The organism is Streptomyces glaucosporus (assembly GCF_039533345.1).
Classification (GTDB): Bacteria; Actinomycetota; Actinomycetes; order Streptomycetales; family Streptomycetaceae; genus Streptomyces; species Streptomyces glaucosporus.
Genome location: NZ_BAAATJ010000006.1, coordinates 1 through 55,116 on the forward strand (window position 1 = coordinate 1; position 55,116 = coordinate 55,116).

Sequence of the window (55,116 nt, forward strand, 5' to 3'; positions counted from 1 at the left end):
GGCCCAGCCGCCCGCCCAGCCCGCCGCAGGCTCCCGCGGCCAGACCAGGGGACGCCCCGCCGCAGCGGCTCCGCCGCACCGGCGCGGCCGCGCCGCCCCCCGGCGCCCCAGCGGCCGCGAGCGCCACGACGAGAAAATCACGGTCTACGTCTCCGCCGAGGAGCTGATGGACCTCGAACACGCCCGGCTGGTGCTCCGCGGCGAGCACGGCCTGGCCGTGGACCGGGGACGGATCGTCCGCGAGGCGGTCGCCGTGGTCCTCGCCGACCTGGAGTCCCGCGGCGACGCGAGCATCCTCGTACGCCGCCTGCGCGGCCACTGATCCACGGGGCGGTAGCCTGCCCGGCGATGCCGACAGCCGACGACCCCGTACCGCGTCCCCGGCCCTCCCGGCGCCCGCTGGGCCGGGGGCCGGGGGCGACGCCGTCCCGGCCCGTTCCGCCCCCGGAACCCGCACCCGCTCCGGAGCCCGCGCCCGCACCCGCCCCGGAATCCGCGCCCGGGCCGGGACCGGAGACGCCCGGGGCGTCCGAGGCACCCGAGACCCCCCGGGCGGAGCCCTCCGCCGCTTCCGGCCGCCCCGCCCCGCCCGGCAGCGGGCCCGTCCCGGAGGAGGCCCCGGGCCTCCCGGGCCACGGCGCCGCCGGTGCGGACCCCGGCGTCCCGGCGAAGACCCGCCAGGACGGCGGCGAGCCGGGCGACGGCCGCTTCAAGGTCGTCCTGGACAACTTCGAGGGCCCCTTCGACCTCCTCCTCCAGCTCATCGCCAGGCACAAGCTGGACGTCACCGAGGTGGCGCTGTCCAAGGTCACCGACGAGTTCATGGCCCACATCCGTGCCATGGGCCCCGACTGGGACCTCGGCCAGGCCACCGAGTTCCTGGTCGTCGCCGCCACCCTCCTCGACCTCAAGGCCGCCCGGCTGCTGCCGGCCGCCGAGGTGGAGGACGAGGCCGACCTCGCCCTGCTGGAGGCCCGCGACCTGCTCTTCGCCCGGCTGCTCCAGTACCGCGCGTACAAGCAGGTCGCCGCAGTCCTCGACGAGCGGATGACGGCCGAGGCCCGCCGCCGGCCCCGTACGGTGGGCCTGGAACCGCACCACGCCGAGCTGCTGCCCGAGGTCGTCCTCACCATCGGCCCCGAGGGCCTGGCCCGCCTGGCGGCGAGGGCGATGCGGCCCAGGCCGGAACCGCAGGTGTACGTCGACCACATCCACGCCCCGCTGGTCAGCGTGCGCGAGCAGGCCGGGATCGTGGCGGGACTGCTGAGGGAGAGGGGCGAGGCCACCTTCGCCGAGCTCACCGAGGACACGTCCGACACCCTCACCGTCGTCGCCCGCTTCCTGGCGCTGCTGGAGCTGTACCGGGAGCGCGCGGTCGCCCTCGACCAGGAGGAGGCCCTGGGTACGCTCACCGTGCGCTGGACCGGCGGGGAGGGGACCCGGCCGCCGGTCACCGGCGAGTTCGACGAAGGGGACGGTGAGGGGGACGGCGGGGAGGACGGCGACGGGAACGGCGGAGGGAAGGAAGACCGGAGATGAACGCGGAAGAGGGCGCCGCGGGCGGGCGCGCCGAGCACACCGGGCGGCCCGGCGGCACGGCCCCGGAGCAGGCCCCGGGGACCGGCCGGGGCACGGCGGACGGCGGGCGGGAGGAGCCCGGGGCGGCCCCCCTGCCCGCCGGCGCCTCCACCGTCGCCGGACTCGACCTCAGACCCGCCCTGGAGGCGGTCCTGATGGTCGTCGACGAACCCGCGACCGAGGAGCACCTCGCCAGGGTCCTCCGGCGTTCCCGCCGGGAGGTCGCGGTGGCGCTGCGGGAGCTGTCCGACGAGTACGCCCGGCAGGGCCGCGGCTTCGACCTGCGCCCCGTCGCGGGCGGCTGGCGGTTCTACACCCGCCCCGAGTACGCCGACGCCGTCGAGGCCTTCGTCCTGGACGGGCAGCAGGCCCGGCTCACCCAGGCCGCCCTGGAGACCCTCGCGGTGGTCGCGTACCGGCAGCCGGTGAGCCGCTCCAGGGTCTCGGCCGTGCGCGGAGTGAACTGCGACGGGGTCATGCGCACCCTCCTCCAGCGCGGTCTGATCGAGGAGGCGGGCACGGAACCCGGGACAGGTGCGATCCTGTACAGGACGACGAACTACTTCCTGGAGCGGATGGGCCTGCGGGGCCTGGACGAACTTCCGGAGCTGGCGCCCTTCCTCCCCGAGGCGGACGCGGTCGAGGCCGAGAGCCAGGAGGGCGTGCCGTCGTTCGACGTGGACGACAGCGGCGATTCCCCGACGTCGTAGAGGTCGAAGAGACAGCCGACGTAGAGACAGTTAGACGGAAACCTTGATGCGAAGCAGCGGCAGGAACAGCAACCGGAACTACCGGGGCGCGGGCAACAGCCGCGACGACAGGCAGAAGCGCGCGGGCCGTCCCCGCCCCGAGGAGCGCCGTTACGACGTGGGCACGGGCGGCCGGCCCGGCAAGCCCAAGGGGCAGGACGGCGGTCCCAAGGCAGGGCCCAAGGCGGGCCCCGAGGCAGGGCCCAAGGCGGGTCCCAAGGGAGGTCCCAGGAGCGGCTCGGGCACCGGCTTCAAGGGAGCGGCCAAGGCCGGCCCGCAGGGAGGCCGCGGGCGCGCCCGGCCCACCCGCCCCCGCGAGTACGAGGCCCAGATCGAGGAGCGCAACCGCGCCCGGCACGCCAAGCCGGCGCTCAAGCTGCCCAAGACCTTCGGCGAACCGGAGGGCGAGCGGCTCCAGAAGGTCCTGGCCCGGGCCGGCATGGGATCGCGCCGCGCCTGCGAGGAGCTGATCGACCAGCGGCGCGTGGAGGTCAACGGGAAGATCGTCACCGAGCAGGGCCTGCGCGTGGACCCGGAGAAGGACGAGATCAAGGTCGACGGCCTGACGATCGCCACCCAGTCCTACCTGTTCTTCGCGCTCAACAAGCCCGCCGGGGTCGTCTCCTCCATGGAGGACCCCGAGGGCCGCCAGTGCCTGGGCGACTACGTCACCAACCGCGAGACCCGGTTGTTCCACGTCGGCCGCCTGGACACCGAGACCGAGGGCCTGATCCTCCTCACCAACCACGGCGAGCTGGCCCACCGGCTCACCCACCCCCGCTACGGCGTCACGAAGACCTACCTGGCCGCCATCCAGGGCCCCATCCCGCGCGACCTGGGCAAGCGGCTCAAGGACGGTGTGAGGCTGGAGGACGGCTACGCCCGCGCCGACCACTTCAAGGTCGTGGAGAACACCGGCAAGAACTACCTCGTCGAGGTCTCCCTCCACGAGGGCCGCAAGCACATCGTCCGCCGCATGCTCGCGGAGGTCGGCTTCCCGGTCGACAAGCTGGTCCGCACCCGCTTCGGCCCCATCGCGCTCGGCGACCAGAAGTCCGGCTGGCTGCGCCGCCTGACCAACACCGAGGTCGGCATGCTGATGCGGGAGGTCGGCCTCTGACCGTCCGCCCCGCCGGCCCCGGCGGCCCCGGCCAGGAAACCCCTGGCCGGGGCCGTCGTCCGCCCGCCAGGATGGGCGGCATGACGACCTCCGCCGCCGAACGGCCCGCCACCGGCGCCCTGCTCGGCCTCGCCCTCGGCGACGCCCTGGGACTCCCCACCGAGTTCGACGACGTGGCGTCGATCCTGGACGGGTGCGGTCCCTGGCGCTCGATGGAACCGCCCCGGCCCGCCCTCGTCACCGACGACACCCAGATGACGCTCGCCCTCGCCCGCGGTCTGCGCGCGGCGGCGGAGAGCGGCCCGCTCACGCCCGCGCGCATGGCCCGCCCGGTGCGCGACGAGTACGTGGAGTGGTGGCGCTCGCCCGAGAACGACCGGGCACCCGGCCGCACCTGCCTCGTCGCCTGCGAACTGCTGAGCGACCGCGACCGGCCCTGGCAGGAGGCGAGCCAGGTCGGCTCCAAGGGCTGCGGCGCCAACATGCGCGTCGCCCCCCTCGGCCTGATGCCCGGCCTCGACGACGACCGGCGCGCCGGTGCCGCCCAGCTCCAGGCGGCCCTCACCCACGGTCACCCGACCGCCCTGGCCGCCAGTGACCTGACCGCGTACGCGGTGCACCTCCTGGCCCGGGGGGCGGAGCCCGGCGAACTGACCGGCCTGCTGCGCGCGTACGCCCACGACGAGCGGCGCACCGGCTACCGGGAGGAGTGGCTGGGCGACCTGTGGCGCCACGCGCACGACCCGTCCGCCGAGTCCTTCGCCGCACGCGGCTGGGACGAGTGCCTGGCCGCACTGGACCGCCTGGACGCGGCCCTGCGCGCCCCCGACCCGGAGGCCGACCCGTGCCTGGCCACGGGAGGGGGCTGGATCGCCGAGGAGGCTCTGGCCACCGGCCTGCTGTGCTTCCTCCTCTTCCCCGGCGAGCCGGTGACGGCGCTGCGCCGGGCCGCCTGCACCTCCGGCGACTCCGACTCCATCGCCTGTCTGGCGGGCGCGTTCGCCGGCGCCCACCTGGGCGCGGAGGCATGGCCCAGGGAGTGGGTCGAACACCTCGAGCACCGGGACGAACTGCTGGAGTTCGGAGCCCTCTGGGACGGCCGCTGACCACCCCGCCCCTCCCGCCCTCCCCGGAAAAACCCTGGCCGGGACGGGCGGCGGCCCGCCAGGATGGGCGGCGTGACCGACACGAGCACCACCGGCCTCCCCGACCTGCGTCCCGTCCTCGCCGAGCAGCGCCACCCGCTGGTCTTCGCGACCGTCTCCGGGGCGCACCTGTACGGCTTCCCCTCCCGCGACTCCGACATCGACCTGCGCGGAGCCCACCTGCTGCCCGTGGAGGACCTGATCGGGCTGCGGGAGGGCGAGGAGACCTCGACCCGGATGTGGGACCGCGACGGCGTCGAGATGGACCTGGTCACCCACGACCTGCGCAAGTTCGCCCGGCTGATGCTCAAACGCAACGGCTACGTCCTGGAGCAGCTCCTCTCCCCGCTGGTGGTGCACACCACCGGCACGCACGCCGAGCTGACCGCCCTCGCCCCGGCCGTGCTCACCCGGCACCACGCCCACCACTACCGGGGCTTCGCCGGCACCCAGTGGCGGCTGTACGGGAAGACGGGGCGGCTCAAGCCGCTGCTGTACACCTTCCGGGCGCTGCTCACCGGCATCCACCTCATGCGCGCCGGGGAGGTCTGCGCCCACCTGCCCACCCTCCTCGGCACGGTGCCCGAGGCGCCCCCCTACCTCCCGGAGCTGATCGAGGCCAAGGCCGGGGCGGAGCACGCACCCGTCCCCGGCGGGCAGGACGGACCGGACGCCGGGCGGGTGCGCGGGGACGTCGAGGCCCTCCACACCGTGCTGGAGGAGGCCCGGGCCGCCTCCCGGCTCCCCGACGGGCTCCCGGGCTCCTCCGTCCGCGGGGCCCTCCACGACCTCGTGGTGCGGGCGCGGAGGTCCCCGGGGTGACCCGCGGGCGCGCCCGGGGCCTTTGCGCCGGACGCGCCGGGGCGGGCGTCTCAGAGGGGGACGGCGACGACGGTGAACTCCGTGTCGGGCGTCTGGGGCGTGGTGAAGCGGGCGTTGACGAGGTAGAGGCGGTCGCGCAGGCGGGCGGCGGTGGTGGGGACGTCGAAGCGGGGGTCGGTGATCGTGCGGAGCAGGGTGGCGGAGCGGACCCCGGCGTCGAGGCGGAACACGTCGACGAGGTTCAGCCGGTTCCGCACGACGTACAGCGTGCGGCCGGCGCGGAGGAGCCCGTCGCCGTAGGCGACGTCGTCCGCGCCGCGCAGCGCGATCTCGGCGGCGTGTCCGGTCCCCGGGTCCACGCGGTAGAGCCTGCCGGGCAGACTGGCGACGACGATCAGGCCCCGGCCGTCGGGGGTGCCGACGATGCCGTTGGCGGTGAACGCGCCGGGCGTCTGCGACCAGTCGCCGCCGAGCGGCAGTCTGCGGACCTCCCCCGTGCGGCCGCGAGGCACGCCGTGAAGGACGCTGTCGTAGGAGTCGGTGAACCAGGCGCGGTCGCCGAGCAGGGCGACGTCGTTGACGAAGTGGCCGGTCGCCTCGGCCAGCCGGTACGCGGCGACGAGCCGCCCGGTGCGTGAGTCGACGACCTTCGCGGTGCCCTGCTCGCCTCCGGCGATGTAGAGCAGGCCGTCACGGTCCGCCTTCAGCCCGACGGCCGCGGTGCCGGCCGTGCCCTCGTGGACGATCCGGCCCTCGCCGGTGCGCAGGTCGGCGCGGTGGACGGAGCCGTCGGCGAGGGAGCCGAGGTAGGCGTAGGGCCCGCTGATGGTGATGCCCTCGGGGCGGAAGCCGTCGGGGAGCGGGATCTCGGTCGGCCACGCGGCCGTCCGGGAGGCGGTCCGGGCGGTGGTCCGGGGGGCGGGGGCGGCGTGCGCCGTGCCGGCGCCGGCCGCCGCCGTGAGCGCGGCGAGGGCCGCGCCGCCGAGGACGGCGCGGCGGGACGGGAGGGGATGGCTGCGGGTCATGGTCCAGGCCTCCGTGAAGGGAGTGGGACTTCGCGGGACTCTCGCGGGACTTCCGCGCACTCGGCGGCCCGCCGGCTCCGTGAGCCGGGGACCGGGCGGACCGCGCGCCGGGCCGCGTCCGGGTTCCGTCAGCCCGTAACGGGCCGTCGCCTGCCGGAGTTCCCCCGCGCCCCGTCCGTATCCGCACCCGCTCGGGCGGTCGGCGCGGCGGCCCGGCCGCCCGCGGGACGCCTCAGAGGCGGGCGCGGCGGACGCGGACCAGGAAGTCCTCGACCCTCGCGCGGTCCGGCCCGTCCGGCAGCGGGGTGCGGCCGGCGGCCTCGTCCACCTCCTCGCGCAGCCGGGCGAGCCGGGCGGCGAGCTCGGGCCAGGGCACCTCCCCGCGCCTGACCGCCAGCAGGAACTCCCGGTGGGCGCCGACGTCGAGGACCAGCTCTCCGGTGCGGAGCATGTCACGGCAGGACAGCAGCAGCCTCACCAGGTGCATCGCCTGCTTCCAGCGCGGCCCGCCCCGGTCGTGCAGCCGCGCCTCCAGCCGGTCGTACTGCCCCTCGGCGTACTTCACGAACGTGCGGTGCGCCTGCCGGGACAGGAAGGCCCCGCGCAGCGCGAGAAGCTCCTCGCCCGTGGCGTCGGCGTACTCGACGAGGGGGGAGTGGAGGCACTCCAGGATGGTGGGGTTGGCCCGCAGCCCCAGCTCGCAGAAGCGCTCCAGCTCCCAGGAGAACTGCTCCTCGGCCGGGCCGTCCACATGGGTGGGGGGCTTGTCGAGGCGCCAGAACAGCGGTGTCGGCGCGGCGTACACGCCGCGCCGGTCGGTGTCGCTGTCCGCGGTGGCCAGCCCGAAGGCGCGCGATCCCATCACACAGGCGTACACCGTGTGGTCGCGCACCAGATCGTGCGGGGTGACGGGCGCCGGGGGCACGGAGGGCACGAGGGAGGTCACGGCCGGGGATTGTGGCACGGGACGCCGCCGCCCGTCTCGCAGGGCGGGCGGCGGACGCGGACCGCGGCGGAACGCCCCTACGCTGTTCGGGACGGGCCGGCGGACATCGGCGGACATCGGTGGACTCGGCGGACTCGGTGGGCAGAGCCGCGGAAGCAGGGAGCGAACAGGTGGCGGTACGAGCGGTGCGGGGCGCCGTGCAGCTGGAACGGGACGAGGCCGGACACATGAGGGAGAGGGTGTCCGAGCTGATCACCGCCGTTCTGGAGCGCAACGCCCTGACCCCCGACGACCTGATCAGCGTCTGGTTCACCGCCACCCCCGACCTGCACAGCGACTTCCCGGCCGCCGCGGTCCGCGCGCTGGGCATCGTGGACGTGCCGCTGATCTGCGCGCAGGAACTGGACGTCGCCGGCGCCATGCCCCGCGTGGTCCGCGTCCTCGCCCACGTCGAGACCGACCTGGCCAAGACCGAGATCGCCCATGTCTACCTGGGCGCCGCCGCCGCTCTCCGCAAGGACATCGCCCAGTGAAGACAGCACTCGTCATCGGCACCGGACTCATCGGCACGTCCATCGCGCTGGCCCTGGCCGGGCGCGGCGTGCGGGTGCACTTGGAGGACCACGACACCGACCGGGTCCGCACCGCCGCCGCGCTGGGCGCCGGCACCGAGGAGCCCCCGGGGGGACCGGTGGACCTCGCCGTGGTGGCCGTGCCGCCCGCGCACATCCCCGCCGTCGTCGCCGACGTGCAGCGGCGCGGGGCGGCCCGGGGCTGCATCGACGTCGGCAGCGTCAAGGGCGGCCCCCGCCGGGAGGCCGAGGCGCTGGGCTGCGACCTGGCCACCTACCTGGGCACGCACCCGATGTCCGGGCGGGAGGTCTCCGGCCCGCTGGCCGCCACCGCCGACCTCTTCGAGGGCCGCCCCTGGGTCCTCACCCCCACCGCCGGGACCGACACCGAGGTGCTCAACCTCGCCCTGGAACTCGTGGCGCTGTGCCGGGCCGTCCCCGTGGTGATGGACGCCGACGCCCACGACCGGGCCGTCGCCCTGGTCTCGCACACCCCCCAGCTGCTGTCCAGCCTGGTGGCGGCCCGCCTGGAGTCCGCCGACGAGACGGCGGTGCGGCTGTGCGGCCAGGGCATCCGCGACGTGACGCGGATCGCCGCCTCCGACCCGGGCATGTGGATCGACATCCTGTCGGCCAACCCCGGGCCCGTCGCCGACGTCCTGGCCGCCGTCGCGGACGACCTGGAGGAGACCGTGCGGGCGCTGCGCGCCCTGGAGTCCGCCGACGAGGCCAAGCGCACCGACGGGGCGGCCGGCATCGAGGACGTGCTGCGCCGCGGCAACAACGGCCGGGCCCGGATCCCGGGCAAGCACGGGCAGGCCCCCGCCGTCTACGAGACCGTGGCCGTCCTCATCAGCGACCGGCCCGGCGAGCTGGCCCGCATCTTCGCCGACGCCGGACGGGCCGGCGTCAACATCGAGGACGTGCGGATCGAGCACGCCACCGGTCAGCAGGCGGGTCACGTCCAGCTCATGGTCGAGCCGAGCGCGGCCCGCGCCCTGGCGGCGGCGCTGCGGGAGCGGGGCTGGGCCATCCGGCAGCAGTAGGGGGCCGGGGGCACCGGTAGCCTGGTGCCGGGGCGGGGACGTTCCGCCGGCGGTCCCGCGCCGGCGCCCCGAGCCCCTCACCACCCGCGCTCCGAGCAGTTCGAGAAAGGTGCCCGACACCGTGGCAGCAACCTCCCGGCAGGCGACTTCCGTGTCCCCGGACGCCCCGGCCCCCGTCATCGTCGCCATCGACGGCCCCTCGGGCACCGGCAAGTCCAGCACCTCCCGTGCCGTGGCGGCGAAACTGGGCCTGAACTACCTGGACACCGGCGCGCAGTACCGCGCGATCACCTGGTGGATGCTGAAGCACGGCATCGACGTGCGGGACGCCGCGGCCGTGGCCGCCGCCGCGGACCGGCCCGAGATCGTCTCCGGCACCGATCCGGCCGACCCGACCATCACCGTGGACGGCGCGGACGCCTCCGGCCCGATCCGCACCCAGGAGGTCACCGACGCGGTCAGCGCCGTCAGCGCGGTGCCCGAGGTGCGCGCCCGGATCACCGAGCTCCAGCGGGCCATCGCCGCTTCCGCCCCGACCGGCATCGTCGTCGAGGGCCGCGACATCGGCACCACCGTGCTGCCCGACGCCGATCTGAAGGTCTTCCTCACCGCCTCCCCCGAGGCCCGCGCCGCCCGCCGCGGCGGCGAGCTCAAGGGCCGGGAGGGCGGGCAGGTCGACCTGGACGCGACCCGTGAGGCGCTGCTCAGGCGGGACGCGGCCGACTCCACCCGCAAGACCTCGCCGCTGAAGAAGGCGGACGACGCCGTCGAGGTGGACACCACCGAGCTGACCCTGGAGCAGGTCGTCGAGTGCGTGGTCACCCTGATCGAAGAGAAGCAGCAGGCCAGGTGAGCGGAGCGGACACAGGCCGGGGCGGAGCGTCCGGCCCGGCCGCCGTGCCCAGCGCGCGCGGCGCCGCGGCCGGACGCCGCATCGGCATCGCGCTGATACGGGGGCTGTGGCGCCCCCGGGTGCTCGGCGCCTGGCGGGTCCCGGCCGCCGGGCCGGTCATCCTCGCCGTCAACCACGCGCACAACGTGGACGGGCCGGTCCTGATGGGCACAGCGCCGCGGCCGGTGCACTTCCTGATCAAGAAGGAGGCCTTCACCGGCCCGCTCGACCCCTTCCTGAACGGCATCGGCCAGATCGGGGTGGACCGGGAGACGGCCGACCGCACCGCGATCACCCGGGCGCTGGGCGTGCTGGAGCACGGCGGTGTGCTGGGGATCTTCCCGGAGGGCACCCGGGGCGAGGGCGACTTCGCCTCGCTGCGCTCGGGCCTGGCGTACTTCGCGCTGCGCTCGGGGGCGCCCGTGGTGCCCGTGGCGGTGCTGGGCACCACCGGGGCGCGGAGCCGGGCGATATCCGCGCTGCCGCCGCTGCGCAGCCGGATCGACATCGTGTTCGGCGAACCCTTCGAGGCGGGCGACGGCAGCGGCAGACGGACCAGGAAGGCGCTGGACGAGGCGACCGTCCGCATCCGCGAGCGGCTGACCGCCCACCTGGCCGACGCCCGGCGCCTCACCGGACGAGGCTAGGCGCCGGCGCGCAACGGCCGAACGGCGATCGAACGATGATCGGGCGGCGATTGGGCGACGCGGCGCGGTTGGGCGACACTGGATCCCTGCGACCGGACTCCGCGCACCCGCGCCGCCCCGCACGGCGCGGCGCGCCGGACCGCGCACGGCGCACCGGACAAGGCCCTGCACAGGGCACGGACACACGCACACCGAGGACAGGACTTCATGAACGAGCAGACCCACGTCGGCGACGAGCACGGGCACGGTGAGCTCGGCGACGCCGAGTACGCGGAGTTCATGGAGCTCGCGGCGCAGGAGGGGTTCGACGCGGAGGAGGTCGAGGGGGCGCTCGGGGAGGCCGGACACGGCCCGCTGCCCGTGCTCGCCGTCGTCGGCCGTCCCAACGTCGGCAAGTCGACCCTGGTGAACCGCATCATCGGCCGCCGCGAGGCGGTCGTGGAGGACCGCCCGGGCGTCACCCGGGACCGGGTCACCTACGAGGCCGAGTGGGCGGGCCGCCGCTTCAAGGTGGTGGACACCGGCGGCTGGGAGCAGGACGTCCTGGGCATCGACGCCTCCGTGGCGGCCCAGGCCGAGTTCGCGATCGAGGCCGCCGACGCGGTGGTCCTCGTCGTGGACGCCACGGTCGGGGCGACCGACACCGACGAGGCCGTGGTCAAGCTGCTGCGCAGGACCGGCAAGCCCGTGGTGCTGTGCGCCAACAAGGTGGACGGCCCCTCCGGCGAGGCCGACGCCGCGATGCTGTGGTCGCTCGGCCTCGGCGAGCCCTACCCGGTCTCCGCGCTGCACGGCCGGGGCACCGGCGACCTGCTGGACGAGGTGCTCAGGGTCCTGCCGGAGGCCCCGCCGCAGAGCTTCGGCGCCGCGCTCGGCGGTCCGCGCCGGGTGGCGCTGATCGGCCGCCCCAACGTCGGCAAGTCCTCCCTGCTCAACAAGATCGCGGGCGAGGAGCGGGTGGTCGTCAACGAGCTGGCCGGCACCACCCGCGACCCGGTGGACGAGCTGGTCGAGCTCGGCGGGAAGACGTGGAAGTTCGTCGACACCGCGGGCATCCGGCGCCGCGTCCACCTCACCGAGGGCGCGGACTACTACGCCTCGCTGCGCACCGCCGCGGCCCTGGAGAAGGCCGAGGTGGCGATCGTCCTCATCGACGTCAGCGAGCCGATCAGCGTCCAGGACACCCGCATCATCTCGATGGCGGTCGACGCCGGACGCGCGCTGGTCCTCGCCTACAACAAGTGGGACACCCTCGACGAGGAGCGCCGCTACTACCTGGAGCGCGAGATCGAGACCGATCTGGGCCAGGTGAAGTGGGCGCCGCGGGTGAACGTCTCGGCACGCACCGGACGCCATGTGGAGAAGCTGGTGCCGGCGATCGAGACCGCCCTGGCCGGCTGGGAGACCCGCGTGCCCACCGGGCGGCTGAACTCCTTCCTCGGTGAACTGGTCGCCGCCCACCCCCACCCGATCCGGGGAGGCAAGCAGCCGAGGATCCTCTTCGGCACCCAGGCGGGCACCCGCCCGCCGCGCTTCGTCCTCTTCGCCTCCGGCTTCCTGGAGGCCGGCTACCGCCGCTTCGTCGAGCGGCGGCTGCGCGAGGAGTTCGGCTTCGAGGGGACGCCCATCCACATCTCGGTGCGGGTGCGCGAGAAGCGCGGACGCAAGAAGTAACCGCGGGACGCCGGAACGGGCGGCCGTACCGGGGCGCGGTGCCCCGGCACGGCCGCCCGTGTGCGTGCCCCCGCGGACGGGGGCACGCGGTCACCTGTCGTAGGGGCGGCCGTCCCGCTGGGCGGGCGGCAGAACGGCGGGGAGGAGGTCGCCGATCCGCCGCCCGCCGTTCCACTGGGCCGTCCCGGTGCCGAAGCCCGTGAACCGGAACTCCTCCTCACCGGTCCGGTCCCCGGGCAGCGCCCGGAACAGGCGCCGGTACTCGGCGTAGAGGGAGTCGTAGATCGGGGTGGCCGAGCGGCTGGACATGGGCTCGTGGGGGGCGCGCATCCCCGGGATCTGGCCGCGGTTCAGGTGCGCGTTGTGGGTGCGGGAAGGTTCGTAAGGCTGCACATCACTGCCAACGATCACGCCGCCCGGCGGATGCGGCCACGGGCGGGGGAAACGGGTGCGCGGGGCGCTCAGGTGCCGGCCAGCGGCATGGCGGCGGCCACCAGGACACCGCTCGCGGCGGCCTTCTCCAGCGCCTCGCGGAGCAGGTCCTCGCGCGGCTGCTGGCCGATGGCGCCCACCGGGGCGGCGTAGACGAAGACGCTCCGGGTCCGGCCGGCCGTCGTCCGCCAGTCGTCGGTGACCGGCAGCGGCTGGTGCGCCTGCCACCAGGAGGTCGGCTGCCCGCCCGCCACGCCGGGCTGGAGGATGGCGTGGAGCCGCCCCATGGCGAGCAGGACGGACCAGCCGGCGACGGGGGCGGGCGCCCGGGCGACGTCGTTCACCGGCATGAAGCCCTGCTCGATGAGGAGCGGCAGGAAGTCGTCCCCGGGCCCGTCGGAGCCGGGGCGGGCGATCGGGGAGGTCGGCTCGACGACGAGGGCGGGGTGGAGCCGGTCGTCGACGAGCACCTGGCCGCAGGTCACCCCGAGGACGGCCTGGCGGGGGGCGGCCCCGGATCCGGCGGACCCGGCGGGAGGACCGGGGACGCCGGGCGCGCCGACGGGGGAGAGCCGCTCCCCGGCCGGGTCGGCCGGGTGGGAGGTGATGGTGCGCACGGCGTCCTGGAGCTGGTCCTCGGAGACCGTGACGACCTGGGACGGGATGCAGCTCGCGTGGGCGAAGGCGAGCACGGCCGTCTCCTCGCCGACGAAGAGCACGGTGCTGGTGCGCTCCTGCTCGGTGTTGCCGGGAGCCCGGCAGGAGGTGCAGTCGTAGCTGCCGGGGGCGCCGTCGCCGGCGAGCAGCCGGGCGGTTTCCTCGTCGCCGATCTCGGCGCGGACGTCGTCGCTGACATCGAGCATGGGGGACACGGGTGAACTCCTGGCGTTTGGTTCCGGTTCACATGCACAACGGGCGACCGGGGACCGTGGTCACGCGCCGGGGGGAGCCCGGAGGCGCGTGCGGAGGTGCGCGGCCGGACGCGCGCCGGTCCGTACCCGCGGCCGTCGGGAACGCGGTGAGCAGCGGGTACGGCGGCCGGAACACGCCGCGGCACGGTCCTCCGACCGGGTGGGAGCCGCACCCGCGCGGGCGCGGTTGCGGCGGCCGGACGGTGCCGCGCGCCTAGCGTGGAGCGGTGCCGCAGCGCCTCCGACCCCGACCCGCTCCCGCCGCCCCCCGGTCCGCCACGGACCCGTCCGGCGCGGCGCGCCGGTCCCGTGGCCGCCCGGCGGCGGGAGCGGAGGGGGAGCCGCAGGGCCCGGCGGGACGGCCGGGGAGGCGGCGGCGCCGAAAGTTCCCGGAAGTCAACAACGATCCGGTGACCATTGGGCAACGAATCGGCCCACCCGCCCAACCCCCGGCGGTCTTCGACGGTCTTCCCGGGGGAACGCGACACCAGAACGCACCTCAGGAGCGGCTTGTCCGCGCCATTCCGTGGGACATGGAGACGGATGCATATCTCTTTCCTGCTGCATCACGGGTACGGGATCGGTGGGACGATCCGGACCACGTTCAATCTCGCGTGCGCGCTCGCGGAGCACCACGACGTGGAGATCGTGTCGGTCTTCCGGCACCGCGACCGTCCCGTCTTCGACCTCGACCCGCGGGTGCGGCTCCGCCATCTGGTGGATCTGCGCAAGCACAGTCCGGACCACGACGGCGACGATCCCGACCACGCCCGGCCGGCCCGGCTGTTCCCGCGTGCCGACGGCAACTACCGCAAGTACAGCGCTCTCACCGACCGGCGGATCGCCGAGCACCTGTCCGCCACCGAGGCGGACGTCGTGGTCGGCACCCGCCCCGGTCTCAACGCGATGATCGCCACGCACACCCGCCCCGGCCCGGTGCGCGTCGGGCAGGAGCACCTCACGCTCGCCACCCATCCGCGCGCCCTGCGGATGACCCTGCGGGGCGTCTACCCGCGCCTGGACGCGCTCACCACCGTCACCGAGGCCGACGCCCGCGACTACCGGCGCACGATGCGGCTGCCCGGCGTACGGGTGCAGGCGGTGCCCAACGGCGTGCCCGCCCCGGAGGTCGAACCCGCCGACGGCACCGGCAAGTGGGTGATCGCCGCCGGCCGGCTGGCCCCGGCCAAACGGTACGACCTGCTGCTGAAGGCCTTCGCCAAGGTCGTCCGGGAGCGGCCCGACTGGCGGCTGCGGCTCTACGGCGGCGGCCGAGAGGAACCCAGGTTGCGGAGGCTGGTGGAGGAACTCGACCTGTACAACCACGCGTTCCTCATGGGACCGGCCCACCCCATCGAGGCCGAGTGGGTCAAGGGCTCGGTCGCCGCCGTCACCTCCAGCCTGGAGTCCTTCGGAATGACGATCGTCGAGGCGATGCGCTGCGGCCTGCCGGTCGTGGCCACCGCCTGCCCGCACGGCCCGGGCGAGATCATCGCCGACGGGGTCGACGGCCGCCTGGTGCCCACCGGCGACGTCGACGCCATCGCCGGAGCCCTGCTCGAACTGATCAACGACGACGAACTGCGGCAGCGGATGGGCCGCGCCGCGATCGCGGACGCGGCCCGCTACGACCCCGCGCGGATCGGGGAGATGTACTCCTCGCTGTTCACCGAGCTCGCCGCCCGCGGCGGACGGCGCGGCATCGGACGGGTGCGCTCCTCGCTGCACCGCACCCGGGGAGCACTGCTCGGCGGGGCGTACGCCACCAAGGACGCCCTGGTCCGCGCCCGTCAAGGCGTTCTGAGAGGAGGAGGGACGGCATGACCGCGACCACCCGCAGACCCGCCGGCGAACCCGGCACGCTCCTGACGACCGCCCCGAGCGCCGACTGCACGGCGGACAGCGCCGGGGGCCTCAGCTTCGACGTCCCACTGCCCGGCGTGGCCGAGCGGTGGGACGCCGCCCTGCTGCTGCGGCTGCGCAACTCCGACCCGGAGGAGTCGGTGCGGCTGCCGCTCGTGCCGCTGTCCGGCGGCACCGGCGGCACGGTGCTGCGCGCCACCCTGCCCAGCACCGTGCCGCTGGCGGAGGGGCGCTGGGACGCCTACCTGGTGCTCGGCGAGGAGGAACCGCGGCGGCTGCTGCCCGGGTGCAACGACCTGCGCTCGCTCGTCGACCGGGTCCCGCGCACCGACCGGACCTGGCTGGGGGTGCGCATCCCGTACGCCACCAAGTACGGCAACCTCTCGGTGCGCTCCTGGCTGCGCTGGCCGCACGCCGAGGTGGGCGAGATCTGGCCCGAGGACGGCGGCGTGACCGTACGGGGACGGCTGTACGGGGCCCCGCTCGCCTCCGGCGCGCGGCTGGAGGCACGCCCGCGCCGCGCCGCCGGCCCGGTCGTCACCGGCCCGGTCGACCCGGCCGAGGGCCCCGGCTTCACCGCGCGGCTGGAGTACGGCGACCTGGCCCGCGAGCGGGAGGCGGGGGACGACTGGGAGCTGTGGCTGCGCCCCGGCGCGGACGCGGAACCGGTGCGCGTCGCCCGGATCCTCGACGACATCGCCGACAAGCAGAAGATCGTGCGCTACCCGGCGCGGCCCGCCGGCGGGGGGAAGGAGGGGGACGGGGGACTGCTGGCGCGTCCGTACTACACCGGCGCCAACGACCTGTCGGTCAGGCTGGAGCGGGCCTCCGCGGCCGCCTGACCGGGGGCCCGGGCACGCCCCCGCGGGAGGTGGCAGACTCGGCGCCATGCTGGAGACCTCGGCCCGCCTGCTGCGCCTGCTGTCCCTGCTCCAGACCCAGCGGGACTGGTCCGGAGCCGAACTGGCCGACCGCCTGGGGGTGACCCCGCGGACCGTGCGGCGCGACGTCGACCGGCTGCGGACACTGGGCTACCCCGTGCACTCCGCCACCGGGACGGCCGGCGGCTACCGGCTGGGCGTCGGCGCCCGCCTGCCGCCCCTGCTGCTGGACGACGATGAGGCGGTGGCCGTCGCCGTCGGGCTCCGCGCCGCCACGGGCAACGCGGTGGAGGGCATCGAGGAGGCCTCGGTGCGCGCCCTGGCGAAGCTGGAGCAGGTGCTCCCGCACCGGCTGCGCCACCGGGTGGGCGCCCTCACCGCCTTCACCGCCCCGCTCGGCGACCGCCGCGGCCCCACCGTGGACGTGGAGACCGTCACCGAGCTGGCCGCCGCCTGCCGCGACCACCGGCAGCTGCGCTTCGCCTACCGGGGCCACGACGGGACGGACTCCCGGCGCACCGCCGAACCGTACCGGCTGGTGTACAGCAGCCACCGCTGGTACCTGGTGGCCTGGGACACCGACCGGGCCGACTGGCGCACGTTCCGGGTCGACCGCGTCACCCTCACCCCGCCGCACGGTCCGCGCTTCGTCCCGCGCGACCCGCCCGCCGAGGACTGGGCGGCCTACGTCTCCCGGCGCCTCTCCACGGCGGTCTACACCCACTCGGCCACGGTGCTGCTGCACGCGCCGGCCGAACGGGCCGCCGAGCGGGTCGCGCCCGCGGCCGGGGTGCTGGAGCCGGTGGACGAGCACACCTGCCTGCTGCACACCGGGGCGCACACGCTGGAGGCGCTGGCCTTCCACATCGTGATGACGGGCCTCGACTTCGAGGTGCGCGACCCCGCGGAGCTGGCCGACCACATGGCGGAGCTGGCGTCCCGGCTCGGCCGGGCCGCGCGGAAGGGCCGGGCGGGGAACCGGGGGAGCGGCGGGGAGTGAGAGCGGGGCGGTCAGCGCGTGCGGTCCGCCGCGCTCCCCCCGCGCATCATCACGGAGCGCCGGAAGTCCTCCAGGTCGCGGCGGACACGGCGGGCCGGAGCGGCCCAGAGGGTCCCGGCCCTTCCGCGCAGACCGCCGGGCCGGTACTCCAGGACCAGCAGCACCCGGGTCAGGTTGCCGGCCAGCTCGTGGAACGTGGCCACGCCCCTGGCCGTGCCCCTGGCCCCGCGCGCCGCCCAGACGATGCGCTCGTCCTCGGTCTCCTGGGTGATGCGGGTGCGCCAGCCGCGCGTGGACCACAGGATCCTCGGGCGCCAGTCCGGCGCGGGCCCGCCGGACTCGTGGAGCAGCGCCCACCGGTCGTAGGTGTCGGGCAGCGGCGCGCCGACGTCGACCGACTCGCTGATCGTCACGGTCCGGTTCGCGTCTCCGCCGCCGCGCCGGCCGGCCAGTCCGCCGGTCGCCTTCCTGGCGGCGCCCCGCACGGCATCGCGCACGGCGCCCTTCACGGTGTCCTTCACGGCGCCCTTCACGGTCTCCTTCAGCACGAAGCCGACGACGGCCCCGTCGTCGGCGTCCTCCATGCCGTCGAGCCGGGCCGAGGTCTCGCCCAGCCTGCGTCCTGTGGAGGCCAGCAGACGCCGGCCCTGCGCCGCGGCGTAACCGCCGGCCGCCTCCTTGAGGCGGCCGGCGGCGGGGCTGTCGGCGACGGCCCTGACGAGGTCGCCGCCGTCAGGCACGACGGGAGCCTTCCGCGCGTCCGGCGGTGCCGGACGCCTTCCCGGAGGAGGTCTTCCCGGAGGACGGCTTCCGGGAGGAGGCCGTCCTCTTGGAGGCGGCGGCCTTCCCGGCGGGGGCCGTCTTCCCGGCCGTACCGGCCGTCTTCCTCGCCTTCCCCGCGGTGCTCTTGGTGCTCTTGGCGGTGCTCTTGGAGGTGCCGGCCGTCTTCTTCGCGGTCCGTGCCGCCGTCCTCCGCGCGGGGGAGCGCCGGGCCGTGCTCCCGCCCGCGGTTCCGCCCGCGGCCGCGCCGTCCCCGCCGGCCTTCCCGGAGTCCGCCTCACCGGAGGCGGACTCGCCGGTCCCGGCACCGCCGCCGGTCTCCTCACCGCTTCCCGGGGACACCGCGCCGAGCCGCTCGCGCACCCCCCTGGCGCCCTTCCGCAGCCCGCCGGCCGCGGCCCCGCCGGCCTTCCCGGCGGTGTCGCGCAGCCTGCCGGACACCCCGGAGAGGGCGGGGACGGTCCCCCCGATCCGCTCGCCGAGCCGGCCCGGATCCACCCCGAGCCGCCTGCCCAGTGCCAGGGCGCCCATGCCGAGGGGCAGTTTGAACTTCGTCACGCGGCCCAGCGCGTAGCCCGTGGTGAAAGCCAGCGCCAGTGCCGACCGGTTCGTCATCTCACTGGTCTCCTTGGTCTCCCTGGAGCCGCTCCTGTATGGCCTGGAGCCGGTCGAGCAGCTCGTCCTCCCGGCGGTCGAACTCCTCCTCGTCGATCAGACCCTCGTCCAACTGCCGTGACAGCTCCTGGAGTTCGCGCTGTACCGCCGAGGGATCGCAGTACTGCCGCTCCGCCTCGGCCACCACCTGCCGCAGCACCCAGCCGGCGCCGCGGAACGGCGCGGCGGGCAGCAGCAGGAGTTCGCCGATCAGGCCCACGGCCGTTCACGTCCTCACGAGGCGGCCGACCCGGCGCCGGCCTTGGCGGGCGGCTGGGTGACGAAGCTGTACGGCGGCAGCGGCCCCGTCGCCCGGACCTCCAGGTGCGGGTTCTCCTTCCCCAGCTTCTCGACGGCCGCCAGGAAGCCGTCCGAGGCGTCGCGGTCGAGGAGGAAGGAGAGGTTCGCCAGCCAGCCGGACCCCTCGGGGCCGGGGACGCACCGCCGTGCCAGGGGGGCCAGGGTGTCCTCGACCAGCCGGGCGTCCTCGCCCTCGCGTTCGCGCACGGCGCTCGCGAGGAGTTCGCCCAGCCGCAGCTTGTCCTCGTAGGAGCCGCCGCCGGAGGCGCGGTTGCGCTCCGCCAGGGACCGGGCCTCGTCGTTCTCGGCCAGGACCAGGCGCAGCACCTCCTCCTCCCGGTGCACGGCCTTCACGTTGTACTCGGACCGGCCGTCCAGCTCGTCCAGCTGCCGGGCGTAGTGCCCGGCGTTGTCGGCGAGGACCCGGCGCACCGTCTCGTCGTCCTCCGACAGGCTGCCGAAGCGCAGGGGCAGGACGGCTCCCCCGCCGCCCGCCTCGGTCAGCACGTGCTGATGGGCCATGAGGTCGCGGCGCTTGGGCCGCAGCTCCTCGGGAGCGTCGCTGATCAGCGCCGCGAGGCCCGCCTCGCGGATCACCCGCACCTCGCGGGGCGGGTCGCCGATGCCGCTCGCCCCCTCCGGCAGGGCCGGGTGGTCCGAGCGCGCGATCCCGTAGATGTAGACGCTCACTCCGTCTCCTCCTTGCGGGCATTGCCGCGGCGCCTGCGGGGCTCGGGCTCCTCGTCGGAGGAGCGGCCCTGGCGGAACGCGTCGGACAGCGTCTCGGCGGCCCCGGCCAGCGCGCCCTTGGTCTTGCTGCTGGCGCCGCTCTCGGTGGCGCTCTCCAGCACCTCCGGCAGGCCGGGCGACTTCCGGGGGCCGGACTCCAGGTCGAGGCGGTTGCACGCCTCCGCGAACCTCAGGTACGTGTCGACGCTCGCGACCACGACCCGTACGTCGATCTTCAGAATCTCGATGCCGACCAGCGAGACGCGGATGAACGCGTCGATCACCAGTCCTCGGTCCAGGATCAGTTCCAGGACGTCGTAGAGGCCGCTGCTGCCTCCACCGCCGGTGGAGCGCTGTGCGGGAACTGCAGTGGTCATGGGGAGCCACTCCTCTCCGGTTTCGCGGCTCTCAGCCGCGGCGGGACGGATCGGCCCGGCCGCGTTCGTAGCGGCGGAGCCTGCGGTACCCGGTGAGATGGCCGTCCCCGTCGAGGGTCACCTCGTACGAGGCCATCAGGCTCATCGTGTCCGGGACGCGTTCGAGCTCCAGGACCTCCACCTCAAGGGCCCAGCCGTCACCGGTCCGTTCGAACCGGGACACGCTCTCGGCGTGCAGACCCGTGAGGTCGGTGAACTCCTCCCGGGCGGTGCGCAGCACCTCGCCGGGCCGGAGGGGACGCCGTCCGTCCTCCACCGCGTGCTTGTCGTCGTCGTTCGTCTTCTCTGTCATGGGCTCCTCTCGACTCCGGATACCGCGAGGGGGAGCGCGCAAACATCCGCATTTCGAAAGGGAATTGGGAAACGTCCGGGAATTCCCTGCGCTGTTTTCCCCCGGAGTGGCCGGAATGTTTCCCCGGCATCCCCCTGGAGAAAGCCCGGAAGGCAGCCGCGGCGCTGAATTCCACAGGCCCGGAAGGACACGTACGGGTGAGCCCGGCAACGCCGTTTCCACTCCGGAGAGTTGTGACACAAGTGTGACGGCGCCACGATCCGGCCGGGACTTCCGGCTGCTCCGCCGGCACCGTACGGTGCTGCCATGGCACCGCTACCAGGGAACCCGAACACTCCGGACGACGACCCCGAGACCTACGTGGGGCTCGACGTCCGCACCGCCGAGCAGCAGGCCCGCGACCGCGGCTGGACCACCGTGCGGACGCTTCCGCCGGACGCGGTGATCACCATGGAGTACCTGTCGGGACGGCTGAACCTCACCGTCCGGGACGGGACCGTGATCCGCTGCTGGAAGGGCTGAGGACAACGCCGAAGGCCCTTGTCTCCCCCCTCGGAGGGGGGAGACAAGGGCCTTCGTGGTGCGGGGGAGAAAGGTGCGTACCGGCTCCCGCCGCGCGGTTCCGGCGCCCGTCCGGCGCCGGGAGTGCCGTCACTCCGCCTGGCGCGCCGTCATTTGCGCGGCCCCAGCGGCGCGGTGCGGGACACCGTGCGCTCCCCGGGAGGTCTGCGGCTGCCGCTGGGCGTGACGGGGGAGCGTTCCGAACGGACCGCGTGCCGCCCCGCCGCGTGGGAGGGGTGGTGGGTCCGCGGACCGTCCGGGACGCGCCCCGGACGGTCCGCGGACCGGGGGGACGCCAGGACCGGTTCGGGGGACGGGACCCCCGGCCGCGAACCCGGGGCGTGGAGCCGCCCCTCCGGCGCCGTGACGGCGGCCCGGGGGCGCAGCCGGGCGGGCAGGGGCGCGGAGCCTTCCCGCAGCCGGTACCAGTGGCTCAGCAGATACGCCTCGACACGGGCGATGAGCGGTTCGCACCAGGGCAGGGCCAGCAGGATGAGCAGCCCCGAGACCCAGCCGAGGAGCACGTCGCTGACCCAGTGGGTGCCGATGTAGACGGTGGTGACGCCCACACCGAGCGCGAAGACCGCGGCGACGACGGACAGCCTGCGCCGGGCCCGCGGCGTGGTGGCCAGATACGCCAGGATCCCCCAGGTGACCACGGCGTTGGCGGTGTGGCCGGAGGGGAATATGTCGCCGGTCAGGAACATCTCGTTCGTGCCGATGCGGTTGGCGTAGTGCGGCCCCTCGCGTCCCATGCCGAGCTTCGCCGCCCCCACGGTCACGTTCAGCAGCAGCAGGGAGGCACCCAGGGCCAGCAGCGGGCGCAGCGTCCGCTGCCGCCAGGAGCGCCAGCCGAGCCAGGCGGCGACCAGCACCGCGGTGGGGCCGCGCTGGCCGAGCACCACGAAGTAGTCGAGGAAGGCGTGGAGCTCCGGCCACTGCTTGTAGGGGCGGAAGAGCATGACCTGCCAGTCCAGCCGGACGAGGCGGGAGGTGGTCAGCACCGCCACCACGACGGCGACGTAGAACCCCAGCGTGGTGAAGAAGAGAGTCCTGCGGGTGCCGCTCATCTCCGGCGGGGGAGTGAGCGGCCTCGCTGGCTCCTGTTCCAGGCGGGCGAAGATCCGGTCGGTACGCACTCCAAAGAGATTACAGGGGGTGACCGGCGGCACCGCACAAGCCGCCGGCTTCGTAATGCCCATGTGATGTTGAATGCCCTTCGGAAGCCGCCCGAATACCCGCCCCGTATTTACCGGCCGGGGAAGAGTCCGGTCGCTTCCGGCCGCCGCTCCGGGGGCCGCCGAAGGCCGCTTCTCCGTCCCGTTTCCCGGTCGGCGGACGCAGTCAACCGGCCGTTAACCGGAGCTTGGGGAAGCCGCGGAACCCGCCCCCGCGGAGCCGCCCCGGGCGGGCCCGGCGCGGCGGCGCCGGGGAGGTCGGAGTGAGGTCGGCCACGCGGGCGCGCGGAGGACTCGCGTACGCTAACGGGCTACTCGCCCCTCCGCACCGGGCCGGACGCCGTCCCCGCGCTCCGGCATTCCCCTCGGTGACGGCCGGGCGCGAGCGCAACAGGAGGTGCGTACATGTCCGGGACGACCACGGCCGGAGCCACCAGGGCGGCGGACGTCCCCCCGCAGGGACCGCGGCGGACGGACGGGACGGGGCGCACGGCCGCCCCACCGGAGCCCGCGGGACCCGCCAACCGCTGGACGGTGCTCGTCGTCCTCTGCGTCAGCCTGCTGCTCGTGGCCGTCGACGCGACGGTCCTGCACGTCGCCGTCCCCGCGGTCTCCGAGGCGCTGCGGCCCGGCGCCGTCGAGCTGCTGTGGATCGTCGACGCCTACCCGCTGGCCTGCGCCTCCCTGCTCATCCTCTTCGGCACCCTCGGGGACCGGGTGGGGCGGCGCCGGGTGCTGCTGGGCGGATACGCCGTCTTCGGCCTCGCCTCGGCGCTGGCCGCCTACGCGCCCGGGCCGGGGACGCTGATCGCGGCGCGCGCGCTCCAGGGCGTCGGCGGGGCCATGATCATGCCCGCCACCCTGTCGGTCCTGCGGCAGGTCTTCCCGGACCGCCGCGAGCGGGCGGCGGCCATCGGCGCGTGGAGCGCGGTCGCCGCCGTCGGCGCCGCCGTCGGGCCGCTGGTCGGCGGCTTCCTGCTGGAGCACTTCTGGTGGGGATCGGTCTTCCTGGTCAACATCCCGCTGATGCTGCTGTGCATCCCCGTGGGGCGGTGGCTGCTCCCGGAGTCCACCGGGGACCGCGACGGCCCCTGGGACGTGGTGGGCGCCCTCATGGCCGCCGCCGGCCTGTGCACGCTGATCCTCGGCGTCAAACGGGCGGGCGAGGGCGAGGTGGTCCAGGCGGGGACGGTGGTCCCCGCGGTCCTGGGCGTGGCGCTGCTCGCGCTCTTCGTGCGCCGCCAGCGGCGTCGCCGGCACCCCCTGGTGGACTGCGGCAGCCTGGCCCGGCCCGCCTTCGGCACGGCCGTGGCCTGCATCGTGCTGACCGTGCTGGCGCTGGTGGGCCTGGCGCTGATCGCCGCCCAGTACCTCCAGCTCGTCCTGGGCCTCGGGCCCCTCGAGACCGGTCTGCGGCTGCTGCCGCTCAGCCTCGCCGCGATCGCCGCGGGGCTGGCGGGCTCCCGCCTGCTGCGCCTGATGGGGCCGCGCACCATGGTCGCCCTGGGCTTCGTGCTCACCGCCGCGGCCGTGCTGCTGCTGACCGCCGTGGGCGAGCAGGACCGGCCCGCCCTGCTGACCGGCGGGTTCGTCCTGCTCGGCTTCGGCCTGGAGACGACGCTGTTCGGCTCCTACGAGTCGATGCTCAACGAGGCGCCGGCCGACCGGGCCGGCGGAGCCGCCGCGATCGGCGAGACCGCCTACCAGCTCGGCGCGGGGTGCGGCATCGCCGTGCTGGGCACCGTCATGAACGCCGCCTACGCCCCCGGTGTGCGGGCGGCGGAGGGGGTGCCGGAGGGGGCCAGGACGGACGCCGCCGACTCGCTGGGAGAGGCGTACGAGGTCGCCGAGCGGCTGGGCGGCCCGGCCGGGGAGGCGCTGCGCGCCGCGGCGCGGGAGTCCTTCGTCCACGGACTGCACGTGTCGCTGCTGGTCAGCGCCGGGCTGCTGCTGGTCGGCGCCCTGGCCGCGCTGCGGTTGCCGCGGGCGGCGGAACCCCGGGAACCCCGGAAAGCCCAGGAACTCCGGGAGCCGCAGGAGTCCCGGGAGGCCCGGGAGCCGAAGGGCGGGGACGCCTCCGGGGAGAGCGCCGGAGGGCCCCGCGACGGCATCCCCCGGAAGACGCTGCCGGCCTCCGGCGGTTCCGGCGGGACACCCGAACGCCGCGACGACCCCCTCTTGTCCGGCGGTATTACCCAGCCGTAACGTCGGCGCGGACGCGAAGACCGCGCCGCGAGGACCGTCCCGCAAGACCGCCCGCCGGAGGCCCCATGCCCAGCTCCGCCCCGCCGTTCGACCCCGCCGACCCGCTCGGCCTGGACGACCTGCTCGGACCCGAGGACCTGGCGGTGCGCGACACCGTCCGCTCGTGGGCCGCCGACCGGGTGCTGCCGTACGTCGCCGACTGGTACGAGCGGGGCGAGCTGCCCGTCATCCGCGAGCTGGCCCGTGAGCTGGGCTCGATCGGCGCCCTGGGCATGTCCCTGCGGGGCTACGGGTGCGCGGGCGCGTCCGCCGTCCAGTACGGGCTGGCCTGCCTGGAACTGGAGGCCGCCGACTCCGGCATCCGCTCGCTGGTGTCGGTGCAGGGGTCGCTGGCGATGTACGCCATCCACCGGTACGGCTCCGAGGAGCAGAAGCGCGAGTGGCTGCCGCGGATGGCGGCCGGCGAGGCCATCGGCTGCTTCGGCCTGACCGAGCCCGACCACGGCTCCGACCCGGCCGCGATGCGCACGTCCGCCAAGCGCGACGGGAGCGACTGGGTGCTCGACGGCCGCAAGATGTGGATCACCAACGGCTCGGTGGCCTCGGTGGCCGTCGTCTGGGCCCGCACCGACGAGGGCGTGCGCGGCTTCGTGGTGCCCACCGACACCCCGGGCTTCTCCGCTCCCGAGATCCGGCACAAGTGGTCCCTGCGCGCCTCGGTCACCAGCGAGCTGGTCCTGGACGGCGTGCGGCTGCCGGCCGACGCGGTGCTGCCGGGAGTCACCGGGCTGCGCGGGCCGCTGAGCTGCCTGAACCACGCCCGCTACGGCATCGTCTGGGGTGCGATGGGCGCGGCCCGCAGCTGCTTCGAGGCGGCCCTGGAGTACGCGCGCACCCGCGAGCAGTTCGGCAGGCCGATCGGCGGCTTCCAGCTCACCCAGGCCAAGCTCGCGGACATGGCGGTCGAGCTCCACAAGGGCGTGCTGCTCGCCCACCACCTGGGGAGGCGGATGGACGCGGGGAGGCTCCGCCCGGAGCAGGTCAGCTTCGGCAAGCTCAACAACGTGCGCGAGGCGATCGACATCTGCCGCACCGCCCGGACGATCCTCGGCGCCAACGGGATCTCCCTGGAGTACCCGGTGATGCGGCACGCCACGAACCTGGAGTCGGTGCTGACCTACGAGGGCACCGTGGAGATGCACCAGCTCGTGCTGGGCAAGGCGCTCACCGGCCTGGACGCCTTCCGCTGACCGCCCCCGCGGCCGGGGGCGGTCAGCTCTGGTTGAAGAAACCGCCCTCGGTGCGGTGCTCCGTGCCGCTGACGACCTCGTAGTCGGAGGGGGTCAGCAGGAAGACGCGGGTGGCGACGCGGTCGATCGAACCGCGCAGGCCGAAGATCAGGCCCGCGGCGAAGTCGACGACCCGCTTGGCGTCGGCCGGGTCCATGGCCGTGAGGTTCATGATCACCGGGACGCCGTCCCGGAACAGCTCGCCGATGGTCCGGGCGTCCCGGAAGCCGTCCGGGGTGATCGTGGCGATCCGGGTGCCCTGGTCGCGGGCGGTCTCCGCGGTCACCTGCACCCGCGGGTCGGTGGCCCAGGTGTCCTGGAGGTCCTCGGTCTCGGAGCCCTCGGCATACTCGTCGTCGTAGTAGCGCATCTCGCTGTCGTCGACGAGGCCCAGCCAGGCACTCGCCTTGCGCACCGATCCCATGGACGCCTCCTCTCACAAGCACGGTCCACCGTGTCTGGCAGTGCCTCCGCCGCGGGGCCCGCATCCCTATGGTCGTCCATGATGCTGACAACGCGCCAAACAGTTACCCATTCCACGCGGGATTCGTGACGGTACTGGTGCACAAGGCGCGGGGGAGCGTGGCGCCGGAGCGCGGGACGCGGCCGCACGCGGGGGGTGACGCGGGGCGGGGCCGGCCGTCCCGCCGGACCGTTGGTCACCGAGGGCATACGGGTGAAGTGCCCGGTATCGTGGCGGCCACTCATGGATCAAGGACAGCGGGGGGAACCTTGTTCGGCATCATCAGGCCGTGCCGGCACCGCCTGGACGAGGGGCAGCGGGCCGCGTGGACGGCCCATCTGTGCGGCCTGTGCCTGGCGTTGCGCGGCGACCACGGCCAGTTCGCCCGGGTCGTCACCAACTACGACGGGCTGGTGGTCTCGGTGCTGACCGAGGCTCAGGTCCCGCGCCCGGCCGGCGGCCGCGGCGCGCTGCGGCGCACCGCGGGTCCGTGCCCGCTGCGGGGGATGCGCACGGCCTCCGTGGCCCGGGGGGAGGGGGCCCGGCTGGCGGCGGCGGTCTCCCTGGTGCTGGCCTCGGCGAAGGTGCGCGACCACGTCGCCGACGGCGACGGCCTGCTGGCGCGGCGTCCGGTGGCCGCGGCGGCGCGCCGGGTGGCGGCCGGCTGGGACCGGGCGGGCGCCCGCACCGGCTCCGAACTCGGCTTCGACACCTCGGTGCTGACGGAGGCCGTCGAGCGGCAGCCGCTGGTGGAGGCCGCCGTGGGGCCGGGCACTCCGCTGCCGGCGGTCACCGGGCCCACCGAGACCGCGACGGCCGCCGCCTTCGCCCACACCGCCGTCCTGGCCGGCCGGCCGGGCAACGCGGCGCCGCTCGCCGAGGCCGGCCGGCTCTTCGGCCGGCTGGCGCACCTGCTGGACGCGGTGGAGGACCTGGCCGCCGACGAGGAGGCCGGCGCGTGGAACCCGATAGCCGTCACCGGCACGCCCCTGCCGGAGGTGCGGAGGCTGTGCGACGACGCGGTGCACGGCGTACGACTGGCGCTGCGGGACGTGGAGTTCGCCGACGAGGAGGGCGCGGCCCTGGTGCGCGCGCTGCTCGGCCGCGAGCTGCGGCACGCGGTGGACAGGGCGTTCGCCGCCGGGAGCGCCGGCCCGTCCCGCACGGGAGCACCCCGCCCCGGAGCCCCGTATCCCGGAGCCCCGTATCCGGGAGGGCCGTATCCGGGAGCCCCGTATCCGGGAGGGCCGTTCCCTCCGCAGCCCGGAGGACCGCGGCGGCGGCGGGGGCCGGTGGCCGGATGTGCCGTGTGGTCGGCGCTGTTCTGCACCGGCCAGATTTGCTGTCGCGCGGAGTACGACGATCCCTGGGAGGAACGCAAGCGCGAGGGGTGGTGCCACTCCTGCGACTGCTCGGGGTGCGGTGACTGCGGCAGTTGCTGCGACTGCTGCAACTGCTGCAGCCAGGAAGGCGGTTGTGATTGTTGCGACTGCGACTGCGGATGCAGTTGACATGGACAGTGCGTAGCTGATGTCCGATATATGGGGCGGCCGGTGCGCTGAGCGCAGCATTTTGCCGGCCGACCCCTTGCGCGGGGTGAACGGACGTGTGAATACTCCCCCACAGTGCTTGTCGGGAACGCGTCAACAGCGGGTTCCCGGTGGCGCCGCGCGTGCCCGTGCCCCACCACACGGGTGTCCCCCCGTTTCCTTCACAGGAGGAAGAAACCAGTGAGGATCAAGCGCACCTCCCCCCACGCCGCTCCGGCCAGACGCGGTCGCGTCCGTCTCCTCGCCGCGGCCTCCGGTGTCGTGGCCGTCGCCGCCCTGACCGTCCCCTCCTCGGCGAACGCCGAGCCCGCCCCCTCGCCGGCGACCCAGGTCGCCATGGCGAGCAAGGCGATGAAGACCGCCGACGTCGCCGGCACCGCCTGGTACACCGACAAGGAGACCAACACCCTGGTCGTCACGGTGGACAGCACCGTCAGCGAGGCCGAGATAGCCAAGATCAAGAGGACCGCCGGGGCCGGCGCGGACGCGATCCGCGTCGAGCGCACCCCCGGCACGTTCAACAAGCTGATCTCCGGCGGCGACGCGATCTACAGCGGCGGCGGGCGCTGCTCCCTGGGCTTCAACGTCCGCAGCAGCAGCGGCCAGGACTACTTCCTGACCGCCGGCCACTGCACCGAGGGGTCCTCCACCTGGACCAGCGGCTCCACCACCCTCGGCACGACGGCCGGAACCAGCTTCCCGGGCAACGACTACGGCATCGTCCGCTACACCAGCTCGGTCAGCCGCCCCGGCCAGGTCGGCAGCCAGGACATCACCCGCGCCGCCAACCCGTCCGTCGGCCAGACCGTCTACCGCCGCGGCAGCACCACCGGCACCCACAGCGGCCGTGTCACCGGCCTGAACGCCACCGTCAACTACGGCGGCGGCGACATCGTCTCCGGCCTGATCCAGACCAACGTCTGCGCCGAGCCCGGCGACAGCGGCGGCCCGCTGTACTACGGCACCACCGCCTACGGTCTGACCTCCGGCGGCTCCGGCAACTGCCGCACCGGCGGCACGACCTTCTTCCAGCCGGTCGTCGAGGCGCTGAACGCGTACGGCGTGAGCGTCTACTGATCCTCGCCGGCGGCCCCGCCCCGGGCCCGAGGACCACGCAGCACGAGAACCCCCGTCCGGCAACCGCCGGGCGGGGGTTCCCGCGTCCGCGGCCACGGGCGCGGCGCCGGGGCGCCGGCTCGACATGCCGGAAGAGGAGAGTCCGGGGATGATGGCCAGCACCGGACCGGTCGCCCCGGGTGTGCGATCAGTGACTGTGAGTGTGCACGCCCGCCGGGCGAGGAAGGATGACCGAGCCGGACATTCCTCCGGGGCCGCCCCGGTTCGGGTGGCCCCACCCCCCACGGGAGGCACACAGTTGAAGCACCAACGGACATTCGCACGGCGCGCGGCCGTCGCGGGCGCGGGCGCGGCGGCGTTCCTGTGCGGCACCCTCGTCCCGGCGAGCGCGGACCCGGCCCCCTCGGCGGGCGCCGCGCCGGCCCCCCTCACGGCCGCCGCCGCCACCGAGCTGGCCTCGTCCCTCGCGGGCGACCTCAAGGACGACATGGCGGGCGCCTACTACGAGGCCGGCGCGCGGAAACTGGTGGTCAACGTCCTCGGCGAACCGGCGGCGGACAGGGCGCGGAAGGCCGGAGCCGAGCCCCGGGTCGTCCGGCACTCCCTCGCCCAGCTCGAGACCGTGCGGAAGGACCTCACGGCCAAGGCCGTCCCCGGCACCGCGCGCGCCGTCGACCACCGGCTCAACAAAGTCGTCGTCACCGCGGACGCCACGGTGGAGGGGGAGGCCCTGAGAGAGCTGGAGAGGCAGGTCGCCGCGCAGGGGGACAAGGCGGTCCTCAGGCGCGCCCGGGGCGAGTTCGCCCCCTTCGCCGAGGGCGGCGAGGCCATCTGGCGCGGTGACCGGGCACGCTGCACGCTCGGCTTCAACGTCGTCCGGAACGGCCTGCCGTACTTCCTGACCGCCGGCCACTGCGGCCGGCTCCTCGACACCTGGTCCACGACCCGCGGCGGAAGGACCGTCGGCGTCACCGTCGCCAGCAGCTTCCCCGGCGACGACCACTCCCTGGTGCGCTACACCGCCCGGGTCGAGCACCCCAGCCGGGTGAACCTCCACAACGGCGCCAGCCAGGCCATCACCCGGGCGGCCGACCCGATCGTCGGCCAGCGGGTGTGGCGCAGCGGCAGCACCACGGGGCTGCGCAGCGGGGAGGTCGTGGCGACGGACGTCTCCGTCACCTATCCCCAGGGCACGGTCGACAACATGATCCAGACCACCGTCTGCGCCGAACCCGGCGACAGCGGCGGCCCGCTGTTCTCCGGCGAGACCGCCCACGGCCTCACCTCCGGCGGCGCCGGCGACTGCCGCACCGGAGGCGTCACCTTCCACCAGCCGGTGACCGAGGCGTTGCGGGACCACGGCGCCCGGCTCGGCTGACGCCCGGCGCCGCGCGGTCCCCCGGACGGCCCCTCCGGGGGACCGCCGCCGTCCCCGGGCGAGGGCCCGGGGACGGCGCGCCGCGGCGGACGCCTAGCGGGACTCGGCCGCGACCAGCTCCGCGATCTGGACGGCGTTGAGGGCCGCGCCCTTGCGGAGGTTGTCGCTGCTGCAGAACAGGGACAGGCCGTGCTCCACGGTCTCGTCCGCGCGGATCCGGCCCACGTAGGTCGGGTCCTGGCCCGCCGCCTGCTGCGGGGTCGGGACCTCGGAGAGGGCCACGCCCGGCGCGCCCTCCAGCAGCTCCAGGGCGCGCTGCGGGGTGAGGGGACGCTCGAAGCGGGCGTTGATCTGGAGCGAGTGGCCGGTGAAGACCGGCACCCGCACGCAGGTGCCCGAGACCTTCAGCTCCGGGATGCCCAGGATCTTGCGGCTCTCGTTGCGGAGCTTCTGCTCCTCGTCGGTCTCGCCCCGGCCGTCGTCCACGATGGAGCCGGCCATCGGCAGCACGTTGAAGGCGATCGGGCGCACGTACTTGTCCGGCTCGGGGAACTCCACGGCGGAGCCGTCGGAGGCCAGGCGGGTGGCGTCGCCCTCGACCGCCTTGCGGACCTGCTCGTCCAGCTCGGCGACGCCGGCCAGGCCGCTGCCGGAGACGGCCTGGTAGGTGGAGACCACCAGGGCCGTCAGCCCCGCCTCGGCGTGGAGCGGACGCAGCACCGGCATCGCGGCCATGGTGGTGCAGTTCGGGTTGGCGATGATGCCCTTGGGCCGCTCGGCGGCGGCCTGCGGGTTCACCTCGGAGACCACCAGCGGGACCTCGGGGTCCATCCGCCAGGCCGAGGAGTTGTCGATGACGACCGCCCCGGCGGCGGCCACCTTCGGGGCCAGCTCGCGGGAGGTCGCGCCGCCCGCGGAGAACAGCACGATGTCCAGCCCCGCGTAGTCGGCCGTCGCGGCGTCCTCGACGGTGACCTCGCCGTCCTTCCAGGGCAGCGTCCGTCCCGCCGAGCGGGCCGAGGCGAACAGCCGCAGCTGCTCCACCGGGAAGTTGCGCTCGGCCAGGATCCGGCGCATCACACCGCCGACCTGACCGGTGGCTCCGACGATCCCGATTCTCATGGGGCTCCTTCTCATCGTGGGTGTCCCGCCCGTCAGCCTCCTACCCTGCCCTGCCCGAACCGGAGGTGCCAATTCCTTTGTGCTACGTCACATTCCGCGCGGTCGGCCGCGCACGCGCCGGTGGCGGCCGCCGCGGGCGACCGCCACCTTTCCGCCGGAATCCGTCCGGCGTCCGAAGGACCGCGTCAGTGCGGGCAGTTGCCGCGGAACTCCTCGATGGCCAGGCTCGGCCGCGGCAGCGGGCACAGGAACTGCTCGTAGCGGGTGTCGTCGTCCACGAAGCGCTTCAGCCAGGAGATGCTGTACTTCGCGATCTCGGTGTTGGAGGTGTTCGGCGCGAAGTGCGTCGCGTTGTTCAGCTCCATGTACGCCCGGTCCGTGGAGGTGGGCAGGCTCTCGTAGAACGGCTCGGCGTGGGAGCTCACCGGGGCGATGGTGTCGCCGTCGGCGCCGACGACGAACGTCGGCACGGTGATCTCGCGCCAGGTCTTGTCCGTGTTCCACGGGGTGAGCGGGATCGCCGCCTTCAGCGAGGGCCGGTCCTTGGCGGCCTCCAGGCTGCCGCCGCCGCCCATGGAGTGGCCCATGACCGCCAGCCGGCCGCTGTCGATCCTGCTGCGGACCGAGCTGCGCTGGGTGAGGTAGTCCAGCGCGGCCAGGAGCTGGTCGCCCCGGCTGGCCGGCTGGTCGAGGCGGGTGTTGGTGTCGATGGTGAAGACCACGAAGCCCTGCGAGGCCAGGCGCGGGCCGAGCCAGGCCATGCTGGACTGGTCGGCGGTGAAGCCGGGGGAGACCGCCACGGCGCCGAAGGTGCCGTCGGCGGTGGTGGTCGGGTAGTAGATCGTCCCGCCTCCGAAGCCGGTCACCGCCAGGGAGGAGACTCTGGTCTCCGAGACCGCGTAGGGACCGCGGAGGGCCTCGATGCTCCGCTCCGTGGGGTCCGGCCCGCGCTCGTAGGGGTTGTCCGCCGCGGCCTGGGCGGTGCTGCCGGCGGCCTGGGCGGTGGGCAGGGCGGCGCCCGCGCCGCCGAGGACCAGGGTCAGGGCCACGCCCAGTTTCGCCAGGCGGTGCCGGGAGGTGCGCCCGGGCCGTCCCGCGGCCGGTGCGGCGTCGTGCTGCTGCGGCTCCATGAGGGTTTTCTCCCTATGGGTAGGGGGGGTTGCCTTGGGGGGTGGAACAGGCGTCATCGTGATGCCGGAGGGAGCCGCTCCGCATCGGTGAAATCACCGGCCTCCCGTCCGTCCCCGCCGGGGAGGAGGGAACGGGCCGGAGGCCGCACCGCCGGAACCGTTGACGTACCGGTCGGTATGCCCTGAGGATGAGCAAGCGCTTAGTCGTGGCCCGCGAAGGAGAACCCGTGCCCCCTGCGAACGCCCCCGTGACCGATCCGGAGGAGCTGCGCCGCCGTACCCGGGCGCTGCTCGCCGCGCACGACCCGGCCGCCACCGGCCGGCTCGACTTCCTGCGCGCCCGCTACGACGCGGGACTCGCCTGGGTGCACTTCCCCCACGGCCTCGGCGGCCTGGACGCGCCCCGCTCCCTCCAGGCAGTCGTCGACGCCGAGCTGGCCGCCGCCGGCGCCCCCGACAACGACCCAGGGCGCAACGGCATCGGCCTGGGCATGGCCGCGCCCACGATCCTGCGGTACGGCACCGAGGAGCAGAAGAAGCGCTTCCTGCGCCCCCTGTGGACCGGCGAGGAGGTGTGGTGCCAGCTCTTCAGCGAGCCCGGCGCCGGCTCCGACCTGGCCGCGCTCGCCACCCGCGCGGTGCGCGACGGCGACACCTGGGTGGTCGACGGGCAGAAGGTGTGGACCTCCAGCGCCCACAACGCCCGCTGGGCCATCCTGATCGCCCGCACCGACCCGGACGTCCCCAAGCACCGCGGCATCACGTACTTCGTCTGCGACATGACCGACCCCGGCGTCGAGGTCCGCCCGCTGCGCCAGATCACCGGCGAGGCGGAGTTCAACGAGGTCTTCCTCACCGGCGTCCGCATCCCCGACGCCCACCGCCTCGGCGGGGTGGGGGAGGGCTGGAAGGTCGCCCAGACCACCCTCAACAACGAGCGCGTCGCCATCGGCGGCCAGCGGATGCCGCGCGAGAGCGGCATGGTCGGCAAGGTCGCCGCCACCTGGCGCGAACGCCCCGAACTGCGCACCCACGGCCTCCACCAGCGGCTGCTGTCCGGCTGGGTGGGCGCCGAGGTCGCCCGGCTCACCGGCGAGCGGCTGCGCCAGCAGCTCGCCGCCGGCCACCCCGGTCCCGAGGGCGCCGGGATGAAGCTCGCCTTCGCCCGGCTGGCGCAGGAACTCAGCGGACTGGAGGTCGAGCTGCTCGGCGAGGAGGGCCTGGCCTACGACGACTGGACCATGCGCCGCCCGGAGACCGTGGACTTCACCGGCCGCGAGGCCGGCTACCGCTACCTGCGGGCCAAGGGCAACTCCATCGAGGGCGGCACCTCGGAGGTCCTGCGCAACATCATCGCCGAACGGGTGCTGGGCCTGCCCGCCGAACCCCGCACCGACAAGGACGTGCCCTGGAAGGAGCTCGCCCGATGACCGACCTTCTCTACTCGGAGATCGAGGAGGAGCTGCGCTCCAGCGTCCGCGCGCTGCTGGCCGACCGCTGCCCGCACCAGGGCGTCCTGGCCCGCTGCGAGACCCCCGAGCCGTACGACCGGAAGCTGTGGCAGGCCCTCGCCCGGGACGTGGGCGCCGCCTCCCTGGCCGTGCCCGAGGAGGCCGGCGGAGCCGGGGCCTCGGTGCGCGAGGTCGCGGTGGTGCTGGAGGAACTGGGCCGGGCCGCCGCGCCCACCCCGTACCTCGGCAGCACCGTCCTGGCCGGCACCGCCCTGCTCGCCCCGGAGCCCGGCGACGGAGCGGCGGAGCTGCTCGCCGCCCTCGCCTCCGGCGAGCGCACCGCCACCCTGGCGGTGCCCCTGTCCACCGCCCCGGGCGCGCCCTTCCCCGCCGCCGTACGGGCCGACGGCGCGGGCGCCCTGACCGGCACGGTCACCTCCGTGGCGGACACGGGGACCGCCGACGTCCTCCTCGTCCCCGCCGTGGCCGGGGACGGGCCGGGGCTGTACGCCGTCGACACGGACGCCGCGGCCCTGACCGTCACCCCGCGCACCTCCCTGGACCTCACCCGGCCGCTGGCCGACGTCACCCTCGCCGGCGCCGCCGCCCGGCGGCTGGCCGGACCCGGCGACGCCCCGGCGGCGCTGGAGCGCGCACTGCTCACCGGTGCCGGACTGCTCGCCTCCGAACAGCTCGGGATCGCCGAGTGGTGCCTGACCACCACGGTGGCGTACCTCGGGGACAGGCGGCAGTTCGGCCGCCCGCTCGGCTCCTTCCAGGCGCTCAAGCACCGCCTCGCCGACCTGTGGCTGGACGTGGCGGGCGCGCGGGCCGCGGCCCGGTACGCCGCCGCCACCCTCGCCGCCGGGGACCCGGACGCCCCTGTGGCCGTCGCGGTGGCCGCCTCCCACTGCGGGGAACTGGCGGTGCGGGCGGCCGAGGAGTGCGTCCAGCTCCACGGCGGCATCGGGATGACCTGGGAGCACCCGGCGCACCTGTACCTCAAGCGGGCCAAGGCCGACCAGATCGCGCTGGGCACCCCGGACCGCCACCGCGCCGCGCTCGCCGGCCTGGTGGACCTGCCGGCGCCGGCGGCCTGAGCCCGGCCCGGGACGCCCCGGGAGACGGGCCGCGGACGGCCGGGAGCGGAGCACACCGCTCCCGGCCGTCCCCGTACGCCCCGCGTCCCGCGGGGGCGCGGGGCATGTGGACGGCTTGCCCGCATGGTGAGACGGCCTCTCCGCGGCGGCCGGCCCGTGCGAGAATCCCGCCATGCAGCACCGGCTCATTATCGGCGCCGGCGTGCCGGCACCGAGGTGACCCGGGGGTGATCCCCCCGGGCGGCTCACCGCCCGCACGCAGACCTCTCGCGTTCCGCGAGGGGTCTTTTTGTTTTCGCGATCGACGGACCCGACCCCAGCGGCCCCACCGGGCCCGGCAGACCTGGACAAGGAAGCACCCGCCATGGCACACGACGCCTCCCCCGCCCCCGCCCCGCGCGCCCGGTACGGACCCGGCGGGAACGGCACCCCCGTACCGCCCCGGGGAGGGCCCGGCCCGGCCGGCGACGGCACGGCGTGCGCGCTCACCGTGACGCTCCGGGACAGCCGCGGAGCGCTGGGCCGGATCGCCGCCGCGCTGAGCGGCATGCCGGTGCTGGCACTGTCGTACGCGGTGACGGACGCCGCCCGGGCCACCGCCGAGGTCCGGGTGCCGCAGGGCCACGCCGCCCGTGCCCGCGGCCTGCTGGACCGCATGGTGGAGGCGCTGTCGGTCACCGAGCCGAGGCCCGTCCCCCTCCCGGTGGCGGGGACCCCCCGGAGCACCGCCCGGCCGGGGCCGGCCGGGCGGGCGTAGGCACGGCGTCGCGGCCGTGGCGGCCCCCTCCGCCGGGGCCCGCCGCGGCGCGGCCCTACCGGCGGATGAGGCCGAGCCCGGTGGCGGCGGCGACGGCGGCGGTGCGGGAGTCGACGCCGAGCTTGGCGTAGACGCGGGCCAGGTGGGACTTGACGGTCCCCTCGGTGAGGTGGAGCCGGGCGCCCACGGCCCGGTTGGACAGGCCCTCCGCGACCAGGGCCAGGACCTCGGTCTCGCGGCGGGTCAGGGCGGCGCCGGGGGTGCGCAGCCGGCTCACCAGCCGGTCCGCGACGGCCGGGGCCAGCGCGGTACGGCCCGCCGCGGCGGTGCGCACGGCGGCGGCCAGGTCCTCCGGCGGGGCGTCCTTGAGGAGGTAGCCGGTGGCGCCGGCCTCGATGGCGGGCAGGATGTCGGCGTCGGTGTCGTAGGTGGTGACGATCACCACGCGGGGGGCTCCGGGACGGGCGGTGATCGCGGCGGTGGCCTCGGCGCCGTTCATCCCCCCGCCGAACCGGAGGTCCATGAGGACGACGTCGATGCCGCCCGCGGCGGCGCGGGCGACGGCGTCCTCGGCGGTGGCGGCCTCGGCCGCCACCTCGATGCCGGGTTCGGTCTCCAGCACGGCGCGGAGCCCGGCCCGCACCACGGGGTGGTCGTCGGCCAGGAGCAGGCGGACGGCGGCGCCGGTCACGGGCGGGTCCCGGGCCCGGGGCCGGAGGGCCGGCCGAGGGGCAGCCGGGCGGTCAGGGCGGTGCCGCGTCCGGGGGCGGAGTCGACGGTGAGGGTCCCGCCGAGGGCGCCGGCGCGGGCGCGCATGGCGGCGAGCCCGAATCCGCCGGCCTCCGCGCCGGGGGCGGGCACGGGCAGGCGGCCGGGAGCGAAGCCGCGTCCGTCGTCGGTGATCTCCACGGCGACGTGGTCGCCCCGGTAGCCGAGGGCGACCTCGGCGGTGGCGGCCCCGGAGTGGCGGACGGTGTTGGCGAGGGCGGACTGGGCGATGCGCAGCAGCGCCACCTCGTGCGCGGTCGGCAGCGGTACGGGCTCGCCGGTGAGGCGGAACCGCGTGGCGATCCGGTGGCGGGCGCCGGTGGTGGCGCACAGGCGCTCCAGGGCGCCGGCCAGGGTGGCGCCCTCCAGAGCGGGAGGGGCGAGGGCGGCGACGAGACGACGGGCCTCGGCGAGGTTGTCGGCGGCGGCCCGGCGGGCCTGGCCGATGTGGCGGGCCGCGTCCTGCGGAGCACCGGGCAGGGCCCGCTCGGCGGCGCGCAGCAGCAGCTGGATGCTGGACAGGCCCTGGGCGAGGGTGTCGTGGATCTCGCGCGCCAGGCGTTCGCGCTCGGCCAGCACACCGGCGGTGTGCTGGGCGGCGGCCAGATCGGCGCGGGTGGCGGTGAGCTCCTCGATCAGGCGCCTGCGCCGCTCGCTCTCCCGGTACAGGGCCTGGTACCCCCGGACCACCGCCACCGCCACGGCGGCGCCGAGGGCCGGCCCGATCGCCGTCGCCGCGTCGAAGGAGCCCCGGTGGGCGGCGAAGCCCCCGACGGCCGCCGCCGCGGTGGCCGCCACGGCGGCGAGGCCGGTGCGGCGCGGCAGCAGGTGGAGCTGGAGGAAGTACAGCGGGAACGCCACCCACACCCCGTCGGCGGACAGGGCCAGCAGCGCCAGCCAGGCGGCGCCCACGGCGGCGAGCCACAGCGCGGCGGCCCGCCGCGAGCGCTCCACCCGGGGCAGCGCGGGGCCGGCCGCGTACGCCAGGCCGCACACCGCGGCCGCGGCGACGGCCCCTCCGGCGTGGGGACCGCCGCCGGCCGCGGCCCGGCCGGCGGCCAGGGCGAGCAGTCCGGCGACCAGCAGGTGGAGGCACCAGGCCAGGGCCCGGGTGGTGGGGACGGGGGCGATGGCGTTCACAGTCCTTTCATCCTAAGGAGAAGGCCCGTGGCGAGGCCTCTGTCGAAAGTTGGAAACCGCGTGCGGCCTTTCGAAGCGCCGTTTTCCGTCCTGGGCGGGATGCCCGCGCGGAGGGCCGGCGGCGACGGTGGGGACGTACCGCTTCCATCCCCCGAAAGGACGGGCCGCACCGTGTTCGTCGCCTGGAGAGACCTGAGATCCGCCAAGGGACGCTTCGCCCTGATGGGCGCCGTCGTCGTGCTGATCACCCTGCTGGTCGGGCTGCTGTCCGGGCTGACCGCCGGCCTGGGCCGGCAGAACACCTCCGCGATCACGTCCCTGCCCGCCGGCCTGATCGCCTTCGACGCGCCCGCCGGCGGGGAGGACCTGTCCTACTCCGACTCCGCCGTCACCGGGGAGCAGTGGCGGCGGTGGGCCGGGACGCCCGGCGTGCGCAGCGCCGAACCGCTGGGCATCGCCGCCGCGAAGGCCACCGCCGGGGACAGGAGCGCCGGGGTGTCCGTCTTCGGCGTCCGGCCCGGTTCCGCGCTCGCCCCCGAAGGCGACAGGATCGGCGGACGCGCGGCGGTCCTGTCGGAGCCCGCCGCCGCCGGCCTCGGCGTGGCGGCGGGCGACACCCTCACCCTCGCCGGGCAGCGGCTGACCGTCGCCGCGGTGAGCGGCGACGCCTCCTTCAGCCACACCCCGGTCGTCTGGACCGGTCTCGACGTCTGGCGGAGGGCCGCGCCCCCCGCGGACGGGCCCGACGGGCCGGCCGCCACCGTCATCGCCCTGGACGCCGCCCCCGGAACCGACGTCGAGGCCGCCGACCGGGCGGCGGGCACGAGGACGGTCCCGAAGGAGGAGTCGCTGGCCGCGATCGGCTCCTACGCCTCCGAGAACGGTTCCCTGCGGCTGATGCGCGGCTTCCTGTTCGCCATCTCCGCCCTGGTCGTCGGCGCCTTCTTCGCCGTGTGGACCGTCCAGCGCAGCGGCGACGTCGCCGTCCTCAAGGCCCTGGGCGCCTCCACCGCCGGCCTGCTGGGGGACGCGCTCGGCCAGGCCGCCGTCCTGCTGACGGGCGGCACCCTGGCCGGCGCCGGCCTCGCCGCCGTCCTCGGGGCCCTCGTCGCGGGCCCGGACGTGCCGTTCCTCCTCACCCCCGCCACCGTCCTCGCCCCGGCCGCCGTGACGGTCGCGCTCGGTGTGCTCGGGGCCGCCCTGGCCGTCCGCCGCATCACGTCCGTCGACCCGCTGACCGCCCTGGGGAGCGTCCGATGAGCCTGCGCCTGACCGGCATCACCCTCACCTACCCCGACGGCGACGCCCGCCTGACCGCTCTGGACCGCGTCAGCCTGGAGGTCCCCGGGGGGAGCCTGACCGCCGTCGTCGGCCCCTCCGGTTCCGGCAAGTCCAGCCTCCTGGCCGTCGCCGCCGGCCTCGTCGCCCCCGACGCCGGCACCGTCACCGTCGACGGCGCCGACACCACCGGCATGACCCGCGGCGAACTCGCCCGTCTGCGCCGCCGGAAGATCGGCATCGTCTTCCAGCAGCCCAGCCTGCTGCCCTCGCTCACCGCCGCCGAACAGCTCCAGGCGATGGCGTGGATCGACGGCCGCTCACCGGCCGGGGCCCGCGGCCGGGCCATGGAACTGCTGGACGCCGTCGGCCTCGCCGCGCAGGCCGGGCGGCGGCCCCACCAGCTCTCCGGCGGCCAGCGGCAGCGGGTCGGCCTCGCCCGCGCCCTGATGAACGACCCGGCCGTGCTCCTGGTCGACGAGCCCACCAGCGCCCTCGACCGCGAACGCGGCGCCGCCGTCGTCGACCTGATCGGCCGGCTCACCCGCCGGCGGGGCACCGCGACCGTCCTGGTCACCCACGACCGCGCCCACCTCGCCGCGGCCGACCGGGTCGCCGAGGTCCGCGACGGGCGTCTGCGCCTCCTCACGGCGGCCCGCCGGCCGTAGGGCCGCCCGGCGTACCCGCGGGCCGGGGTCCTCCTCCAGCCCGGCCGGCGGCGCCGGGACGCCGCGGAATCCGTCGAGCCGCCTGTCGCCGGGCCGCGCCGCCGTCGTCCCGGGACGGGGGAGGGCGACGGCGGCGCGGCCCGGATGCCCGTCAGGCGCGGTGGCGGCCGTCCGCGGCGCGGCGGCGGGCGGTCGCCACCGCCACGGCTCCGCCCAGGAGGACGGCCGCGGCGGCGCCCAGGCCGACGGCGGGGGTGGCGCCGTCGCCGCCGGTGCTGGCGAGGACGGCCTCCTCCGCGGCGCGGCCGTTCGGCCCGGGGCCGTCCGCGGGGGCGGCGGGCGCGGCGGAGGAGTCCCGCCCGCTCCGCTCCGCCTCCGGCTCGCCGGAGGCCGTCCGCCCGGACCCGGTGGCGGCATCCTCCCCGGCGGTCCTCCCGCCGTGGTCGCCGTGGCCGTCACCATGCCCGTCGCCGTGGCCGTCGTGCCCGTCGTGCCCGCCCGCGGGCTCCCCGGCGTCCCCGGCGGGCCGCTCGCCGGCCGGGGCGGCGGGGGCCGCACCGCCGCTGCCGCCGAAGGCGACGTCGGAGCAGGAGTAGAACGCCTCGGGGCTGTCCGAGCGCTGCCAGACGACGTAGACCAGGTGGCGGCCGGACCGCTCGGGCACCGTGCCGGAGAAGACGTAGGAGCCGTTCTCCAGCCGGGGGTCGGTGACCTTCGCGAACGGCTCCGGCTCCAGGTCCGACCACGTCAGCGGCTCGGTCGGGTCGTAGCCCTCCCTGGTGATGTAGAGCTCGAAGGTGCCCCTGTGCGGAGCGGTGGCCCGGTAGCGGAAGGTGCGCTCGCCGGCGGTCACGGGGGTGGCGGGCCAGTCGGCGCGCGGCAGGTCCAGGCCCCGGTACTTGTCGCGGCCCGCGCTGCACAGCTTCCCGTCGGGAACGATCTGCCGGTGGCGCCCGGCGGCGTCGGCGATGTTCACCTCGTGCCAGTCGTACAGCGGCTGGGTGCCGCCGGCGGCGACGAGCGCCCGGCACGCCGCCGAGTCCGGGCTCTCGGGCCCCTCCGCGTGGCAGGCGGCGATCCGGCTGACGGGGTCGGACAGGGAGCCGTGGGCGGCGGTGGGCGAGGCGGTCGCCACGGTCAGGGCGAGGGCCGCGACGCCCGTGGCGGCGAGGGCGGCGGCGGTCCTGCGGCGGGTGGTCATCGTGGGTTCTCCTCCGGCTGCGGGGCGGACGTCGGGGGGTGCGAGGGACCGGGGGACGCCCCGCGAACAGGCCCCGGACGCCCGCACGTTAGCCACGCCGGCCAGGCGATCCGGTGCTCTCCGGCTCCCTCCGGCGATCTTTATGGAGGGCTTAAGGGGCGGCTCACGGCCGGTTAAGAACGCCGGAGGGGAGACGTCTGTCACAGGCCGGTGCGATGATCCCCGTCATGAGGATCCCCGGGAAAGGCAGGCGGCACAGAGAGGTCGTCGACGTCCACCTCCTCCTGCGGCGCGGCGACGAGGTGCTGCTCGCGCGCCGGGCCAACACCGGTTACGCCGACGGGCTGCTGAACGCGCCGTCCGGGCACGCCGAGGACGGCGAGGACGTGCGGGAGGCGATGCTGCGGGAGACGCGGGAGGAGATCGGCCTGCGGCTGGAGCCGGAGGAGCTGAGGGTCGCCATGGTGGTGCAGCACCGCTCCCCGCGGGGCGAGCCGCGGATGGGGTGGTTCTTCGAGGCGTGGCTGGGGGAGGGGCGCGAACCGGTCAACGCCGAGCCGGACAAGTGCTCGGAACTGGGCTGGTTCCCGCTGGACGGGCTGCCCGACGACATGGTCGCGTACTGCCGCGCCGGGCTGGACGCCTACCGGGCCGGCGCGCGCTTCGCGCTGCACTGGCACCGGCCCGGGGACTCCATCGCCCACGATCCGGCCGCGCCCGGCCGCCTGGTGGTGCTGCCGGTGTCCTGACCGGCGCCGGCCTCCTCCCCGGAGTTCAGGACTCCGGGGAGGAGGCCGGCGGGAGGCGCCGGGCGGATCAGCCGAACTGGACCGAGCGCTTGGCCAGTCCGGCCCAGAAGCCGTCGATGACGGTGCGCTGGGCGCCCAGGTCGTCCTCACCCGCGCCCAGGGCGACGAACAGCGGTGCGAAGTGGTCGCTGCGGGGGTGGGCGATCCGGCTGGCGGGGGCCCGGTTCTCGAAGTCCAGCAGGGCGTCGAGGTCCGCCCGGGCCAGGGCCTCGCCGCCCCACGCGTCGAACTCCCTGGACCAGCCCGGGGCCTGGTCCGGCCCCGTGCCCCAGGTCAGGCCGCGCAGGTTGTGGGTGAAGAAGCCGCTGCCGACGATGAGCACGCCCTCGTCGCGCAGCGGGGCCAGCCTGCGGCCCAGCCTCAGCAGCTCCCCGGGGTCGAGGGTGGGCATCGAGAGCTGGAGCACGGGGACGTCGGCGTCCGGGTACATCTCGGCCAGCGGCACGTAGGCGCCGTGGTCCAGTCCCCGGTCGGGGGCGTCGTACACCGGGGTGCCGGGGCCGGCGAGGAGCGCCCGCACCTTCGCGGCCAGCGCGGGGGCGCCGGGGGCCGGGTAGGAGACCCGGTAGTAGTGCTCGGGGAAGCCGTGGAAGTCGTAGACCAGCGGGACGGTCCGGGTGGCGCCCAGCGTCACGGGGGCCGACTCCCAGTGGGCGGAGACGATCAGCACGGCCTCCGGCCGCGGCAGCCCGTCGGACCAGGCGGCGAGCTGCGCGGTCCACAGCTCGTCGTCGGCCAGCGGCGGGGCGCCGTGGCTGATGTACAGCACGGGCATGCGGTCCCCCGGGGTGCGGGGGGACGGCCGGACGGGCGGCCGGACGGACGGGGTCATGGCGGTTCTTCCGTTTCGTTCTCGGTTCCGGTGGGGACTGCCGCTCCACCGCCTCCGCGCGGGAGCGTCAGGAGCGGAGCAGCAGGGTGACGCCCGCCACCACGGCGCCCAGCGCCACGGCGGCGACGCCGTGGCGGAGCCGGTGGGCGCGGAGGACGGGCAGGGCGCGGTCCACGGCCCAGCGGCCGGGGCCGGAGAGGGTGAGCGCGGCGGCGGCCGCGACGAGGAGGAGTTCGTACTCCACGCCCTGGGGGGAGAAGAACCCGCCGCCCCACTTCACCGCCACCGCGTTGATCATGGTGCCCAGCACCGCCGCCCCGGCGAGCGGGGTGAGCAGGCCGAGGACGAGTGCCAGGCCGCCCAGGGTCTCGGTGAGCGCGGCGACCACGGCGAACGCCTCCGGGGCCGGGTAGCCGAGCGAGGCGAAGAACATCCCGGTGCCCTCGATGCCGCCGCCGGAGAACCAGCCGAAGAGCTTCTGGGCGCCGTGCACGGCCATGACCAGGCCGAGTGCGAGCCGCAGTAGCAGGAGTCCGGCGTCGTGGGCGGGGTTCGAGGACGCCGGGACGCCGGCGGCGGGGGCTTCGGTGCGGGGAACGGCGCTGGTGGGAACGGGCATGCGGTTTCTCCCTGCGTCATGTGGTTCAAATTCGAATTACTCGGTCGTGGCGAGCGTACCGTGAAGTTCGAATTTGAACAACCGCGTAGAATGGGCCCATGAGCGAGCCCCGATGGCTGGACGAACTGGAGATGGCGGCCTGGCAGGGCTTCCTGGAGGCCAGCAACCGCGTCGCCCGGCGGCTGGAACAGCAGCTGAAGGACGAGGCGGGCCTGTCCCACCCGCAGTACGAGATCCTGGTCCACCTCGCCGCCGCCCCCGGCGGCGAGATCCGCATGACCGAACTGGCCGACCGGCTGATCACCTCCAAGAGCGGCCTGACCTACCAGGTGGGCCAGCTGGAGCGGCGCGGCCTGGTCCGGCGCCGCGCCTGCCCCACCGACGTCAGGGGCGTCTTCGCCGTCCTCACCGGGGAAGGGCGCGAGGTGCTGCGCCGCGCCGCGCCCGGCCATGTGGCGGCGGTGCGCGAGGCCCTCATCGACGTTCTCGACCGCGACCAGCTCGCCGTGCTCGCCGAGGGGCTCGGGGAGGTCGGCCGCCGGCTGCGCCGCACCTGACGGCCCCGGTCCGAGGACCGATGGAACCCGAGCACCCGGCGAGGGGCCCCGCCGCCGTCGCATGGACGGCGGCGGGGCCCCTCGCCTCTCGCGCCTCTCGCGCCTGTCACCCGGTGGCGCCCGGCGCCGGCCGGGCGGGGCTCAGTGGAGCTTGGCGACCGCCGTGCGCGCGGTCTTCCGGAAGTCGTCCACCTGGGCGTGCTCGAAGGTGCCCATCTGCGCCCACATCACGACCGTGACGGTGCGGCCGTCGCGGCCCACGCCGAACAGGTGAATGCTGTTCTCGGCGTCCGGGAGGGAGGTGTGGACGCCGTGGACACGGGCGCCCTCCTCCACGGCGACGCCCCCGTAGTCCCGCCATTCGGCGAAGCCCCCGGGGTGCTCCTCCAGGTAGTCGGCCGCGCAGTTCCGCACCGACGCGTTCGCCTCGGCGGCCAGCTTCCGGGCCGCGCCCGTGCTCGCGGCCCGTACGGTCACCTGCACGGCCCAGGTGTCGAACTCGGTGTTGAACTGCCGGTGCCGGGCCCCCCGGGACGGCAGCGCGTCCTCCAGGCAGAACACCGGGAACTCCGGCAGCCCCCCGGCGACCTCCCCCGCGTACCACGGCGAGGACGGGTGGGGCGGCAGCTCCCCGGCGGAGAGGAAGCGCGGCGCGGCGGTCGGAGCGGGCGCGGCCTGGGCCGTGCCCGCCGCCATGACGGTGGCGGCGGCCACCGCGGTCGCGGCCGCGACGCGGCCCCGGTGTGTGCGGATCTGCATGTGCGTCCCTCGATCGGTTCGTCGACGTCCTGTCGCCACGAGGTTCGGCCGTCCTGTCACACGGTGGCAACAGATGCCGCCCAACGCGGGACACCGGAACGTTCCCGCATAGGCTGACCAGTGAAAACACGCACTCCTGGAACGCGTTCCAGGAACGGCGGAAGGGGGGACGGCGGTGGCCGAACGGGAGACGGAGGAGTTCGCCGAGTACGTCAGAGGGCTCAAGGAGCGCTCGGGGCACAGTTACGGCACGCTGGCCCGGCGGCTGCACACGAGCACCTCCACGCTGCACCGGTACTGCAACGGCGCGGCGGTCCCGGCGCGGTACGCCCCGGTGGAACGCCTGGCGCGGCTGTGCGGCGCGACCGAGGAGGAACTGCTGGAACTGCACCGGCGGTGGCTGAGGGCCGACGCGACGCGCGGCCGGACGGAACCGGAAGGGCAGGTCCTCCGGCGGGAGGCGGAACCGGAACAGGACGGGGACTCCCGGCCGGAACACGGCCAGGGGCACGGCCCGGAGGGCGGTGCACCGGAGCCCGGCACCGTTCCCGGGGCCGTCCCCGCCCCCGACAGCGTTCCCGGCACCGGCGACCCGATCCCCGTGCCGGCCCGGCGGCGCCGGGCGTTCCTGTGGCCGGCCGCCGCCGTGCTCGCCGTGGCCCTCCTCGTCGCCGCCGCCGTGCAGACCGTCTCGGGCCGCTCCGACCGGGACGTTCCCTCCGCCGGTGGATCCCCCGTCCGGCTGGAGAGCCCCGCGCCCGACGCGCCCCCGTCCGCCCCGGCGACCCCCTCGGGCTCCTCGGCGTCCTCTCCGTCTTCCTCGTTTTCCCCGTCCCCGTCCCCGTCCCCGTCCCCGTCCTCCGCCTCGTCCGCCCCCGGCGGGAACGGGAGGCGGAACGGCGGGCCGGGGCCGTCCCCCTTCCGGAGAGCGGACGGCGGACGGCGGGAGAGCCCCCACGGCGCCGCACCGGGCGCCGCCCCGCTGAGCTGGACCGCCCGCTCCCACGTGTGGCGGTACGGCTGCGACCACCGCTACCTGATCGACCTGCCCCCGTCCCGCGTCCCCCCGCCCCCGGTCGCACAGGACGCGGCGGGCTGGGCCGGATCGCTCGGCGCGGTGCACGGCGGCGAGACCATCGTGGAGGCCACCGTGCACGGCACCGGGCGGAGCCCCGTGGTGGTCGAGTCCGCGCACGTCCGGGTGGCGGCCCGCCGGACGCCCCTGGCCCGGTCGTCCTTCGGGATGAGCGAGGGCTGCGGCGGTTCGCTCACCCCGGCCGCCCTCTCCGTCGACCTGGACGCCCCCCGGCCGCTGGCCAGGCCCATGGACGGCTACGACGGCGACGCGGGGAAGGAGCTGCCCGCCGTCCGCCTGCCCTACCGCGTCACGGCCGACGACCCCCTGGCGCTGCGGATCGAGGCGCGGACGGAGGGCTGCGACTGCGACTGGTACCTCGAACTGCGGTGGAGCAGCGGCGGCGACAGCGGCACGCTCCGCGTCGACGACGCCGGCCGGCCCTTCCGCACCAGCGCAGCCAAGGGCCGCCCGGCGTACGGCTGGTCGACGGAGGACGGGGCCTGGAGGACCGGCTGAGCGCCGGTCAGGAACCGGCGGGGGGCAGGTCCCTGACGCACCGCCACTGGACGACGGACGGCCGGTAGCCGAGCCGGGCGTTGACCGCGAGCATCGGGGCGTTGGCGGCGTCGTTGCCGGTGAACGCCTCCGTGCAGCCCGCCGCCCGCGCCCGGACCAGCGAGTGGAGCTTGACCGCCCTGGCCAGCCCGCGCCCGCGGTACGCCCGGCGGGTGCCGGTCATGCCCGACCAGTACCGTCCCCGTCCGTCGGTCTGCGCCGCGGTGAACGCCGCGACCCGTCCCTCCGCCACCGCCACCGAGGTCAGCGCCCGGTCGAGACCGGGGTGCTCCCAGTAGGCGGTCAGCCAGTCCTCGTACCGGACGGCGTCGGCGGGGACGTCGCCCGGCTCGTCCGCCGTGCACTCCGTGTCCGCCTCGTACAGCGGGCGCGGGTCGGCGGCGAAGTCCTCGGCGGTGCGCAGCTCGACGCCCGGTGGGAGCGCGGGCGGCTCCGGCAGGGGAGAAGTCAGGTCCAGCCGCTGGAACGAGGCCTGACGGACGCGCCGCCAGCCCCGCCGCTCGGCGAACTCCACCGACCGCCCGTCCTGGGGCGCCCAGACGGCCACCCGGCGGGCACCGATCCGGGCGAGGTGCCGTTCGGCTGCCTCCAGCAGCGCCGTTCCGGCGCCGAGCCCCTGCCGGGCGGGGTGGACGGCCAGGGAGACGAGGCCGTGGCCGGGCTCCGCGGTCTCGTGGTTCAGCCCGGCCCGCACAGCGCCCACGACCCGGCCGTCCGCCTCCGCGACCAGCATCCGGCTCCGCTGCGCCGCGGGCGCCCGCGCGGCCTCCCAGACCACCGCCTCCGCGGTGGTCACCAGGAACGGCAGCGCCGCCCTCCGCGCCTCCGCCACGGCCCCGGCGTCCCCGGGGCGGAACTCGCGCACGACCATCGCCATGCCCCGCACGGTACGCCTCCCGCCCCGCCGCCGTCCCCCCGGTTTCCCGGGCTGGTGCAGAATCGGGAGGCGCCCCGGCGCCCGACGAACCGCCCGACCACCGCAGGACCGGGAGACCACGTGCCCCTGAGACTCGCCATCGACCCCGACGCCCTCACCGCCCCCTACGAGCAGGTGCGCGCGCAGATCGCCGAGCAGGCCCGCAGCGGCGAGCTGCCGGCCGGCCACCGGCTGCCCACCGTGCGCGGGCTCGCCGGGGAACTGGGGCTGGCGGTCAACACGGTGGCCAAGGCGTACCGGGCGCTGGAGGAGGACGGGGTGATCGAGACCCGGGGCCGCCACGGCACCTTCGTCGCCGCCGCCGGGGACGCCGCGGCCCGGGAGGCCGCCGCGGCGGCGCAGGAGTACGCCCGGCGGGCCCGCCGCCTGGGCCTGGACCGGTCCGCCGCGCTGGCCGCCGCCGAGGAGGCCCTGGACGCCGCCTACGGCCGGGGGGACTGACCCGGAGGAGGGCCGTCAGCCCCCGGCCGGCCGGGCCCCGTCCTCCGCCAGCCGCGCCCTCGCCTCCATCAGGGCGAAACCCAGCAGGTTGAGGCCGCGCCAGCGCGCCGGGTCGGCCGCCCGCTCGTCGTCCGCGGCCAGTCCGACGCCCCAGACCCGGTCCAGCGGACTGGCCTCCACCAGCACCCGCTCCCCGGTGGCCAGCAGGTACGCGCGCAGCTCGTCGTGCCGGCCGAACTTGTGGACGCTGCCCTCGACCACGATCCCGAAGCGGTGCCGTGCCCAGGTCTCCTCGTCGAAACCGCGCACCGTGCGGCCCGCGGCCTTGGCGGCGCCGGGGCCGGCGGCGGCGAGCACCCGCTCCTCGGCCTCCGCGTCGCCGAACAGGCGGGCCTTGGCGGCCATCATCCAGTGCTCGGCGGTGGCGTACTCGACGCCGTCCACGGTGAACGGGGAGGGCCACCACTGGCTGAGGCACCACGGGCCGACCGGGGCCCCGCCGGACTCCCCCCGGCGGGGCCCGGAAGACCCGGAAGACCCGGCAGCCCCGGGGGTGTGCCCCCAGAAGTGCAGGTACTTGACCCGCTCGCCGCGAGCCCGGCGCTCCACCAGCTCGGCGAAGCGCGCGGTGGCGGCCTCCTCGGACACGCGGCCGGACAGACGGCGCGCCGTCACAGGTACATCCCCTCCTCGGAACGGGCGGCCCGCGGCACCAGGGCCGGTTTCGCGCCCCGGCGCAGCGCGTACAGCTCGGCCAGCGTCGCGCCGTCGCGGCCGACGCCCTCGTCGGTGCCGAGCCAGTTCACGGCCTCCGCGCGGGTCAGGGGGCCGACCTCGACACGGGCCAGGCACCGGCCGGGCCGGACGACCGCCGGGTGGAGCCGCTCCAGGTCCTCGTTCGTCGTCAGGCCCACCAGGACGTTGCGGCCCTGGCCCAGCAGGCCGTCGGTGAGGTTCAGCAGGCGCGACAGGGCCTGGCCCGCCGCGTGCTTGGCCTCCCCGCGGATCAGCTCGTCGCAGTCCTCCAGGAGCAGCAGCCGCCAGCGCCGCCCGCCCCGGGCGTCCTCGTCCTCCTCGCCGATGGCGATGTCCATCAGGTAGCCGACCTCGTTGAACAGCCGCTCCGGGTCGAGCACGCAGTCCACCTGGCACCAGTCCCGCCAGGAGCGCGCCAGCGTCCGCAGGGCGGAGGTCTTGCCGGTGCCCGGCGGGCCGTGGAGGAGCAGCAGCCGCCCCGTGATGTCGTTCGGGGTGGTCTTCATCAGCCCGTCCAGGGCCCCGGCGACCGGGGCCGTGTAGTTGCCGCGGATCTCCTCCCAGCTCCCGGCCGTGATCCGGCGCGTGGTGCGGTAGGGGCCGCGCCGCGGCGAGTGGTACCAGAAGCCCATGGTGACGTCCTCGGGCTGCTGCTCCGGCTCCTCCTCGGCGCCGTCCACCGCCGCCTTCAGCACCCGCTCGGCCAACTCCTCGCTGACGGCCGTCACGGTCACGTCGGCGCCCTGGCTCCAGCGGGAGACCAGCACCGTCCACCCGTCGCCCTCGGCGAGGGTCGCGCTGCGGCCGCCGTCGCGGGCCGACCGGAGCACGACCGCGTCCGGCGGCAGCAGCGACAGGTCCTTCCGGGGCCGCTCCAGCGAGCGGCCCCGGGCGTGCGGCTGCTCACCGGTGGCGAAGCGGCCCAGGAACAGGGCGTCGATCACATCGGACGGGGAGTCGCTGTCGTCGACGTTGAGTCTGATGGGCAGCGACTCCTCGGGCGGCACTGCACGGCGGTCGGCACACATGGGCCCCATGATCCGGCACCGCCGGTCCGGACGCACGCAGGTTTCCGGATGTCCCGCGACGCGTCCGGGCGCGGTCCGGCCCGGCGGCGAGACGGCGAGGCGCCGCCGGCCCGTGTCCGTGTCCGTCTCCCGTTTCCCCCGGGAGCGGGGCGGATTGGATGTTGTTGTCTCGTACGGTGTTCGTCAACCCCCTTGTGGGGAAGGTGAATCCGGTGACCGGAATACCCGTGGGGTTCGGCCGGGGGATAGGGTTACCCTGCCCGGGCCGGGAGCCCTCGTTTGGGTGGGGAGAGTCATGGAACAGATAACGGTGCGCAGCAGGGCGCGTGTCCCTGCGATCCAGTGCGGGAGCGGCGCGACCAGTGCGCGCCTCGACCGGCACCTGAGTGTGCTGGCCGGTCCCGCCGTCCCCCGGGACGACATGGTGGAGGCGGCCTCGCTCATGCGTGAACTGACCCGGCGCGACGCCGCGCACACCCGGTCGGGGAACCGGGGGGCGCGGGTGTCGCTGTTCGCGCCGCTGCGGCGGCTGCGGCGTTCCCTCTTCGGCGGACACGCCTGAGACGGAAGCGCCACCGGAGACAGACCGGATCTCCCCACCGGGGCCGGGCGTCGCCGCCCGGCCCCGACCGGTGCCCTCCCGCCCCCGCCGGGGCGCGCCTCCCCCCTTCCCGGAACCCCAGGAGCCCCCGGCCCAGGGCCCCCGGCCGCACGGATCACAGCAGCACGAGCTGGCCCCCCGGACCCTCCTCGCGGTGGTCCAGGACGGAGGCCGGGCGCCGCGCGCCCGCGGGCACCGGCAGCACCCCGGCCCCGCGGAGCTCGGCGGCGCCGACGGCGGGCCGCTCCGCCAGCCGCCCGGTGAGTTCCCGCCGGGGGGCGCGGAACCCGTCCAGGAGCGTGAGCACGGTGATCAGCTCCAGCAGGTCCGAAGTCCACTCGGGCGGCCACGTCCCCGGCCGCACCGCCTCCAGCGTGCCCGGCGCGGCCGGAGCGGTGCGCTCCGCGAACCAGGCCTCGATCACCCGGACGCCGCCCGCCTCGAACTCCCAGGCCCCGCGCGCCACCGGCGCGATCCGGCCGTCCCCCACCCACAGGCTCTCCTCCTCCGCGTCGTAGCGCAGCCCCTCCGGGGACGGGCGCCCGGGCAGCGTGGCCCGCACGTACGGGCGGCGGCCGCCGGGCAGGCGCGGACGGGTGCCGTCGCCGCAGCGGGCGCCCCGGGTGTGCGCCCACAGCACGCGGCGGCCCAGCTCCACCCCGTCCCGCCACACGTTCCGGTCGGCGGTGAGCGGCACCACGGGCCCGGTGGGGCGGACGCGCAGCGCGGCGGCCGTCCAGGCGAGGAAGTCCTCGGCCGTCACGGGAGTGCCGAGCCGCCCGGCCAGATGGCCGAGCAGGCCCGGGGCGAGATTGGGCTCGCGGCCGCCGGGACGCCGGTAGAGGGGGCGGACGCGGCCCGGCCGGCCCGCGGGGGAGCGGCCGTCGGGCAGCAGCTCGGTGAAGGACGGTTCGGGGGCGGGCGAGCGGGGCGCGGCACCGGCCTCGACCAGGTGGATCTGCCGCTCGTCGGTGACCCGCCACAGCTCCGGCCGGGCCACGTCGACGAGGCGGTGGTCCGGTATCAGCCACTGCCGGTCGTGGAGGCCGTGGAGGATCCGCACCGGCTCCGGGCAGGGCCCGTCCTCCCGGTCGAGCCGTACGCCGGAGCGGGCCGCCTCCCCGCCCGGCCGGGAGGCCGGACCGGGCAGCGGCGGCACCAGGCTGCGCGTGGTGCGGGCGCGGGTGGGGCCGAACAGCGCCTCCCTCTCCGCGCCCCGGGCGCGTGTCAGCCGGGCCCAGCGGGCCTTCAGCGACGGGGCGTCGGGGGCCGTCACCCAGGTCCGGCCCGGCCGCAGCGGCCCGACCGACCAGGGCATCAGATCGTCCAGCGCGGGCGCCCCGTCCTCCGTGCCGCCGCCCCTGCGGTCGTCCACCACGTCACTCTCCGTCGTTCACCGCACCCACCGCCCCGCATGCTACGGGCGCGGCTCAGTCGGCCTCCACGGTGACGGAGAAGGAGAAGCGGTCGCCGCGGTAGTGGATGCGGGCCACGTCCACCACCCGGCCGCCGTCGTCGTAGGTCACGCCGGTGTAGTGGAGGATCGGGCTGAGCAGCGGGACGTCGAGCAGGCCCGCGGTCTCCGGGTCGGCGAGCCGGGCCTGGACGGTGTCGGTGATGCGGCTGATCCGCACGCCCACCGCGTCGCGCAGCACCTTCGTCATCGGCCAGCGCGCCAGGTCCTCCAGGTCGATGCGGTCGGCGACCTCGGGACGGACCAGGTTCTCCGCCCAGTTGGTCGGCTCGCCGGTCTCCCGGTCGCGGCGCAGCCGCCGGTAGGCCACCGCCTCGGCGAGGTCCGGGAAGTGCTCGGCCAGGTCCCCGGGCACCGGTTCGGGGCCGTGGCCCAGCAGCACGGTCTCCTCGCCGGACTGCTGGGCCACGATGGCGTCCACCGAGCCGAGCAGCCGCACGGGGGAGCCGCTGCGGGCGCTGGGCTCGATGAAGGTGCCGCGCCGCCGGTGCCGGGTGATCAGCCCCTCGTTCTCCAGCTCCTTGAGCGCCTGCCGCATGGTGAGGACGCTGACGCCGTAGTGCTCGGCGAGCTGCTCCTCGGTCGGCAGGCGCAGGGGCGCGCCGGGGGAGCGGCCGAGTATCGAGGCCCGCAGCGACTGCGAGACCTGGTACCACAGCGGCAGTTTGCGGTTCAGCGCGATCGAGTCGGGGGCGAAGACGGTCACGCGGTCCTCCGGACGGCCAGGCCGGCTCACGGCGTTGCGGCACGGGTGTCACGACGTGAAGTGACGCTCCAGACCCTGCCACACGTCGTCGTAGCCGCGCTGGAGGTGGTCCGCGTCCCGGGCCTGCGGGGTGAGGAGCACCGGCCAGCGGGTCTCGAACATGAAGGCCAGGCCGTCGTCCACCTTCTGCGGGACCAGGTCGGCGGCGCTGGCCCGGTCGAAGGTCTCCCGGTCCGGGCCGTGCGCGGACATCATGGGGTGGAGCGAGCCGCCGCCGGGGACGAAGCCTCCCGGGCCCGCCTTCCTGGCGTCGTAGGCGCCCTCGATCAGGCCCATGTACTCGCTCATCACGTTGCGGTGGAAGTAGGGCGGCCGGAAGGTGTCCTCGCCGACCAGCCAGCGCGGGGCGAAGACCACGAAGTCCACGTTCGCCAGGCCCGGGGTGTCGGTGGGCGAGGTGAGGACGGTGAAGATCGACGGGTCGGGGTGGTCGTAGCTGATGCTGCCGATCACGTTGAAGCGGCGCAGGTCGTAGACGTACGGCACCAGGTTGCCGTGCCAGGCGACGACGTCCAGGGGCGAGTGGTCGTAGGTGGCCGTCCAGAGGCTGCCGCAGAACTTGTTGACGACCTCCACCGGGCCCTCCACGTCCTCGTGGGCGGCGGTGGGTGCGAGGAAGTCCCGGGGGTTGGCCAGGCCGTTGGCGCCGATGGGGCCGAGGTCGGGGAGGGTGAAGGGGCGGCCCATGTTCTCGCAGACGTAGCCGCGCACCACCGGGTCCAGCGGCTCGACGCGGAAGCGGACCCCGCGCGGGATCAGCGCCACGTGGCCCGGCTCGGCGCGCAGCAGGCCGAACTCGGTGCGCAGCAGCAGCCCGCCCCGCTCGGGGACGATCAGCAGTTCGCCGTCGGCGTCGCCGAACACCCTGCGCTCCATGGGGGCGTTGGCGGCGTAGAGGTGGATGGCCATGCCCTCGCGCCGGGCGGGGTCGCCGTTGCCGCCCAGCGTCCACAGCCCGTCCAGGAAGTCGGTGCCGGGGGCGGGGTCGGGCAGCGGGTCCCAGCGCAGCCGGTTGGGGTCGGGCTCGGCCTGGGCGAAGGGGGCGCCGCGCAGGCCGGGGCCGGTGGAGGCGTCCGCGCGGACGAAGCGCGGGTGGGCGGCCGAGGGGCGGACGCGGTACAGCCACGAGCGGCGGTTGTGGGCGCGCGGCTCGGTGAAGGCGGTGCCGCTGAGCTGCTCGGCGTAGAGCCCGAGGGGAGCGCGCTGCGGCGAGTTGCGGCCGACCGGAAGCGCCCCGGGGACCGCCTCGCTGCTGTGCTCGTTGCCGAAGCCGGCGGAGTACGTCAGCCCCTCCGCGGTCTTGCGGGCCTGCTCGAAACCGCTCGTCGTGCCACTCATCGCAACGCTCCCGGTGCTCAGGGTTTCCTGTTGGCAACCATAGGAATGCGGGGACGCGCACGTCAACGGCGGCGGGACGCGGACGTGGCGCCGTTCCGCCTCCGACCCCTGGGCACACGGGGAGCGGCGGGCTAGGGTTCGCTTACCGGCCGGTCGGTACGGACCTGCCGTCCGTCCGTTTCGTCCCGCCCGTCCCGGGCGCCGTCCACCAGGGGGAGCGATGTCGGCGATGTCGGAGAGCAGCGGTGCGCGGACCCGCGAGGCCCTGCGGATCTGCCCGCTGTGCGAGGCCACCTGCGGGCTGAGCGTCACGGTCGCCGGGGAGGGCGGGCAGGAGCGGATCACCGCCGCGCGCGGGGACCGCGACGACGTCCTCAGCCGCGGCTACGTCTGCCCCAAGGGCGCCCTCTTCGGCGAGCTGGACGGCGACCCCGACCGGCTCGTCCGCCCCCTGGTCCGCCGCGGCGGCCGCCTGCGGGAGACGGACTGGGAGGAGGCGTTCGCCGCGGTCGCCGAGGGACTCGGCGGCGTCCTGGCGGCCGGCGACCCCCGGGCGGTGGGCGTCTTCCTGGGCAACCCCAACGTCCACACCGTCGCCGGGGCCCTCTACCCGCCCCTGCTGGTGAAGGCGCTGCGCACCCCCAACCTCTTCACCGCCTCCACCCTCGACCAGATGCCCAAGCACGTCTCCGGCGGACTGCTGTACGGCGACCCGCTGGCCATCCCCGTCCCCGATCTGGACCGCACCGACCACCTGCTGGTCGTCGGCGCCAACCCGCTGGAGTCCAACGGCAGCCTGTGCACGGCGCCCGACTTCCCCGGCCGGCTGAGGGCCCTGCGGCGGCGCGGCGGCACCCTGACCGTGATCGACCCGGTCCGCACCCGCACCGCGCGGCTGGCCGACCGGTACGTGGCGGTCCGGCCCGGCGGCGACGCCCCGCTGCTGATGGCGATGGTCCAGGTCCTCTTCGCCGAGGGCCTGACCGACCCCGGGGCGTCCGGCCCGCACCTGAGCGGAGTGGAGGACGTGGCGCGGCTCGCCGCGGACTTCACCCCCGAGGCCGTCGCCGGCGCGTGCGGCGTGGCGCCGGAGGAGATCCGCGCCCTCGCCCGCGAACTGGCCGCCGCCGGACGCGCCGCGGTCTACGGCCGGATCGGCAGCACCGCGGTCGCGTTCGGCACCCTGACGAGCTGGCTGGTCGACGTCCTCAACGCGCTCACCGGCAACCTCGACCGGCCCGGCGGGGCGATGTTCCCGCTGTCGGCCACCGCCCGCGCGCCCCGGCCGCCCGCCCCGGGCCGGGGCTTCGTCACCGGCCGCAGGCGCAGCCGGGTGAGCGGGCACCCCGAGGTCAAGGGCGAGTTCCCGGCCGCCGCGCTGGCCGAGGAGATCGAGACGCCGGGCGAGGGGCGGATACGGGCGCTGGTCTGCGTCGCCGGCAACCCCGTGCTCTCCGCGCCGGACGGCCCCCGGCTGGAGAGGGCGCTGGGCGGGCTGGACTTCATGGTCGCCGTCGACCCGTACCTCAACGAGACCTCCCGCCACGCCCACGTCGTCCTGCCGCCGCCCAGACCCTCCCGCAGCCCGCACTTCGACTTCTCCTTCAACGCCCTGGCCGTCCGCAACCAGGTGCGCTACACCCGCCCGGTGATCCCCCCGCGCGCGGGGGAGGTGAGCGAGGGCGAGATCCTGGCCCGGCTGGTGCTGTGCGCCTCCGGGACGCCCGGCGCCGA

General features: G+C 75.6%; 55 protein-coding genes and 2 pseudogenes (1 of these 57 only partly in view). 31 read left to right on the forward strand and 26 right to left on the reverse strand.

What is annotated here, in order from left to right; translation table 11 throughout:
* From ABD358_RS09065 to ABD358_RS09090, 6 genes and pseudogenes are all read left to right on the forward strand, one after another.
* Window positions 1-322 (forward strand): annotated as a pseudogene (locus ABD358_RS09065) (hypothetical protein); the annotation flags it as partial.
* A gap of 26 nt (window positions 323-348) precedes the next feature.
* Window positions 349-1,539, forward strand: a complete 1,191-nt coding sequence (locus ABD358_RS09070; protein WP_344630372.1) for a segregation and condensation protein A — start codon at window positions 349-351, stop codon at window positions 1,537-1,539.
* A complete protein-coding gene (gene scpB, locus ABD358_RS09075; protein ID WP_344630373.1) occupies window positions 1,536-2,288 on the forward strand; it encodes an SMC-Scp complex subunit ScpB in 753 nt (250 codons plus the stop codon). Before ABD358_RS09070 ends, scpB begins: the two co-directional genes overlap by 4 nt.
* 46 nt (window positions 2,289-2,334) lie before the next feature.
* On the forward strand, window positions 2,335-3,447 hold the full coding sequence (locus ABD358_RS09080) for a pseudouridine synthase (RefSeq protein ID WP_344630374.1): 1,113 nt from the start codon (window positions 2,335-2,337) through the stop codon (window positions 3,445-3,447).
* Between the two features lie 80 nt (window positions 3,448-3,527).
* Entirely contained in the window at window positions 3,528-4,553 is a 1,026-nt protein-coding gene (locus tag ABD358_RS09085; RefSeq protein ID WP_344630375.1) for an ADP-ribosylglycohydrolase family protein, read from the forward strand.
* A gap of 72 nt (window positions 4,554-4,625) precedes the next feature.
* Entirely contained in the window at window positions 4,626-5,414 is a 789-nt protein-coding gene (locus ABD358_RS09090) for a nucleotidyltransferase domain-containing protein (protein WP_344630376.1), read from the forward strand.
* Between the two features lie 50 nt (window positions 5,415-5,464).
* Here the strand turns inward: ABD358_RS09090 and ABD358_RS09095 are convergent, their stop codons facing one another.
* The gene (locus tag ABD358_RS09095) at window positions 5,465-6,439 is read right to left on the reverse strand and encodes an SMP-30/gluconolactonase/LRE family protein (RefSeq protein WP_344630377.1); all 975 of its coding nucleotides are present in this window, start codon (window positions 6,437-6,439) and stop codon (window positions 5,465-5,467) included.
* Between the two features lie 232 nt (window positions 6,440-6,671).
* A complete protein-coding gene (locus tag ABD358_RS09100) occupies window positions 6,672-7,385 on the reverse strand; it encodes a nucleotidyltransferase domain-containing protein (protein WP_344630378.1) in 714 nt (237 codons plus the stop codon).
* A gap of 170 nt (window positions 7,386-7,555) precedes the next feature.
* Between ABD358_RS09100 and aroH the strand changes: the two genes are divergently transcribed.
* The 5 genes from aroH (at window position 7,556) to der (ending at window position 12,216) form a co-directional block, all read left to right on the forward strand.
* Window positions 7,556-7,918, forward strand: coding sequence for a chorismate mutase (aroH, locus tag ABD358_RS09105; RefSeq protein ID WP_344630379.1), 363 nt, complete (start codon window positions 7,556-7,558; stop codon window positions 7,916-7,918).
* Window positions 7,915-9,003 carry a prephenate dehydrogenase gene (locus tag ABD358_RS09110; RefSeq protein WP_344630380.1) on the forward strand — a complete coding sequence of 363 codons (1,089 nt, stop codon included), beginning with the start codon at window positions 7,915-7,917 and terminating at the stop codon, window positions 9,001-9,003. The genes aroH and ABD358_RS09110 overlap by 4 nt, the downstream gene beginning before the upstream one ends.
* Before the next feature lie 121 nt (window positions 9,004-9,124).
* Complete coding sequence (gene cmk / locus ABD358_RS09115; protein WP_344630381.1) at window positions 9,125-9,856, forward strand: (d)CMP kinase; 732 nt, start codon at window positions 9,125-9,127, stop codon at window positions 9,854-9,856.
* A complete protein-coding gene (locus ABD358_RS09120) occupies window positions 9,853-10,542 on the forward strand; it encodes a lysophospholipid acyltransferase family protein (RefSeq protein ID WP_344630382.1) in 690 nt (229 codons plus the stop codon). Before cmk ends, ABD358_RS09120 begins: the two co-directional genes overlap by 4 nt.
* A gap of 207 nt (window positions 10,543-10,749) precedes the next feature.
* On the forward strand, window positions 10,750-12,216 hold the full coding sequence (gene der, locus ABD358_RS09125) for a ribosome biogenesis GTPase Der (RefSeq protein ID WP_344630383.1): 1,467 nt from the start codon (window positions 10,750-10,752) through the stop codon (window positions 12,214-12,216).
* 90 nt (window positions 12,217-12,306) lie between these two features.
* On the opposite strand, the gene ABD358_RS09130 is transcribed toward der, so the two are convergent.
* Both ABD358_RS09130 and ABD358_RS09135 read right to left on the reverse strand, forming a co-directional pair.
* Complete coding sequence (locus ABD358_RS09130) at window positions 12,307-12,609, reverse strand: hypothetical protein (protein WP_344630384.1); 303 nt, start codon at window positions 12,607-12,609, stop codon at window positions 12,307-12,309.
* Between the two features lie 68 nt (window positions 12,610-12,677).
* Complete coding sequence (locus ABD358_RS09135; RefSeq protein WP_344630569.1) at window positions 12,678-13,511, reverse strand: hypothetical protein; 834 nt, start codon at window positions 13,509-13,511, stop codon at window positions 12,678-12,680.
* 591 nt (window positions 13,512-14,102) lie between these two features.
* Here ABD358_RS09135 and ABD358_RS09140 point away from each other — a divergent pair.
* From ABD358_RS09140 to ABD358_RS09150, 3 genes are read left to right on the forward strand one after another with little or no spacing between them, the layout of a single operon-like run.
* On the forward strand, window positions 14,103-15,383 hold the full coding sequence (locus ABD358_RS09140) for a glycosyltransferase family 4 protein (RefSeq protein WP_344630385.1): 1,281 nt from the start codon (window positions 14,103-14,105) through the stop codon (window positions 15,381-15,383).
* A complete protein-coding gene (locus ABD358_RS09145; RefSeq protein ID WP_344630386.1) occupies window positions 15,380-16,264 on the forward strand; it encodes a hypothetical protein in 885 nt (294 codons plus the stop codon). Before ABD358_RS09140 ends, ABD358_RS09145 begins: the two co-directional genes overlap by 4 nt.
* Window positions 16,265-16,310: 46 nt before the next feature.
* Complete coding sequence (locus tag ABD358_RS09150; RefSeq protein WP_344630387.1) at window positions 16,311-17,303, forward strand: helix-turn-helix transcriptional regulator; 993 nt, start codon at window positions 16,311-16,313, stop codon at window positions 17,301-17,303.
* An 11-nt stretch (window positions 17,304-17,314) separates the two neighbouring features.
* On the opposite strand, the gene ABD358_RS09155 is transcribed toward ABD358_RS09150, so the two are convergent.
* The 6 genes from ABD358_RS09155 to ABD358_RS09180 are packed head-to-tail and all read right to left on the reverse strand — an operon-like array spanning window position 17,315 to window position 20,495.
* On the reverse strand, window positions 17,315-18,043 hold the full coding sequence (locus ABD358_RS09155) for an SRPBCC family protein (protein ID WP_344630388.1): 729 nt from the start codon (window positions 18,041-18,043) through the stop codon (window positions 17,315-17,317).
* Window positions 18,036-18,698, reverse strand: coding sequence for a hypothetical protein (locus tag ABD358_RS09160; RefSeq protein ID WP_344630389.1), 663 nt, complete (start codon window positions 18,696-18,698; stop codon window positions 18,036-18,038). The genes ABD358_RS09155 and ABD358_RS09160 overlap by 8 nt, the downstream gene beginning before the upstream one ends.
* A 1-nt stretch (window position 18,699) precedes the next feature.
* Complete coding sequence (locus ABD358_RS09165) at window positions 18,700-18,957, reverse strand: gas vesicle protein GvpG (protein ID WP_344630390.1); 258 nt, start codon at window positions 18,955-18,957, stop codon at window positions 18,700-18,702.
* A 14-nt stretch (window positions 18,958-18,971) separates the two neighbouring features.
* A complete protein-coding gene (locus tag ABD358_RS09170; RefSeq protein WP_344630391.1) occupies window positions 18,972-19,727 on the reverse strand; it encodes a GvpL/GvpF family gas vesicle protein in 756 nt (251 codons plus the stop codon).
* Entirely contained in the window at window positions 19,724-20,143 is a 420-nt protein-coding gene (locus tag ABD358_RS09175) for a gas vesicle structural protein GvpA (protein WP_344630392.1), read from the reverse strand. Before ABD358_RS09175 ends, ABD358_RS09170 begins: the two co-directional genes overlap by 4 nt.
* Before the next feature lie 31 nt (window positions 20,144-20,174).
* A complete protein-coding gene (locus ABD358_RS09180) occupies window positions 20,175-20,495 on the reverse strand; it encodes a gas vesicle protein GvpO (protein WP_344630393.1) in 321 nt (106 codons plus the stop codon).
* Window positions 20,496-20,801: 306 nt separating this feature from the next.
* Between ABD358_RS09180 and ABD358_RS09185 the strand changes: the two genes are divergently transcribed.
* Window positions 20,802-21,017: a proteinase inhibitor I78 gene (locus tag ABD358_RS09185; RefSeq protein ID WP_344630394.1), complete on the forward strand. Its 216-nt coding sequence runs from the start codon at window positions 20,802-20,804 to the stop codon at window positions 21,015-21,017.
* Window positions 21,018-21,166: 149 nt separating this feature from the next.
* On the opposite strand, the gene ABD358_RS09190 is transcribed toward ABD358_RS09185, so the two are convergent.
* A complete protein-coding gene (locus ABD358_RS09190) occupies window positions 21,167-22,195 on the reverse strand; it encodes a phosphatase PAP2 family protein (protein ID WP_344630395.1) in 1,029 nt (342 codons plus the stop codon).
* A 444-nt stretch (window positions 22,196-22,639) separates the two neighbouring features.
* On the opposite strand from ABD358_RS09190, the gene ABD358_RS09195 reads away from it, so the two are divergent.
* Together ABD358_RS09195 and ABD358_RS09200 are read left to right on the forward strand one after the other, a co-directional pair.
* On the forward strand, window positions 22,640-24,439 hold the full coding sequence (locus tag ABD358_RS09195) for an MFS transporter (RefSeq protein WP_344630396.1): 1,800 nt from the start codon (window positions 22,640-22,642) through the stop codon (window positions 24,437-24,439).
* A gap of 65 nt (window positions 24,440-24,504) precedes the next feature.
* Complete coding sequence (locus tag ABD358_RS09200; RefSeq protein WP_344630397.1) at window positions 24,505-25,689, forward strand: acyl-CoA dehydrogenase family protein; 1,185 nt, start codon at window positions 24,505-24,507, stop codon at window positions 25,687-25,689.
* A gap of 22 nt (window positions 25,690-25,711) precedes the next feature.
* Here ABD358_RS09200 and ABD358_RS09205 read toward each other — a convergent pair whose 3' ends face one another.
* Window positions 25,712-26,152: a cell division protein SepF gene (locus ABD358_RS09205; protein WP_344630398.1), complete on the reverse strand. Its 441-nt coding sequence runs from the start codon at window positions 26,150-26,152 to the stop codon at window positions 25,712-25,714.
* Window positions 26,153-26,460: 308 nt separating this feature from the next.
* Between ABD358_RS09205 and ABD358_RS09210 the strand changes: the two genes are divergently transcribed.
* From ABD358_RS09210 to ABD358_RS09220, 3 genes are all read left to right on the forward strand, one after another.
* Window positions 26,461-27,702, forward strand: a complete 1,242-nt coding sequence (locus tag ABD358_RS09210; RefSeq protein ID WP_344630399.1) for a DUF5685 family protein — start codon at window positions 26,461-26,463, stop codon at window positions 27,700-27,702.
* 219 nt (window positions 27,703-27,921) lie between these two features.
* Window positions 27,922-28,818: a S1 family peptidase gene (locus ABD358_RS09215; RefSeq protein WP_344630400.1), complete on the forward strand. Its 897-nt coding sequence runs from the start codon at window positions 27,922-27,924 to the stop codon at window positions 28,816-28,818.
* 298 nt (window positions 28,819-29,116) lie between these two features.
* A complete protein-coding gene (locus ABD358_RS09220; RefSeq protein ID WP_344630401.1) occupies window positions 29,117-30,196 on the forward strand; it encodes a S1 family peptidase in 1,080 nt (359 codons plus the stop codon).
* 93 nt (window positions 30,197-30,289) lie between these two features.
* Here the strand turns inward: ABD358_RS09220 and ABD358_RS09225 are convergent, their stop codons facing one another.
* Together ABD358_RS09225 and bdeA are read right to left on the reverse strand one after the other, a co-directional pair.
* Window positions 30,290-31,318: an aspartate-semialdehyde dehydrogenase gene (locus ABD358_RS09225; protein WP_344630402.1), complete on the reverse strand. Its 1,029-nt coding sequence runs from the start codon at window positions 31,316-31,318 to the stop codon at window positions 30,290-30,292.
* A gap of 185 nt (window positions 31,319-31,503) precedes the next feature.
* A complete protein-coding gene (gene bdeA / locus ABD358_RS09230) occupies window positions 31,504-32,448 on the reverse strand; it encodes a bis(hydroxyethyl) terephthalate hydrolase (protein WP_344630403.1) in 945 nt (314 codons plus the stop codon).
* A 248-nt stretch (window positions 32,449-32,696) separates the two neighbouring features.
* Here bdeA and ABD358_RS09235 point away from each other — a divergent pair, with 248 nt between their 5' ends.
* From ABD358_RS09235 to ABD358_RS09245, 3 genes are all read left to right on the forward strand, one after another.
* Window positions 32,697-33,878, forward strand: a complete 1,182-nt coding sequence (locus tag ABD358_RS09235) for an acyl-CoA dehydrogenase family protein (RefSeq protein WP_344630570.1) — start codon at window positions 32,697-32,699, stop codon at window positions 33,876-33,878.
* A complete protein-coding gene (locus tag ABD358_RS09240; RefSeq protein ID WP_344630404.1) occupies window positions 33,875-34,999 on the forward strand; it encodes an acyl-CoA dehydrogenase family protein in 1,125 nt (374 codons plus the stop codon). Before ABD358_RS09235 ends, ABD358_RS09240 begins: the two co-directional genes overlap by 4 nt.
* 364 nt (window positions 35,000-35,363) lie before the next feature.
* The gene (locus ABD358_RS09245; protein ID WP_344630405.1) at window positions 35,364-35,756 is read left to right on the forward strand and encodes a hypothetical protein; all 393 of its coding nucleotides are present in this window, start codon (window positions 35,364-35,366) and stop codon (window positions 35,754-35,756) included.
* A 55-nt stretch (window positions 35,757-35,811) separates the two neighbouring features.
* Here ABD358_RS09245 and ABD358_RS09250 read toward each other — a convergent pair whose 3' ends face one another.
* Complete coding sequence (locus ABD358_RS09250; protein ID WP_344630406.1) at window positions 35,812-36,447, reverse strand: response regulator; 636 nt, start codon at window positions 36,445-36,447, stop codon at window positions 35,812-35,814.
* Window positions 36,444-37,664: a sensor histidine kinase gene (locus ABD358_RS09255; RefSeq protein WP_344630407.1), complete on the reverse strand. Its 1,221-nt coding sequence runs from the start codon at window positions 37,662-37,664 to the stop codon at window positions 36,444-36,446. The genes ABD358_RS09250 and ABD358_RS09255 overlap by 4 nt, the downstream gene beginning before the upstream one ends.
* A gap of 171 nt (window positions 37,665-37,835) precedes the next feature.
* Here ABD358_RS09255 and ABD358_RS09260 point away from each other — a divergent pair, with 171 nt between their 5' ends.
* On the forward strand, window positions 37,836-38,924 hold the full coding sequence (locus tag ABD358_RS09260) for an ABC transporter permease (protein WP_344630408.1): 1,089 nt from the start codon (window positions 37,836-37,838) through the stop codon (window positions 38,922-38,924).
* The gene (locus ABD358_RS09265; protein WP_344630409.1) at window positions 38,921-39,610 is read left to right on the forward strand and encodes an ABC transporter ATP-binding protein; all 690 of its coding nucleotides are present in this window, start codon (window positions 38,921-38,923) and stop codon (window positions 39,608-39,610) included. Before ABD358_RS09260 ends, ABD358_RS09265 begins: the two co-directional genes overlap by 4 nt.
* Window positions 39,611-39,761: 151 nt before the next feature.
* Here the strand turns inward: ABD358_RS09265 and ABD358_RS09270 are convergent, their stop codons facing one another.
* Window positions 39,762-40,811: a lytic polysaccharide monooxygenase auxiliary activity family 9 protein gene (locus ABD358_RS09270; RefSeq protein ID WP_344630410.1), complete on the reverse strand. Its 1,050-nt coding sequence runs from the start codon at window positions 40,809-40,811 to the stop codon at window positions 39,762-39,764.
* 251 nt (window positions 40,812-41,062) lie between these two features.
* Between ABD358_RS09270 and ABD358_RS09275 the strand changes: the two are divergent.
* Window positions 41,063-41,560: pseudogene (locus tag ABD358_RS09275) on the forward strand (NUDIX hydrolase); the annotation flags it as partial.
* A gap of 67 nt (window positions 41,561-41,627) precedes the next feature.
* Here ABD358_RS09275 and ABD358_RS09280 read toward each other — a convergent pair.
* Together ABD358_RS09280 and ABD358_RS09285 are read right to left on the reverse strand one after the other, a co-directional pair.
* Entirely contained in the window at window positions 41,628-42,452 is an 825-nt protein-coding gene (locus ABD358_RS09280) for a dioxygenase family protein (protein WP_344630411.1), read from the reverse strand.
* A 67-nt stretch (window positions 42,453-42,519) separates the two neighbouring features.
* Window positions 42,520-43,071: a DoxX family protein gene (locus tag ABD358_RS09285; RefSeq protein WP_344630412.1), complete on the reverse strand. Its 552-nt coding sequence runs from the start codon at window positions 43,069-43,071 to the stop codon at window positions 42,520-42,522.
* A gap of 98 nt (window positions 43,072-43,169) precedes the next feature.
* Here ABD358_RS09285 and ABD358_RS09290 point away from each other — a divergent pair, with 98 nt between their 5' ends.
* The gene (locus ABD358_RS09290) at window positions 43,170-43,628 is read left to right on the forward strand and encodes a MarR family winged helix-turn-helix transcriptional regulator (RefSeq protein ID WP_344630413.1); all 459 of its coding nucleotides are present in this window, start codon (window positions 43,170-43,172) and stop codon (window positions 43,626-43,628) included.
* A 141-nt stretch (window positions 43,629-43,769) separates the two neighbouring features.
* Here ABD358_RS09290 and ABD358_RS09295 read toward each other — a convergent pair whose 3' ends face one another.
* Window positions 43,770-44,387, reverse strand: coding sequence for a hypothetical protein (locus ABD358_RS09295; protein ID WP_344630414.1), 618 nt, complete (start codon window positions 44,385-44,387; stop codon window positions 43,770-43,772).
* Between the two features lie 175 nt (window positions 44,388-44,562).
* On the opposite strand from ABD358_RS09295, the gene ABD358_RS09300 reads away from it, so the two are divergent.
* Complete coding sequence (locus tag ABD358_RS09300) at window positions 44,563-45,981, forward strand: helix-turn-helix domain-containing protein (RefSeq protein ID WP_344630415.1); 1,419 nt, start codon at window positions 44,563-44,565, stop codon at window positions 45,979-45,981.
* A 7-nt stretch (window positions 45,982-45,988) separates the two neighbouring features.
* On the opposite strand, the gene ABD358_RS09305 is transcribed toward ABD358_RS09300, so the two are convergent.
* The gene (locus ABD358_RS09305) at window positions 45,989-46,918 is read right to left on the reverse strand and encodes a GNAT family N-acetyltransferase (protein ID WP_344630416.1); all 930 of its coding nucleotides are present in this window, start codon (window positions 46,916-46,918) and stop codon (window positions 45,989-45,991) included.
* Between the two features lie 120 nt (window positions 46,919-47,038).
* On the opposite strand from ABD358_RS09305, the gene ABD358_RS09310 reads away from it, so the two are divergent.
* On the forward strand, window positions 47,039-47,419 hold the full coding sequence (locus ABD358_RS09310) for a GntR family transcriptional regulator (protein WP_344630417.1): 381 nt from the start codon (window positions 47,039-47,041) through the stop codon (window positions 47,417-47,419).
* A 15-nt stretch (window positions 47,420-47,434) separates the two neighbouring features.
* Here ABD358_RS09310 and ybiA read toward each other — a convergent pair whose 3' ends face one another.
* The gene (ybiA, locus tag ABD358_RS09315) at window positions 47,435-48,067 is read right to left on the reverse strand and encodes a riboflavin biosynthesis intermediates N-glycosidase (protein WP_425576290.1); all 633 of its coding nucleotides are present in this window, start codon (window positions 48,065-48,067) and stop codon (window positions 47,435-47,437) included.
* 23 nt (window positions 48,068-48,090) lie between these two features.
* Window positions 48,091-49,203 carry a DUF5925 domain-containing protein gene (locus tag ABD358_RS09320; RefSeq protein ID WP_344630418.1) on the reverse strand — a complete coding sequence of 371 codons (1,113 nt, stop codon included), beginning with the start codon at window positions 49,201-49,203 and terminating at the stop codon, window positions 48,091-48,093.
* A gap of 295 nt (window positions 49,204-49,498) precedes the next feature.
* Here ABD358_RS09320 and ABD358_RS09325 point away from each other — a divergent pair, with 295 nt between their 5' ends.
* Window positions 49,499-49,765 carry a hypothetical protein gene (locus tag ABD358_RS09325; protein ID WP_344630419.1) on the forward strand — a complete coding sequence of 89 codons (267 nt, stop codon included), beginning with the start codon at window positions 49,499-49,501 and terminating at the stop codon, window positions 49,763-49,765.
* A 154-nt stretch (window positions 49,766-49,919) separates the two neighbouring features.
* Here the strand turns inward: ABD358_RS09325 and ABD358_RS09330 are convergent, their stop codons facing one another.
* The 3 genes from ABD358_RS09330 to hmgA all read right to left on the reverse strand — a co-directional run bounded on the left by ABD358_RS09330 (window position 49,920) and on the right by hmgA (window position 53,382).
* Window positions 49,920-51,122, reverse strand: coding sequence for a type ISP restriction/modification enzyme (locus tag ABD358_RS09330; protein WP_344630572.1), 1,203 nt, complete (start codon window positions 51,120-51,122; stop codon window positions 49,920-49,922).
* A gap of 112 nt (window positions 51,123-51,234) precedes the next feature.
* Window positions 51,235-51,984: a GntR family transcriptional regulator gene (locus tag ABD358_RS09335; RefSeq protein ID WP_344630420.1), complete on the reverse strand. Its 750-nt coding sequence runs from the start codon at window positions 51,982-51,984 to the stop codon at window positions 51,235-51,237.
* Window positions 51,985-52,032: 48 nt separating this feature from the next.
* Window positions 52,033-53,382: a homogentisate 1,2-dioxygenase gene (gene hmgA / locus ABD358_RS09340; protein ID WP_344630421.1), complete on the reverse strand. Its 1,350-nt coding sequence runs from the start codon at window positions 53,380-53,382 to the stop codon at window positions 52,033-52,035.
* Between the two features lie 229 nt (window positions 53,383-53,611).
* Here hmgA and ABD358_RS09345 point away from each other — a divergent pair, with 229 nt between their 5' ends.
* Window positions 53,612-55,116, forward strand: partial view of a molybdopterin-dependent oxidoreductase gene (locus tag ABD358_RS09345; RefSeq protein WP_344630422.1) — the 5' portion only. It continues 805 nt past the right edge of the window; 1,505 of the gene's 2,310 nt are visible here — the first part of the coding sequence; its start codon is at window positions 53,612-53,614; the stop codon falls past the right edge of the window.

Bases quoted from the DNA above. Each gene is read 5' to 3' on its own strand.
- ABD358_RS09070 (WP_344630372.1), top strand. From the start codon at position 349: ATGCCGACAGCCGACGACCCCGTACCGCGTCCCCGGCCCTCCCGGCGC.
- scpB (WP_344630373.1), top strand. From the start codon at position 1,536: ATGAACGCGGAAGAGGGCGCCGCGGGCGGGCGCGCCGAGCACACCGGG.
- ABD358_RS09080 (WP_344630374.1), top strand. From the start codon at position 2,335: ATGCGAAGCAGCGGCAGGAACAGCAACCGGAACTACCGGGGCGCGGGC.
- ABD358_RS09085 (WP_344630375.1), top strand. From the start codon at position 3,528: ATGACGACCTCCGCCGCCGAACGGCCCGCCACCGGCGCCCTGCTCGGC.
- ABD358_RS09095 (WP_344630377.1), bottom strand. From the start codon at position 6,439: ATGACCCGCAGCCATCCCCTCCCGTCCCGCCGCGCCGTCCTCGGCGGC.
- der (WP_344630383.1), top strand. From the start codon at position 10,750: ATGAACGAGCAGACCCACGTCGGCGACGAGCACGGGCACGGTGAGCTC.
- ABD358_RS09135 (WP_344630569.1), bottom strand. From the start codon at position 13,511: ATGCTCGATGTCAGCGACGACGTCCGCGCCGAGATCGGCGACGAGGAA.
- ABD358_RS09140 (WP_344630385.1), top strand. From the start codon at position 14,103: ATGCATATCTCTTTCCTGCTGCATCACGGGTACGGGATCGGTGGGACG.
- ABD358_RS09145 (WP_344630386.1), top strand. From the start codon at position 15,380: ATGACCGCGACCACCCGCAGACCCGCCGGCGAACCCGGCACGCTCCTG.
- ABD358_RS09150 (WP_344630387.1), top strand. From the start codon at position 16,311: ATGCTGGAGACCTCGGCCCGCCTGCTGCGCCTGCTGTCCCTGCTCCAG.
- ABD358_RS09160 (WP_344630389.1), bottom strand. From the start codon at position 18,698: ATGACGAACCGGTCGGCACTGGCGCTGGCTTTCACCACGGGCTACGCG.
- ABD358_RS09175 (WP_344630392.1), bottom strand. From the start codon at position 20,143: ATGACCACTGCAGTTCCCGCACAGCGCTCCACCGGCGGTGGAGGCAGC.
- ABD358_RS09180 (WP_344630393.1), bottom strand. From the start codon at position 20,495: ATGACAGAGAAGACGAACGACGACGACAAGCACGCGGTGGAGGACGGA.
- ABD358_RS09185 (WP_344630394.1), top strand. From the start codon at position 20,802: ATGGCACCGCTACCAGGGAACCCGAACACTCCGGACGACGACCCCGAG.
- ABD358_RS09195 (WP_344630396.1), top strand. From the start codon at position 22,640: ATGTCCGGGACGACCACGGCCGGAGCCACCAGGGCGGCGGACGTCCCC.
- ABD358_RS09200 (WP_344630397.1), top strand. From the start codon at position 24,505: ATGCCCAGCTCCGCCCCGCCGTTCGACCCCGCCGACCCGCTCGGCCTG.
- ABD358_RS09205 (WP_344630398.1), bottom strand. From the start codon at position 26,152: ATGGGATCGGTGCGCAAGGCGAGTGCCTGGCTGGGCCTCGTCGACGAC.
- ABD358_RS09225 (WP_344630402.1), bottom strand. From the start codon at position 31,318: ATGAGAATCGGGATCGTCGGAGCCACCGGTCAGGTCGGCGGTGTGATG.
- bdeA (WP_344630403.1), bottom strand. From the start codon at position 32,448: ATGGAGCCGCAGCAGCACGACGCCGCACCGGCCGCGGGACGGCCCGGG.
- ABD358_RS09240 (WP_344630404.1), top strand. From the start codon at position 33,875: ATGACCGACCTTCTCTACTCGGAGATCGAGGAGGAGCTGCGCTCCAGC.
- ABD358_RS09245 (WP_344630405.1), top strand. From the start codon at position 35,364: ATGGCACACGACGCCTCCCCCGCCCCCGCCCCGCGCGCCCGGTACGGA.
- ABD358_RS09265 (WP_344630409.1), top strand. From the start codon at position 38,921: ATGAGCCTGCGCCTGACCGGCATCACCCTCACCTACCCCGACGGCGAC.
- ABD358_RS09270 (WP_344630410.1), bottom strand. From the start codon at position 40,811: ATGACCACCCGCCGCAGGACCGCCGCCGCCCTCGCCGCCACGGGCGTC.
- ABD358_RS09280 (WP_344630411.1), bottom strand. From the start codon at position 42,452: ATGACCCCGTCCGTCCGGCCGCCCGTCCGGCCGTCCCCCCGCACCCCG.
- ABD358_RS09285 (WP_344630412.1), bottom strand. From the start codon at position 43,071: ATGCCCGTTCCCACCAGCGCCGTTCCCCGCACCGAAGCCCCCGCCGCC.
- ABD358_RS09290 (WP_344630413.1), top strand. From the start codon at position 43,170: ATGAGCGAGCCCCGATGGCTGGACGAACTGGAGATGGCGGCCTGGCAG.
- ABD358_RS09295 (WP_344630414.1), bottom strand. From the start codon at position 44,387: ATGCAGATCCGCACACACCGGGGCCGCGTCGCGGCCGCGACCGCGGTG.
- ABD358_RS09305 (WP_344630416.1), bottom strand. From the start codon at position 46,918: ATGGCGATGGTCGTGCGCGAGTTCCGCCCCGGGGACGCCGGGGCCGTG.
- ABD358_RS09320 (WP_344630418.1), bottom strand. From the start codon at position 49,203: ATGTGTGCCGACCGCCGTGCAGTGCCGCCCGAGGAGTCGCTGCCCATC.
- ABD358_RS09325 (WP_344630419.1), top strand. From the start codon at position 49,499: ATGGAACAGATAACGGTGCGCAGCAGGGCGCGTGTCCCTGCGATCCAG.
- ABD358_RS09330 (WP_344630572.1), bottom strand. From the start codon at position 51,122: ATGCCCTGGTCGGTCGGGCCGCTGCGGCCGGGCCGGACCTGGGTGACG.
- hmgA (WP_344630421.1), bottom strand. From the start codon at position 53,382: ATGAGTGGCACGACGAGCGGTTTCGAGCAGGCCCGCAAGACCGCGGAG.